Below are 55,470 nucleotides of genomic sequence, written 5' to 3'. Positions count from 1 at the left end.
AAGGGAGATCACGTTTTTTCAATTAGATATCAATTTAGATAAAACATATCGCCAGCCTCCCCCTGAATGGGAAGCTGTTGCAACGCAAATGACTTAAGTTGTTTTAAGCCGCCGCCGCCCAAACAGAATTATTCACCAATGATGGTGATAATGGCTGACGTTTTTGAATTTCAAACAGATTGGCCATGACGGTGATTTGAACTTCAGCAAGTCTGATCTGGACATCTTGAGGTCCAGCTGCATTTGAGGGACGCACAAACAAGGCAGCGTTTGCTTCAGTATACTCTGTGATCAAGGCACCAAGCGCTTTTAAAGCCCCTGGCATGGGTCTGTTTCCTGGTGGGCAATGAAAAAACAAAGCCTGACCTAAAGTAATAGCATGGCTAGAGCGCAACAAATGATGAGGAACTTCTGTCAACTGGCTGGCAAACTCTCGCAATGTCGTGCGCGGGTCGCCAATATCAACAACCTGATCATTCATTAAAAAAAGCATTTTAGAAAAAACATCCCTCTACCAATAACGATACATATACATGAGCAATGTAAATATTTTGTTGGAAAACACGGCAAATTTAAGGCTTTTTTCTCAATTCCAAAATCTATCGGAAGGGATCGTTTTCGATGATAGGCAGGATACGTTCTTCGAGAAAATGACGTCCCTCTTTATCTGCAATTTCAACAATCCAAATATCGGCATCATAAGAGATACGCTTGGCCAGATATTCATCTGCCTCTGCTTCGGTCATTATTGGATTTTCAGGCCTGATAAACTGAAAAACAATTTCTTCATTCGGACTAAAGGCTCGCCCAATTAGAGAAACATCGCCATTGGGACGACGTGTTTTTATGACAACATCTCCCCGTTTTTCATCCCCAACTCTCTCAACAAGGGAATAGGCACCACCAATACTCGCGCGACGAACGAGAGCATCAACCCAAAGTTTAGTTTCAACTGCAAAAGACATGTAATTTGATCTTTTCTTTTATATATTTGTTGATACTTAAACATGAACTGAGAACCAAATGAATGTATTCGCTTGGTTGGGGATATTGGATTTACAACAATGTTAGCATTTGTACCTACCATAATATGGCAGTCGAGCGTTTCTGATATTCTTCCTTTAACGCCAGATAATTTTATAAATGTTTTGTTTCCCGATATTCAAAATGAACCATCGATAATGCAAACAATTACCTCTCCAAATGAATTAAACATTTTATGGCTCATCGCTGGTTTAGTATGTTTGTCTGGAGCATTTTTCTTTATTTTAGAATTATTCGCCCATTATAAAGACAGCAAACAAAAGCAATTGACCAAAAAAGATACGTTCTCAAACGTTGAAGCCAATCGCATGACCCGCTCAAACACATCTAGAGCAGCTTAATCTTTCCCACTCGAAGCCTTTGGCACAATATATTCTTAAATTGACATCAATAATCTATGCAGGATTCATTGCTGATCAATCTCTTAGACGTATAGACTGTGAAGATGAAGCGCGCATACACACATCTTGTTAAATCAGCTGCCTTTTTAGGCCTGCTATTATGCACATCGACAAATGCCCTCTCGCAAGAAGTCGGTGAAAATTCAGCTTTTCTTGAACGCGCATCCCTGCGGTCAGCAGATGACAAGTGTAAGCTCCTGTCTACCAAAGAGCGATTGGCGCTGGAAATGGGATATTGGCAAGCCCGCACAGCGCTCTTACGCGGCGGCTATTCTCTCCAAGAAGTGACAGCATTAAATGATGAGGCAACATTTTATGCCAATTCCAAAGAATGCGACGATGAACGCCTAACAAAATCTAACGACCGTCTAAAAGATGCATTTCTGGCTTTTTCACGCACACCATTTTATGAATTTAGAGGCGGGTTGCGCTTATGGACAGCCACGCGCACGCTGACCGACGTATGGGCTGCCTATCAGGAAGACCCAGAAACAAGTGTGAGATTTGGGCTAGCACACCTAAAGCGTGCCCGTGATCCACTCGCGTTCGCCGAACCAGGTGAGAAACGCGCTCCTGCTCAATTGTCAGCCTTAAAAAAATTATTGGTAGATCAACAACCTCCTGCAATGGCGAGATTAATCATCCGCGATAAAGAGAAATCCGAAAACGCTTGGCTAGGCGGATTATTTGGTTCAGGCGAAGGATTATCTCCGCCTCCTCTGTCAATTTCAAGAAAATTGCTTGCCTCAGGCCGTGAAATTGTAGACGCCCCGCCCTATGAAGATGGGAAGAAAACACAAGGCGCGCTTTTCACATTTGATGAACGCGCAAAACTTGCCTTGTATGACCTGGACCCTCGAGAAGCGGTCATTCTTGAATTTATTCCCTCTGACCGAGAAAAAAATGCACGTCCGGTAAGAGCAATCTTTGAAGTGGGCGATTTCCGCGCCGCATCCTCATTCAGTTCAATATCTCGCGATACAGAAGCCACCCATTAAAAGAATTGCGCCTAGTGCTCTGAATCTGCTTCTTCAGCTTCTGAAGGTGTCGGTTTCTTTGGAAAATACACGGAAATAATGCTTCCCTCTCCAGCTTGAGAATCAAGCTGGATGTGTCCGCCGTGAAGCTGAGCAAAGCCATTAACAACAGAAAGCCCCAAACCTGTGCCGTGCTTACCAGATGTCGAACTCTCATCGGTTTGGATAAATGGCTTCAGGATTTTTTCAAACTCAGCTGGATCCATACCCGGCCCGGTATCACGGACACTCATCCAGCTTCCCCCATCTTCATCTTCCCTCACGGATATCGCCACAGCACCACCATGAGGCGTAAACTTGATTGCATTGGAGACTAGGTTTTGCGCAATATGACGAACTGCACGCGGGTCAGCAAATGCTTCAACATCTCTATCCAAACTCGAAACACTTAATTTAATGTCTGAACGTCTTGCCTGATCTGACATAAATTTCACCATGTCCCACATCAATTCAGTGAGTGAAACTTGAACCGGACTTATTTTATACTGACCAGCGTCGATTTTCGACAGATCAAGAATATCATCAACTGTCATTTGAAGGCTTTTACCGCCCTCATGAATCATCTGCGCATATTCTTTATACTTGTCAGATAACTCTCCAAAAACGCCCTCTTTCATCACTTCTGAAAAACCTAGAATGGCATTTAAAGACGAACGCAATTCATGGCTTGTTTTCGCAAAAAACAATGTGCGCTGTGCCAGTTTTTCTTTTAGCTCAAATGAAGCTTCTTTTTCTTGCGACAATGATAAAGCCGCTTGGTTTGCGCGTTCATCTGCTTTATTTACCCTGTCAGATAGGATCTCTTTTTGTCGACTCAACCGCGCAATATGATCATTTGCTTGCTCACGGATTCGCACCAACATTCCGTTTGAATTATGTGCCAGACTAATTTTGCGAACCAAAGAAGCCATATAAATCAAAGACACAAGCGCAAATATACCTGGGGCCGGATCCAACAATTCTTTGGGAATCGGCAAAAAATCCATGCGTGCTAATAAAGCAGCAAGACAAAACCCAAGCACAGCAAAAGCACTCGCTTCAATAGCTTGACGTTTTCTTCCAATAGATAAAGCCGTTACCACAGGAATAAAGAAAGCAATAGAAATAGGAGATGTTGCTCCCCCCATAGCTGTTGCGCCTATCATCACCACAACAATCCATACAGCCATCTCCAACTCATGTGAGGCATCACCACCTAGCCGAGCAGTCAATATTTGCGCAAATGCTGGTAATGCCGCGATCAGAAAAACGCCTGAGCTGATCAGCAAACTTGTGCCGCTAATCCACAAGGCAAACAGAACACCCGTGCACAATAATATCCATGTGGCACGTTGCTCAAGCATGTCAGAAGGCGTTGTCGCGACGTCAACTGTTTTATGTTGCATTAATTTATTCATCGTAACTAGCCTTAAACGATTATGCAGATAGAGTAAATTTATAGTGCTAAAATGTGATGATTTCATTTAGAAGCATTTTGGCAGTTTACCCAACTGTCAAATCAAATTGAAACCGGAGGATCCCCACTCATGCGTCTAACAAATTGGTTACAATCAATTGCCGTCATATCTTTATCAATGGGTGCGGCTCATGCTCAAACAATTACAACTGCAAGCGCCTCCCAACCAGGTACACCTTCGGTTCAGACAACATATGCGAGTGCCCAACAAGTAAATACAGGCTCATCTAACGCCGTTTATTCTGCCGCTGCAACATATGCTACATATCAGGGGGATGTGTCGCAAGTTAGGACGCACGCGCTTTCTTCTCAAAGTGACATTGAACAAAAGCTTTCCGCACTCGGCGGCCATAATGCAAGCAAGTTTACATCAGGTTGGATGTCTTATTCTGCTCTTGTCGCTGCTCAAAATCGGGAGTTCGCAAATTCTGTACGCGAAATCGAATCCTATTATGGACGTGAGCGCTTTTTAAACGGTCTGCGCAAATCCCCCGCTTACGCAACCAGCCTAAAAGGTGGTGATAAAGCTCTGCAATCTGCGCTGGCCGCTGCAGAATCAGATGCCATGTATATTTCAAGCGCAGCTTCTTTCATGGAATCACAAGAAGCTATCTTGCAAAATCAATCATGGGTAAAAGAACGCATTCGTGATGGTGCTGAACGCGCCAACCAATTGAAATCAATGACATACTCTGGTCGCCCCGTGTCCTCCTCCGCGCGCGATATGTTTGCTTCTTCTAACATAGGTGAAATTCTTGCGAATGCGGGACAATCAAACGCTTGGGAGCGCGCGACACGCATAGCCACAAGCGCACCTATTTCAGCGCTTTCATCACTGACGCAGCGTCGTTATTCCGTGAACCCTGCCCGCACTCAAACAGCAAACCACATGGCTTCTCTTGCTGCCTTCGAAATTATTGGTGCAGCTAGCACATCAGATACAGGCGTCATCAACGCTATGAATGATCGCCGTGCTAAAGACTGTTTCGAATTTGCTCAACTTCAGCTGAATGGATGCGTTAGAAGCCAGTCCGACCATTATGGTCTGCAAGCCTGTATGCGCAAACACGCTGTTTCAGATATTGGTGAATGTGTGGGTGATGTCGCTCAATAAATTTGTGTAAATTGGGCGAGATCAGTTAAAAAAAATCGATAGAAATACAAAGGCCCGCTTGCATGTTTTGCTCGCGGGCCTTTTATATGCCTCATGACAAATTCAACGCCCCTAGAGCTAGCCGCCAATGAATTGCGCGATGACTTCGAATTCCTAAGCGATTGGGAAGAGCGCTATGCGCATATCATAGACCTTGGAAAATCACTTGCACCACTCAGTGATGCAGAAATGAATGACAGCAATAAAGTGCTTGGATGCGCAAGTCAGGTTTGGCTTGTCACCGAACCGTCTACAAAAGCTGGATGCTTAAAATTTCGCGGTGCATCTGATGCAATCCTCGTCTCCGGTTTAATCGCTCTCTTATTGCAGATTTATTCCGACAACACGCCACAAGATATTCTAGCATTTGATGCCAATGCCTTTTTCGCATCCATAGGCGTTGACGAGGCTTTGTCGCCTCAACGCTCCAATGGCTTTAAATCCATGTTGGCGCGCATCCGCGAAGACGCACAAGCTGCTTTAAACGCTTAAACTGCACAACGCCCACCTTGAAGCTGATAATCATAAACATCGGCGAGATGCATAAGTGCCGCGCGAATACGTTGCCCTGCGCTTCTTTTTGCAAGTCCGAATTTAAGCTCGATTTGGTTCAGTGTTAATTCGGACATGCAGGCTGCCCGAATAATAGCAAGATCACGCGCCGATAATGATTGCTCAATCTGCTGTATCCGCTTTTTAGCATCAACAATCATTGCACTTCGCATCTCTACATCAACTGATTGCCGCCCCGTACGAATATCAGCAATCCTGCCCCAATCCATAACCTGCCCCAACAAAATTGAAGCTAGCTCCAAATCTTTTTCAAATGCCTGTGCCGTTTGAACCAATCTCACATTCAGCGGCCCTTGATTAATCAGCGCCTGCCTCACCAAACGCTGAAATCCAGATTTAGGAAAATGCGCCAATTGCTCATTTGATGGAATAACATCCCCTATCCGTTTAGCTCCCATCTCAGATGCCAGATAAGCATCTTCATTCCATGTATAAACAAGATCAGCTGCCTTATGCTGAATAAAATGAAGATCTATCAACTCATTCAATTCCTGCTGCGTAATAGAGAATAACCTGCGCGTCCGATTATTCGTGTGAGTACGAATCCCCCATTGGCAATTTGCATCTGACGAATCACAACTGATATATGCGCTAGGGCGTCGCAGACTACGGCGTATCCGTCTCACACGCTCTGCCGACATATATAAAATTGTTTGCCCACTCATATATCTGTCACAGGCGCTGGGGCTGCACGCGCGGCACTTTCCAATGCTTCAAGCATATCGTCAAAAGCTGGGTCATCACGCTTGTCTTCAATGAGGTGACACGCATAAGCAACCGTTGAACGGTCTCTTAAAAAGGCATTGGCAACACGCGCCAAACTTAATCCAAATGAGACATGCGTTAAATACATTGCAACCTGTCTTGCAAGCGACACGTTTTGCACACCCCGTGTTGGTGCATATAAGTCATTTTGACTCACACCAAACACATATCCGGATAATGAACTCGCTAATCGCGCACAAGCTGCGTCTTTTGATTGTTGAATAAACTGCATTCTATCCACTCCATAACTCTGTTTGGAGGCATAATGCACCACCCCACAAGATGTAGGATAATATTCCTATTTCAGAATTATTCAAGACCCTTCTATTTTCAGCTATTTGCCTGAAAGACAGGGAATTAACTAGAAAATTCATATATATTCATGGGATAAGCACAAAAAAAAGCGACCCATTAGGTCGCTTGTGTATGTGAATAATTTCCTATTACCCTGTTGGATAAATCAGGCAGCCTTGTTTACACGACGTCTTAATTCATATTCGGGGGCTTCTACCTCCAGCATAGAATGCTCCAATAGGCGATCATGACATATTAGCTGAGTCACTTTGCCATCTTTATCCATGACAGGTAATCTCAACCAAAAATGAACAATATTTCCCGGAAGTTCCTCTGTCCCTGAAACAGGCTGAGTGTTTCTAAAAGCTGATCGAACTGCAGGAATACCACTTTTGGAATTTGCTAATCGCGGAAACTGCACAAGTCTGTGCCCTTTGGCTTCACGCCCCAACATTCGACGAATTTCAGAGCCAGAGAAGCGGAAATACACATCCGCATCTACTTTCTCCATAATCGAGATGTAGGCCAGCTCAGTGATAAACTGAGCCGGTTGCATCGCCTCACGAGAAGCAATCTGATCACTATGGGTATTTGCGACCCATTCATTTAAAAGCGTCTTTTGTCCCGCAAGACTTAAACGCGTATCGCCCGTTATCATAAGTGCCCCATGCCCTGCCGATTCGGAATATTAGATTCTATATTCATCTAATATTTAGAGTTTGGCAAGTGTCCGACACAGTAAAGATGAATCTGTTCAATAAACAATGATTCTATATTTCGTTTCGGAAGCGAATTGATCGTGTTAACTTTTCGTTTACTTGTTGCTTATTTTTTTGCTTGCCCAAGCCCCATACGCTTGGCTAAATCAGACCGTTGCTTGGCGTAATTTGGTGCAACCATAGGGTAATCTGGAGATAAGCCCCACTTTTCACGATATTCTTCAGGAGACATATTATAGCGCGTCCGCAAGTGACGTTTAAGGGATTTGAACTTCTTCCCATCCTCAAGACAGATGACATAGTCTTCGCTCAAGGATTTGCGCACTGAAACAGCTGGTTTCTGGTCAGCTTTTGTTTCTTTAACAATGCGGCCGTTTAATTCACTAACGACATTGTAGGTATTCTCAATCAATCCCGGTAGATCTGAAACAGGGACAGGATTATTTCCTACATAGGCAGACACAATCTCGGACACGACACCTATAAGTGTACTATCATTTTTTCCGGCGATTATAATTTCATCGCTATCTTTGCTCATATTAAACTCTTTACCTTAGCCCGACAATATAAAACAGCAAATTCTACATGTCGTGGCAGATGTAAAGAGTAACAACTGCTAAATCATTGGCGATAGGTCTTATCTATCTTCGATTTAATCTCAAGGTACTTCAAATGAAGTACCTTCTATATTGCTGAAACAACAGATACAGCGATAACTAAACCAAGAATAAGCGCTGTCCAGACAGCCATAGATCCACTTGGGCCACCTTTGCTCAACATACCTTCTGGGCTGAACGCTTCAGTCAGATAGGTGTGCACGCGTGAGCCAAGTTTTCTCCAGCCATTTGTCATAGCAGGACTTGCACGCTCCCACAGTCGGTCTGCCCAATGCGCAAAACCATATCCTATACGGCGATATGTCCAATCAAAGTCGAGAACAACACCCGGTTTCTCAGCTGGGTATAGTCCAAAACGCTGCATCAGAACGAAAGCAAGCATAGCAAGGATGAGAAGCTGGAATTGTGTCACCACGTGATCCCAAGTCCAAAGCGAGTGCTCAAGATAGTAAAGCGCCTCGGTTGCATACGGTAATTGGGAATATAGCCATTTCGTACCGCCAAGCCCTGGAATACCCACAGCGATACAGATAAATGCTGAACATCCCATAGCGACGAGCATGTTAAATGGCGCTTCTTTCGGGCGTTTCCCCGAATCATGCCCGAAAAAGGCAAAATACGGAATTTTGATCCCTGAGTGTTCCAACACACCAGCAGACGCAAATAACAGCATACACCAAACAATCACATAGCCTTCATGCCCAATGGCCGACAATGTCATGGATTTCGCTACAAAGCCTGAGAATAGCGGGAAGGCCGAGATAGACGCCGCTCCGATCAGACAGAATACGGTCGTCCACGGCATGGTTCGCCACAGGCCGCCAAGCTCGGATGCTTTAGTCGTACCAGTCCTGTGCAGCACAGCCCCCATACTCATGAATAGCAAGCCTTTATACATGATGTGAGCAAAGGCGTGTGCAGCTGCCCCGTTCAATGCATAACGTCCATATTCAGTATCGAGATTGGCCACACCAATCGCACAGATCATGAAACCAACTTGGTTATTCAATGAATACGCCAGCACTTTGCGTAAATCATTTTCGACCACAGCAAAGAAGACTGGGAAGATGGTCATCACAGCACCGATATAGATCAGTATGTGCTCGCCAGGGAACATGCGTGCAAACATGTATACCGCAAGCTTGGTTGTGAATGCCGATAGTACCACTGCCCCTGTCGGTGTCGCTTTGGGATAAGAATCTTGCAGCCAGTTGTGCAGGAAAGGAAAGGCAGCCTTAATTCCAAAGCCAAGAAAAATAAGCCAAGCACCATCTTCTTCAAGCGAAATCGCCCGCAGAGACAGATCGCCATGGTTTCCAAGGAAATATACCGCACCAAATAATAGCAATACACCCGACAGAATCTGGATCGCGATATAGCGCATACCAGCTTTGTAAGCTGCCTTTGTCCCTGTTTGCCAAATCAAGAACACAGACGATACCGCTGTCAGCTCCCAGAAGAAGAAGACTGTCATCAAATCACCACACAAGGACGCAGCAATCGCGGCACCTGCATAGATAAGCGCACAGGCGTCCTGAAGTGGGTCTTTATTGTGAAGAGAGTAAATCGAATTAATTGCTGCGGCGATCAAAAACGCCAATGCAAATATGAAAGACAGCGAATCCACGCGATATGTAATCGCTGTCAGATCCATAACCCGCATCACACCATGATCAACGCCAAATTCCGAGAAAGTGGACAACATCAAAAGCCCGATGACCGGACCACCTATTGTGATGATCGCGCGCAATACCGGAATACGGATAAAATAGGCCAATATCCCCGCAAGAATAACCGCAAAACCAGGGTTTATATCAACGAGTGAAGGCAAAAATTCTGGAGACATTATTCGCCCTCCACTTTAGACTTGGAGGTCGCATCACCCTCGTCAGCATCAAGGCCCTCGAGGTCACCATAATAGTTTTCATCTTTGCGCAGCAGTTTAGCCAAAGGCCACCCACATCCAACAACAAAAGCAAAGGCTGCAAACCCATACAAACCATAAAACATCGGCATTTCAGAGAATGCGACGGGCTTATAAGCATGTTTCATATGTTTGGCAGCTAAGACGAAATCAGCAGCAAAAAGCCCAAGCGAAATAACAACCAATACAATCAAAAATATGATCGGTGTGGATTTAGCTTGTGTCCATCCAAACAAAAGTTTGGCCATTGGAGTGGCATCGTCTGAACTATTATTCTGGTTCATATCATCGCTCATGAACGGCTCCCAAAGACTGGAAGAAGGAAGTCATAAATTGTGTTAATGCCGAAGAACAGCACAATACATAAACACGCAGTTATCGCTGGCGGCAGCACAGCAAGTGTCGGCGTTCCGCCTTCTCGTTTATAAGCTGCAGGAACGCCCGAGCCTTTAGGCGGCATTAACGCAAGTATAGAAATCGGAATTAGATAAATCACATTCAGAATAGAAGACACGATCAATGTCCAAGCCACATAGGCTTTATCTGCATCAAGTGAACCCAGTATCAATTGATATTTTGCCCAAGATCCCCCCATTGGCGGCACACCAATGATGGACAATGATCCAATGAGGAAACAGGTGAACACAACAGGCATTTTACGGCCCAAGCCACGCATTTCTGAAATATTACCCTTGCCAGTGGCCACATAAATTGCACCCGCACACATAAACAAAGTAATCTTACCAACAGCGTGCATCGCAATTTGCAAGCCGCCGCCCATCATCGCTGCACTAGATGCCAACATCGCCCCGACGGTCACATAAGACAGCTGAGAAACCGTTGAATAAGCCAACCGCGCCTTTAGGTTATCTTTGGTCAACGCAATCAATGACGACACAACAATGGTGAAACACGCCACCACGAGCACAATCTCTTGACCGGGCAAATTGGATAAATAGTCGGCACCGAAAATATAAGTTGCAATTTTTAAGACCGCGAAAACACCCGTTTTCACAACAGCCACAGCATGAAGCAAAGCAGAAACCGGCGTTGGCGCAACCATCGCATTTGGTAGCCAGAAGTGAAACGGCATGATTGCCGCCTTCCCGATTCCAAATACAAACAATAGCAAAATAACCGAACCAACGAGCTTGGAGGCGTGCCCTTCAAGAATACCGCCTTGTGTAAAATCGGTTGTCGCAATGGATGGATCAAACCCATCCGGCGTCATACCAGTCACCACATAAGTACCGACAATTGCCAGCAGGAAGAAACCAACAGATGTTCCCAGCAATGTTGTCAGATAAATGCGTCCGCCCCGCAATGCATTTGCATCGCCTTTGTGCGTCACAAGCGGGTAAGTGGATAATGTCAGGACTTCATAAAAAATGAAGAGTGTGAATAGGTTGGCAGAGAATGCCGCTCCCATAGCCCCAAATAATGCCACACCAAAACACATGTAAAAACGTGTCTGATGCTTTTCATTATTGCCGCGCATATAACCGATAGAGTAAAGCGAGTTCACGCCCCACAAACCGGATGCAATACATCCAAACAGGGCACCAAGAGGTTCAACCTCAAAGGCAAATGAGAAGCCCGCAGCGACACTCACCATGTCCCACGCGACAACTTCACCATTGTTAACGCGCAGCGCGATAGACAGCGCCACAATGAACAAGCCGATCGCACTCAGCATTGTCACAGTTTCGCGCACATCCGGCGCACTACGGAATGCCCAAACAGCGATAGAACATAGTAAAGGAATACCCAGCGCAAACTGGATCAGGAGTTCATTGCTCATTGGACGCCTCCTAGATCAATACCAAGCACGGCATGTGCGCCTGCTTCCGCAAGCCCCAATGGGATGGACGGGTTTACACCAAAGAAAATATTCAATCCTGCAAGCACCCAAAGCGCAAATAGGATGACCAAAGGCGCTTCCTTGATTTCTGGCGCACCTTCATCTGGTTCCATGAAATAAACAGCTTGAAGAATACGTCCCACATAGAAGAAAGCGAGGAAAGACGACGCACCAATTACAAGCGCAGCCCACCACCAATCATTGATCATAACAGCTTCTAGCAAACGCCATTTAGACAAGAAACCAGCCGTTAAGGGCACACCCATGAGTGACAATCCAGCAATTGTAAAAGCTGCAAATGTCAGCGGCGCTTTTTTACCTGCCCCTTTAAAGTGAGAAACCTTCCAGACATTAGCCCCTAGTGCCGCAGCACCAACAGCCATGAACAGCGCACCTTTCAGCAAAGCGTGGTTGGCAAGGTGGAACATACCAGCCGATAGCCCAGCTGCGGTTCCTACCGATAAACCAAGCAACATATACCCTACTTGTGCAACCGAAGAATAAGCTAACACTCGGCGTACATCCAATTGGAAGATCGCTTGAAACGAACAAAACAGGATTGCCAAACAAGCCGCAGGCGCAAGCACATAATTCAGCGACGCAACGACAAAATCCCAACTCGGATCAAACACAGTGAAGATGAATCTCGCCAAGGCATAAAAAGCGGCCTTCGTTGCAGTCGCAGACAAGAATACGGTCACAAAGCTAGGCGCATAGGCATATGCACTTGGCAACCATTGGTGCAATGGGAACATTGCAGCCTTAAGTCCAAGCCCAACAATGATGAAAGCAAATCCAGCCTGCACGACGCGTGAGTCATGCAATCCGTTCAAACGCTCGGCTATGTCAGCCATATTCAGCGTACCAGTCGCGGCATATAAAAAGCCAACACCGATCACAAAGAAACTCGCACCAATTGTCCCCATGATCAGGTAATTGAATGCGGCCGTTAAAGCGCGGCGATCACGTGTCGCTCCAAGCGCAACAAGCACATAAGTTGAAATGGATGAAATCTCTAGGAAAACGAACAGGTTAAACGCGTCCCCCGTGAGAGACATCCCCATAAGACCCGCCAAACAAATCTGATAGGCAGTATAGAAAAGAGGTTGTTTTTCAGCCTTAATTTCACGTGCCACTGCCGGCTGTGCAAACAAAGCTGACATAAGCGCCATGAATGAGATCAGTATGACGATAAGTGTATTGAGGCCATCAACGCGGAATTCAATTCCAAGCGGAGGTGCCCAGCCTCCCATATGATAGGAAACAACGCCTTCACGCGCGACATCAGCGCCAAGCGCCCAAGCCATCCACACAGTGAAAGCTGACGTTAATAGCGCCATGCCCCATGCAAACCGACCATTAGGAGCAAATACTGTCGCCGTTGCCATGAGAAATGGAACAAGCACAAGCAAAACCGGCGCGTGATGAGTCAGCGCCTCTGGTGCGAGGTGGAAGTTAGCAAACATATTCATGCCTTCTCACCTTCGCGTGTTCCATCTTCCAAATCGGCAGAATTCACATCGTCCATTTCAATTGTTCCGTAAGCTTCGCGAATGCGAACAACCAAAGCCAGCCCCACAGACAATGTTGCGACACCGACAACAATAGCAGTCAGCATCAGCACGTGTGGCAGCGGGTTTGAATAAATCACTTCAGCAACAGGATGCGCGACGTCAACACCGTGCGCACCAGCATCAACAGTGTGCGGAGCAACAGCGTCAATTGCGCTGTGTGCAGCATCAGATAATCCATGTCCTGCGTCTGCTGCATGTTCTTTTGCAGAGTCAGCAGCCTCAGCCACATCAGACGTCACCACGCCATGGTCATCAGTTACCTGCGCATCTGCAATATGTTCTTCAACACCATGTGTTAGATCAGTCGCAGGATTATCATGTCCTGTCGCATCTGCGCCAGCATGTGTATCAACCGCATGGCCAGCGCCAATAGTGCCATGGTTGGTTTCATCACCATGACCTCCGCCATGATCGCCCGTATCTACATAAATAGGAGCCGTCCCACTCGCAACTTTACCCAATGTTACATAAAACACGATCACAGAGGTTTGAAAGATAGACAGCCCAACCAGACGTTTAATCAGGTTTTGGCTCTCAAATAGAATATATAGGCCACCCATCATCAGCAGAATGATGACCCAATAATTATAATGGTCCAGTACGAATTGCATGGTTTACCAGTCCTCGTCCCGAATCTCAGGCACGCGGCCCGCAAATGCATAAAAAGCTGTAATCATGACACAGGCCACGGCAACAACCACACCGACCTCAACACCAATAATACCAGTGATTTGCGGCCAGTTATGGTGACCGTGCACTTCCCCAGTCGGTGGACCGAAAATGTAGTCATAATCAAGGAAGTCGCCGCCATTGATCATACAGACAACGCCAGTCAATCCGTAAATCGCAACTCCGATAGCAGCCCCCACACGCGCCCATACAGGCGGGAAAGCCTTCATTGCCGCACGCAGACCAAAAATCATTGCATATAGCATCACAGCAACAGCGAAGATCACACCGGCCTGAAACCCACCTCCAGGTGAGTATTCACCATGGAAATGCACATAGAATGCAAAAATAGCGATGAGAGGGATTAGGAATTTTGAAACAACTCGCAAAATCAAGTGACTATCATCACTAAAATTCTCCCCCTGCTCCTCATCTTTACCGCGCCAGTCAGAAGCAGCACGCGCACGTTCTCCAAATCCAATGAGCAGGATCACAGCAACACCGGCAGCGAATACAACGACGGTTTCACCAAATGTATCAAATCCACGATAAGAGGCCAAAACAGCAGTCACAATGTTTGGCGTCCCCACATCATGGGGTGTTTCATCAATATAGGCTTTTCCGACATGACTATTAGCTGGTGAATCTGCTGCCCCGAATGACGGCAAATCTGTGGATGCATACAGCAATACAGCACCTGTTGCGATGACCACAACAAGTGGTCCCCAACGCTTAGAAATCGGCTTAGACGGCTTAGCTGTTCGAACAGTCAACAACATTGCGGCAAGGATTAAAGTGGTTGAAACACCCGCCCCAACCGCAGCCTCAGTAAAAGACACATCAACCGCATCCATAGCTTGAAACCAAGCCGCAGACACAAGCGAATACACACCACTCAGCATAACGATAGCAAACAGGCTACGCATACGAATAATCGCGATCGTGATCACGCCGAGCATGCCCATAAGGACGATATTTGCGATGAGGACGGATGGACTAAAATGAGCTTCCATTTTTTTACTCCTTTTCCTCTTGCACTTTTAAAGCCTCTTGGCCTTTGACGGTCACTTTTTGTCCTGTCCATTTGCCAAGGAAAGGCTCAAGCCCTGCTCTAAGCGCGCCATTTGCAGCAGCATTAGATGATGTCGGGCTGGTGAACATAAAGAACACCCAGATGCAGAGCAGTTTGAACGTCACCAAAGACCAACCACCGATCAGCATTAGCCCGATCAATACCAAAGATGCACCAAGTGTATCCGTAACCGACGCAGCGTGCATACGTGTGTAGAAATCAGGGAAACGAATAACACCAATAGATCCAGCCGCTGAAAATACAGCACCAGCCAACGTCAATGCGCTCCCAAGAGTAATGCGGGCAGTTTCGAGATTTTCAGGCGAAAACAGAGTGGAAAAATCAATCATTGTGCGCTTCTCCGATCTGTACGGAACCATCAGGCTTCTTAGCAACAAGAGGCACACCAAATGAGCGATAACGGAAGAATTTCAAAATTGCGATTGTTCCCACAAAATTGATCATTGCATAAAGCAAAGCGATATCGAGGAAATCGGGCCGTTTGGTCACAAAACCAAGCAATCCCAACAACAAAACAGTTTTGGTCCCAAAAGAGTTTACCGCAAGAACGCGGTCATACAATGTCGGTCCCATGATGGCGCGCGCAAGCAAAAGCGCCATCGCCGCAATAACGGCAAGGGTAGCAGCAACGAGCATATTCTATCTCTTTCCGTCTATAGCTTCTGAGGTACGACGATCCATCTCATCAAAAGAGCCAGGCGCAACATCAGCAGCGTAAAGGCCATGAACAATCAATTCATCTCCCTCAAGATCAATTGTAACTGTTCCCGGCGTCAATGTTATCGAGTTGGCGAAAGTCACTTTTGCCAAATCTGATTTACAGCTTGTTTTCACGCGTGCCATCGCTGGCTCAATATCAGGTGTCACGCGAAGCGCAGCTTTTAAGACAACCATATTGGCTTTGATAATTTCGCCGCCAAGCCACACCCAATATCCAAGCGCACGCGGCATCAACATGTATGGAGATGCTTCAACGTCGAGAATTTTTAATCGGTGACAAAACCAAATGACAAAAACAATAGAACCAATCCCCATGTGGAGAATTGGAAAATCAAAATGACCCGATAGTCCAAACCAGAAGATTGAAATACCGACAATTAAGCCCACTAAATAAGTCATCAGACCCGTAAAATTTATGGGTAGCTATGAGAATCGCTTTTCGATTCAACAGCCCCGCTATTGAAGTTAGGAATTAGTTATCGAGAAGATAGCATTTTGACCAGTCCTGATCGGTCAAATTATTGTTAGATCTTGAATTAACGACCAAATACTAACCGGCTGGCACGCGAAGCAGGTCCATATTTCTCTGTATCAGCTTCAACTTCATTATTGTTGTCGTCCAACACTTCCGGAGAATAGGCAGAACTCAGCGACCAATTCCAATACCGCAGCACTGTTTGGGCTTTGGCAACGGCCATCATCTCATATATTTCAAGGACATATTCAAAATGCTCGACAGGTGCATCTTTGCGACTAATAGGACGCCCAAGCGCTGCCCAGAATGCTTTGAAATATTGTCTTTTCAGCCCAACAGCTTTGGCTAAAACCGCAATACCTTCACCGCCCTCATCGGAAATAATTTTCTGTCCGGTCATGGGCTTGATGCCACATAGATATGAAATTTCGTCGATGGTTTTTGCTTGATATCCAGACTTGAGCATATGCGCGATCGCATCTTCTAGACTTGAAAATGGACTTTTCTCTATCGCCGCGCGATTTCTCTGACGGCGTTCAATTACCTGCAAACCTTTTCGTACCACAGGATCAGACCAATTATCTTTGGCTGCGTGCGCAAAAATATCTGAACACATATCTATCAAAACAGAGCGTTCAGCAGAAAAGCGTTGAAGTATCAGACGACGAGTTGCCTGATCCGACCACCAAAACAAAACAAGCGCATGCGCAGGCCGTAATTCAGGTCGACGCAGCAATAATGGCCCCAGCCGCTCGATATTGCGGCTCAAAGAGACTAAGCGATCTATAGATAATTCAGATACAATCGCTTTGTCATTCATCAATAATCGCGCAATTGCTTCTGTGTCCCTGCTCTGAGATATTGCATCACTCAAGCAAGACCCAACATCCTTGCGGGCAGCTATTGCGCGGCGATGATGGGCTGCCCCACTTACAACAATAGAGACAAGATCAGATTGATCAAATGCTGCCGATTCCTCAAGCAATTGGCTTGAAACCGATGCGACATCCTGCCCTAAATAGCGTAAAACACGACGCGGTGCCTGAGACATCCCAACCAGACGTTTCGCACACACAGCACGTTCGTTTTCGTCGGCATCTATCAGCATCTCCAGCAATAAATCACCGGCTATCGCACGATCTTGAGAGCTGGACGCAGAATCAGGAAGCGCGACAACATCGGTCAATCGTCGCAACAACATGCGGCGAGATCGAAAATCTTGCTGTGTTTCAACTTGCTGATTTAGGCCATCGGCCATGACTATGCCTCGCGATTCTTAGCCGCGATATTGGACTTTAATCAGTTAACCAAAAGTCATCACATTGCAAAAAAATGCATATGTTCCACTTTTATTTGATTAGACTCTCTTAATTAAAAGTTCTGCGCCGCTTGCGTCCTGGGTGAATAAACATCAGCAAACCTGATGCAGTTACGAGCGCGATCATGAGATAAAAATGGCTCGCACCGTCTAATTTTTCACTTCCAAGCGCTATTGGAATTTCCTGCCCAAGATAGGGTGATAAATGTGCGCCAACCAGTGCGCCCGAGATAACAAGCGTCAGAAAAGCCCCAAAACGGCGCGTAAATGGCAAAACCAGCATAAGAGCAGCAAACCCTTCAAGCATCCCCATGACATATCGTCCGGTTGGCTCAAACAATGCTAAACCTGTTTTTTCTGCTAATGTAGAATAAACAACATTTGCTTGTTCAGGATCGTCGAATAATTTAGCGTCCAGAGAAAATGCGAGCACAATTATAAGCCCCAGCGCTAAAACCCATCCCAGAAAAGATCTTACACCGCGCATATTCTACACCCTCTATAACGACATTAACGAGCTAATCGCTTTACCACAATAACACAATGAAATTGTGATAACCTTGTGACGATATATTGTACAATCCAACACCTCCAGAACAAACTCTGCCTGGCGTGATCAAGTAAACTTATTGTGTGCAACTCTATATTTGCAGTCTGCAACTTTAAGCCCAGCAAAAGTCAGAACACCAAGACCACACATATTTTTCATCAACCTGAAATATCTACATCCCTGCCCGCATTCATCTAGAACGCGTATACGTTTTGACATCCACCTCATTCTCAGGTGAATGTTTTTAATGTTTACCAAGCCTTGAATTGATATTTGAATTGGTCATAGTGCAGCTATTGAACACAGTAATACAACCTTAAGTGTATTATTTGAAAAACGGTAGCAGAATCATGATAATCAAATTCTCAGAGCTTCACCTCAAGGTTGGCGAAGAAATCGGCACGTCTAACTGGTTGGAGATCACTCAAGAAAGAATTGATAAATTCGCTGAGGCGACTGGTGATTATCAATGGATCCATGTCGATGTAGAACGCGCCAACCGTGAAATCGGCGGCACAATTGCACACGGCTATCTTATCATCTCACTTATCCCTGTGTTTTTTAATGAATGTCTACAAATCGAAGGCATGTCCCGAATCGTCAATTTTGGGAGTGATCGCATACGCTTGAAAAATGCTGTAAAAACCGGGTCACGCGTTCGGTTAAAGCAGGTTTGTGAATCAGTCAAAAATAGCGCTGGCGGTAAGATTGTAAAAATCAAAAACACAATAGAAATTGAAGGCGAGAAACGACCTGCCCTAGTGGGCGAAACGCTGCAAATATTGTACGGTGCTGAACTTGAAACGCAAAAATCCGATACTGACGCGGTATAAATTATACAGGAATTGACATGTCAAACGACAATCAGACTGGCAAAACTGACGAACAATTGCGCAAAGAACTCACACCAGAGCAATATAAAATTGCTCGCGAAGACGGCACTGAGCGCGCTTTCACAAGCCCGCTAAATAATGAAAAACGCGATGGAGAATATCTATGTGTCGTGTGCGAAACAGCCCTTTGGTCTTCTGCACACAAATATGATTCCGGCTCTGGCTGGCCCAGCTTTTATCAGCCCGCCTTTGAAGAGGCTGTTTCAACAAAACAAGATTTCAAACTTGCCTCACCACGGATAGAAGTGCGCTGCGCAAATTGTGACGCACATATGGGACATGTCTTCAATGATGGCCCAGCACCCACAGGGCTAAGATATTGCATCAATGGCAGTGTTTTGAAATTTATTCCTGAGGAATAGTTGAAGAATGTAATTTACCTCTTTCACTCCCCACATGATTAGTCCATCTTTTCACTTAATCACAATTTAGGGGAATGAAATCATGATACGGACTCTTCTCGCAGCAAGCTCAATGCTCGTCTTGGCCAATTGCGCAACATCAGACCAAACCCAGCATTCCGAGCCAATCGCCTCATCCCCACCAACTCATTCTAATTCTACGAGCACCGATACAATGGTTGATCAATCCAGCTGGCCCACGCCCCCAATTGCACAGCGTATAGATAAAGTCACAGAGCAAGTTGGCCGAACAAGAACTGATCCATATGCTTGGATTCGCGATGATAATTGGCAAGAAGTCATGCAAACACCAAGCGTGTTAAAGCAAGATATTCGCGATTATATCGAAGCAGAAAATGCTTTCACAAAAGAAGTTTTAGAAACACCAACAACCGCGCTTCAAACTGAATTATTTGAAGAAATGAAGGGCCGTATCAAAGAAGATGATTCATCCGTTCCAATGATTGATGGGGAATGGGCCTATTATCACAAATTTCGTGAAGGCGGCGAATACCCCGTTTATGCGCGTAAACCAGCTGCGACAGCCTTTACTGACAGCAGTGATTCAGATGAAGTTATATTGCTGGACGGCGATCTAATGGGAGACGGCTTAGAATATTTTGACTTTGGTCAAGTTTCTCACAGCCCAGACCACTCCAAAATCGCCTACACTGTAGATAACAAAGGATCTGAATTTTACACGCTGCGCGTAAAAGATCTTAGCACAGGTGAAGAATTAGATACGGTTATCGAAAACACTTATGGATCATTCACTTGGGGTGCAGATTCAAATTCACTTTATTGGATCGACAGAAACGAAAACAATCGTCCTGAAAAAATATTCTTCAGAAAACTTGGCGAAGCAACTGACGCACTTGTGTTTCATGAAAAAGATTCAGGCTATTTTCTTGGCGTAAGCCGAAGCCAGTCTGACGCATTCATATTCATTCGCACGGGCGACCACACAACTAGCGAATATCACTATATCAGAGCAGACAGCGACAAGCCGACCCAATACCACACAATCGCGCCCCGCTCAGCAAACATCGAATATGACGTCATCGATTATGATGGCCAATTCTTTATCAAAACGAATGCAGATGGCGCTGTTGATTTCAAAATCATGTCCGCGCCATATGATTCCAGCAGCCGCGAGAACTGGACAGAAGTTGTCCCGCATGAACCGGGCACACTCATAAGCAGCATAAGCGCGCTTAAAGATTGGCTTATTGTGGAAGAACGCAAAGATGCCCTCCCTCGTCTGTCGATAACATCTCGTGAAACCGGCGACACGCATGAGATCGCATTTGAAGAGGAAGCTTATGACATATCCAGCAGCACAGGATATGAGTATGACACCGACACAATCCGTCTATATTATGCGTCTCCGACCACGCCAGATCAAACACATGACTACAATATAGAGACAGGTGAAAAAACCTTACTAAAAACACGCGAAATCCCCTCTGGACACACACCAAGTGATTACATCGTCAACAGAGTCATGGCACCAGCTCATGACGGCGAGAGCATTCCAGTCACAATTCTTCGGCACAAAGACACACCATTAGATGGTAGTGCACCCCTTTTACTATACGGATATGGCTCCTACGGAATCACAATAGATGCTGATTTCCGCTCCGGCAGATTGTCTCTTGTTGATCGTGGATTTGTGTACGCTATCGCTCATATTCGCGGATCCCAAGCCAAAGGCTATCAATGGTATCTAGATGGGAAACGTGAGAAAAAAACGAATACTTTCAAAGACTACATTTCAGCTGGTGAATATCTGATCGACCAGAATTACACATCAAAGGGCAAAATTGTTGGCATGGGCGGCTCTGCAGGCGGCCTATTAATGGGTGCCGTTTCAAACATGGCCCCAGATTTATTCGCTGGTGTCATCGCCGCAGTTCCATTCGTAGATGTCATCAACACCATGTCAGATACAGAACTTCCACTAACCCCACCAGAATGGCCAGAATGGGGTAACCCGATTAAGAGCAGCGAAGATTATGATACAATCCTAGCCTATTCTCCTTATGATAATATCACTGACAGCGCCTACCCTACCATGTTGATTACAGGCGGTCTAACAGACCCACGCGTTACCTATTGGGAACCAACAAAATGGGTTGCAGCACTTCGCCATGAAGCCCCAAATGCAGGTCCATATTTCCTCCGCATTAATATGGGTGCCGGACATGGCGGTGCATCTGGCCGATTTGAAGGGCTTAAAGAAACAGCGATAGAATATGCCTTTGCTTTAGCAAGTGTTGGCAAAGCTGGTGATACTCTGGATCTATCCAAATAAGAGACCAGCATTTGGTATGTCCTATTTGATCTAATTGTTTGAAGTTTCTAAGGTTTAACATTCATCAAACCAAGTTTGATCATCACAAAATTAAGCTGGAGCCATCAAAATGGCTCCAGCTTTTTTGTATCAACAACGCAGTATTGAAACGAAAAGCCACAATACAAATAAATCCCCTTCAAAACAAAAAAGGCCGATAAGCAAATGCTTATCGGCCTTTTTTATCATCATCTTTTATACAGTCTTAAAAACCGACAGCATTCAAGATTTGTGTCGACTATGCATCATCTTCTTCAGCTGCTTCTTTTGCTGCTGTGTCTTCTGCAACAAGCTTTTTACCTTCAGCATCTTCACCAAGTTTAGCTGCAGCTTCAACAATTCTAGCATCAACTGTTTTACATTCTTCAGCAGGCTCACCACCTAGAACTTCAGTAAGTTTACATGCTTTCTTGACGTTTTTCAGCTCTTCAACAGCAACACGAAGGTCAAACTCAGCAAGTGCGCGCTTTGTTTCATCTTCTGAAGCCATAAAGTCTAACCAACCACGACCACCACGGTCACCGAGTTTGGCAGCGTTTGAGAAAGCTGTGCGTGCACCGGCACGATCACCTTCTTTGTGTTTGATCTGACCGATCAAAACCCAACCAAAACCAGGTTCTTTCATTCCGCCTTTATCTAAGGCCAAACGAAGGTTCTTTTCAGCTTCTTCATTCTTACCCATTTCAAAGTAAGAACGACCAAGACGCTCATAAGATTTACCGCTGTTTGTTAGCTTAGCGAGTTTCTGAATGACAGGAATAGCACGATCATATTCACGAGACACTTGATACAGATTCGCCAAAGTATCCAACTTTTCAGCTGTCACTTCAATGCGACCCGCATTCATCTCTTTTTCCATAACCTTAGCGGCTTCAAATGGAGAATTAAATGCATTGTAGAAGTTTACAACGCGCATAACTTCACTCTCAGTTTTGAGGAAGCCTGCAAGATACATTGCTTTCACAACTTCAAATGCTTTGTGATCGTTTTCATCTTCGTAATAAAGAGAAGACATCACTTCATAGTATTTTTTCTCAGCAGGGAAGCTTGGAATAACTTTGTTCATCAAGAAGCTGGCAAGTTTCGTTTTTTGTCCAGTTTCATTGTAGAGATAAACAGCAAAATCAATAGCTTGCTTAGAAGGATTTGCATCCTTGTTTAGCATTGCTTCTAGATATTTGATCGCTTTATTATTGTCGCCCAATTGCTGATACAATGTCGCCATTTGCATAAATTGCTGACCTGTTGGCTTCGCACCAGATGCAATCCATTCTTCAAGCTTTGCAGCGGCATTTTTATTGTCATCAGTCTGCAAGTATAGCTGAGCAATATTGTAAAGAGTCTCAGTTCTGTTTTCACCAGTGAAAGTTGGCAGCGCTTCTTCGAGGTCACGAATAGCAGCTTTGTAATCACCAGACTTAACGTTAATACCAGCAGAAAGACGAATAACAGCTGAACGCTCATAACAGTTAAGCGTCATACCTTTTAGCTTTGTCATCAAGGACTTCGCTGTTTCCAACTGTCCTTCAGTCAAATATGCGTTCTCAGCATCTAGGTAAGCTTGTCCTGCTTTGGCAGTGAACTGAGTTTCTTCACACGGCACAGCTTGAGCAATAGCACTTGGCACCATCACAGCCATCGCCAATGCCACGGCTGCTCCACATGTCAGTTTTTTCAAACGCATCGTTTTCCTCCAAACGATAAGATATGAATATGCATCCACATCTACAAAATTCTACTCGAAGCGCTCCAAAATGACTCACCATCACAAGAACGCACCCGTGGCTAAATTTTCATTGGCCTTAATGTGAAACACGTCACAACAACCAATTATTCCAGTCTTTTGCGCTAACAAAACGACTAATCCGATATTCTAAAAGCTGGAGCGCTCGTCACTTCGGCGACTTCAATCTTCAAAACATCTATAAACTTTGCGGCCAAATCTATCTATGATTCTAGGCGATAATATGCCCTTGCCCACTTCGTTTACCAAAATTCAGTCAACACTATCTCTAAAAGATAGTAATTTATGCGCAGCGACCAATTATATGGCCACTGCGCATATTATTTACTCGGCCATCTTCAGCTCGAAAGGATACACAACACCCTTACGACCAACAGCTTTACCTTTAACAATTTTAGGTGCGAACTCAGTCGCCCCCACAGCCTTAGCTGCAGCACTTTCATACTGGCTTACGTTACAGGTTGCGACAACGTTATAAGGTTGACCTTGAACATCCACATCCAGTGACACTTCACACTCGGCAGATTTCCCGATGCGTTGCATTGCACGCAAAATCGGCCCTGTGTTTGGTGGACGCACTGGCTGAGCATCACGGTCACTCACGGAAACAGCACCAATATTGATACCTGTTACACGCTCAAACTTGATCTCAGTTGGAGCCGCACCTTGAATGTTAGCTTTAGGCAAATCAATGTTTTGCTTCGTTGCTGCCATTTTCGGGGGCGGTGGTGGTTTGTTAGCTTTGTCGAGTTTCTTAGGCGCTTTACGGGTAGAACGGATCTGCTCTACAGTTGCCTTCTCCGCAAAGATATTTCTTAGGCTACGTTGATCTGCTTTAACACATTTACCAGTTGCCGGGCTCATCACTGCTCCCGGTGGGCAAATTTCTTTAATGCGGATCAAGTTTTCCATAAGCATGAATAAAGCGACTGACAATATTGCTGCTACTGGAATACCTACACCGAAACGTACGATTGGATTCGAAAACATCTTATCCTCTCCTAACTCTGGGGTTCTGTTGAGATGTTAATACTCTTAACACCAGCAGTCATCATATTTGACTGCAATTCAAGTAGAACACCGGTTGTACTCTGACCATCAACCAAGATCATAGCTTCGCCGGACGAATTGTCTTCTACCATCTCTTGCATAGTAGCATAAACTTCGCGCATTTTCACGGCTTTTCTATTGATCCAGATTTCATCGTCAGCTGTCAAAGCAACCATGATGGGTGAATTGATCGGAGCAACCTTTTTAAGGTCAATCTTTTCAACTGTTGCACCAGGTGTTTTCACAAATGTAGCTGTCACAATGAAGAAGATAAGAAGAATGAACACAACGTCCAACATTGGAGTCAAGTCAACTTCAGCGTCTTCTTCGGGTGCAATACGACTTTCTCTAGCCATAACAGACTCCTTCCGATCCTACTCTGAACCGACGAACGCAACGTTGGCGATATTGGCAAGTCTTGCCTCATCAACAACCTTAAGCGCGTACAGGTTCTTAGCTTCAGGGTGAACTTGAACAACAACGCTGATATCAGGGAATTCAGCTTTCTTACGTTCAATGTTCGCACGAACGGCTGAGATATCAGTGAAACGTCCATCCACACGAATAAAGTTGCCTTCATCCACATAGATACTGATTGCTTTAGCCTGAGGTGGTGGTGGACCATCGCTTTGAGGCGGTGGCGTCAAATCCATCCCCTGTTCGCTTAGGAATGTCGATGTCACGATAAAGAAGATCAGAAGAATGAACACAACATCCAACATTGGTGTCATGTCAACTTCAGCTTCGTCGACGGGCTTTTTACGTCTACGCATCCTCGTGAATCTCCATTTGGTCTTCGACTTTAGCAACCTCACGACGAACCTTACGATCAAGATCCATAGTGAAGAGCAAGCCTGAAATAGAAATCACCATACCAGCCATTGTTGGAATTGTCGCACGCGACACCCCAGCAGACATAGCACGCGCATCAGACGAACCAGTGATAGCCATCAAATCAAAAACATTGACCATACCTGTCACTGTTCCCAAAAGGCCAAGCATTGGTGCCAAAGCCACAACAGCTTTCAATAAAACAACATTCGCTTGAGCTTCCTGACGGACTTCTGAAACGATTTTGTCTTTAACCCAATGCGCATATTTAGATGTATGGTCCTTACGGCTGTCCCATTTCTCTAGTGCATTTGCAACAACGTCTTTGTGTGAAAGACGGAAGTAGAAAACACGCTCAAGGATGAGGGCCCACATAACGAAGGCCGCCGCCATAATAATGAAAAGAACCGGTCCACCTCTGTCCAAGAAGCCGTTAAGACTGTCTGGAAAAAATGGCATGTTAACCTCCCTTTTCTAAAAAAGGGGAAGAACCCGGGATTAAACCCGGGCACCGCCCTTTTGCTCTGCGCGTTCTGCAACCATACCAGCAGCTTGCTCTTCGAGCACTTGCTGAACACTTCTTGCCTTAGCAGACACGAATGCGTGGAGAAGAATAAGCGGGATAGCAGCTACAAGACCTTCAACAGTCGTTACAAGCGCTTGCGAGATACCATCAGCCATTGTTTTCGGGTCACCAGTACCAACCAGAGTGATCTGAGTAAATGTACGGATCATACCAACAACCGTACCCAAAAGACCCATCATCGGAGAAACAGCAGCTAGAACTTTGATCAAGTTCACGAAGCTATCAATCTTAGGTGTTTCTTTAAGGATGGCTTCATCCAAACGAAGTTCTAGAGCTTCAACATCATCTTGTTTCGAGTCTTCGAATGCTTGGAAGATACGTGCCAATGGGTTTGAAGAACCAGCTTGTTTTGTTTGAGCTGTTTTCTTAACTGCTGCACCAATCATTGTAAGTGTTACAAGTTTGTAGATACCAATCACAAGACCGATAGCTAGAAGACCTAGAACAACATAACCAGGTAGACCACCTTGTTTAATACGGTCGCCAAGTTTTGGCATGTTAGCCAAAAGACCAAGCAAGTCACCTTGAGATGGATCAACAGGAGCTGCAACCAGCTTGCCTTCACCAGCTGAACGTAATGCTTGAGCACCAGACATCAAAGCACCTGATGGCTGCGCAGCAAATGCAATAAATTTACCAGCATCAAGATCTAGGAATTTAGGAGAAGATTCGTCTGTGAAAGCTGTAAATGGACCTACACGGAAAACAGATACAGGCTCATTGTTGTTTTCGTTAGCAACAACAGCTTGGAAAGACTTAACTTCACCTTGACCAACAACTTCTTGCAACATTGCACGCCATAGAAGGTCGAGCTGTTGACGTGTCGGAAGTGTACGCGCTTGAGCGATGTCAGACAAAGCTTCTGCGCGGCCTGTGTATTCTTGAGAGATGATTGAACGACGCAATAGCGGGTCAATCTCACCAGCTGCTGTACGGAATTGACCTAACAATTCAGAGAAGTCACCAGCTTTTTCTTGTAGTTCACTTTGAAGTCCAACAAGAACTTCTTCGTTTGCAGCAAATTGGTTAGCTAGAGCTTGTCCAGCTGCTTCTTCTGCACGAACTTCAGCACGAGCAGCAGCCAACTGAGAAGCTTGTTGGTCACGCGCGCTTTTAAATTCGTTCAAACGACGTGTGTTCTCGGCGTTCAAAGTGCTTGAGTCTTTTTTGATTGCAGCAACAACATCACTCAATGATTGAGCAGACGCAGCACCAGCGGTCGAAGTCATTAGAATGGCTGCAGCAGCCATTGCTTTGATCGAAAATTTAATCGGTTTCATATCAGTAAATCTCACTTTCGGCGTTACTGAGCAGACAATTTGACGACCGGAGCCATCATGATTGCTGGTGTTGCAACTTTGTCAGCGATGCGAATGCCTTTAAGAACTTCACTCTTATAGCTTGAAGGTAGATCTACCCACTGCTGTGTTTCGCGATCCCAACGGCCAAGTTGATTACGATCTTTTGTGATGTAAACCATCGCAACACGACCATAACGGAAGATGTCAACAGTTTTCACTGAACCGTCTGCCAATGTGATGTCATCTGTGTAGGCATCAATTGTACGACCGTATTCCATCTCGCTTTGGAAAGCTTGGATGATCAAACGGTAGCGCTCAGCTGGAGATACATCACCGCGGCCCATAACGTCGTCAAGTTTTGCATAACGGTCTGCACGAACGTCCAGTTTACCGTCTTCTGTCATGTCCTTAAAAGGAAGGTCAGCTGCATAAAACATTTTTGCTGCTGCGATCATGTCTTCCATCATAGGCACCATTTGCGCCTTGATTTCTTCTACACGACCAAGTTGCTCTTCCAAGCTTTTCAGCTCGTTTTCTTGAGACGCAACAACGCGCTCTTGCTGACGCTTATAAAGTGCAGCGGCATCTTTTTGCTGCAATAGCGTGCGGAATTCGCGAACCATGTCAGAACGTTCATCATCCAACTGATTGATGCGCTCTTGTGTTTGCTCTGCTTTACGCGTCGCTGCTTCACCAACGCTAATCGCGCCAGCTAAATCTGCTTGTGCAAAAGCCGGTGTCGCAACAGACGCCAAAATGGACGCCATGAACGCTGCACGCACCGGTTTGATAAACCGTTTCATGTCTTGCCTCTCAACTCCCCGACACGGCGATGCATTATGCCCTCACCGTTCGAAAACTTAACTCTATTTTAGAGGGGGAAACACTCTGCTCCCCCAATATCCCTGAACGTTAATGCATGCTGTTTTGCAAAACGTCCAATGAAATTCAACAATAGTTCCCGACAATTTCAAATGATGAACTCACCTGAATCACCGCAATCGGAGCATATCTATTTGTATGCTCTTCTAATTCTCCCTCAGCAATTAACCCTAAGGTAAATTGCATACCGAATTTGTCCATATGCGATATTAATCGCCGTAAGGCAACTGAACGCTAACAACAAGTAATCATTCCAATCAATATGTCTTTAACATGCTCAACTGCTTTTTTATCAACTTCACACAAAAAACACACCAAATTTATCATTACCAACCACTAAATCGCTTACTTTTCCGATTTAAATGAAAAAAACAAATTCAATTTTCTCTAAAATTCTTCCAACAAAAAATTACACTATTTTCACTTTGGGCACCCTAGTAAGGAGTTTCACCCCCTTATTCTCGATTCCCAACAGTCCACAACATGCCTATATTAGGTTTTCTTGACATTCAAATGACTGTTCAACAAAACTATCCATTCACACAGCAAATTGATAAGAAAAGTATCAGCAACCATACAATTAATTGCACAAATTACATGCAAAGATGCTTCTCACTATTAGGCAAATGACGCAGGCGCAATCTGACCCTCATACGAAAAACTCAATTTCTACAGCGCGTATATTTGTAGGATATAATTTTGCCATATATAACCACCATTTTACCACATATATTAATACATAAGGTATCCGATGATCTCATTTGATGAAGCCCTCCAGAGGATACATAATTTAGCCCAACCACTGCCTTATGAAGAAGTCTCTTTTGAAACGTCTGCCAACAGGGTATTGGCCGACAATTTAACCTCAAGATCCGATGCACCATCCCAAGATGTGTCAGCTATGGATGGTTATGGTGTGCGTGATTCTGATCTCACCAACCTACCTGTTCGGTTGCCGATATTAGCCCAAAGCTTTGCAGGTTCTCCACCGCCTTCACATTTTACCAAAACAGGCTGCGTTAGAATTTTCACAGGTGCGCCAGTTCCAGCTGGTATTGATCGCGTTATCATACAAGAAAATGTGGAACGAGATGGCGATATCGCCATTATTAAATCACCCGTTTCAGAATCGCGTAATATTCGAAAAAAAGGCTCCGACTTCAAAGCCGGCGATACTTTGCTCGACGCAGGTACACACCTCTCATGGCGCGCAATGACAACTGCTGCCGCAGCGGATCGGGAGAGCATCAAAGTCATTCGCACGCCGAAAGCCGTCATTCTGGCGACTGGCGATGAATTAAAGCCGCCCGGACAAGCGCATTTACATCCAGGAGCCATCCCTGAAAGCGTCTCTTTTGGAATCAGTGCTTATATAAAAGCCAATGGCGGCGACGTCATCCGCTCCGAAAGTTTGAATGATTCGCCCCAATTGCTGGAAAAAGCGGCCGCTTCAGCCATACACGATGCTGATATTGTCATCGTGACTGGCGGCGCGTCTGTCGGCGAAAAGGACTATGCCAAAGCCATGTTTGAAAACCACGGCATGGAGCTTATCTTTTCAAAAGTTGCCATTAAACCGGGAAAACCTGTCTGGTGTGCAAAAGTTAAAAACACCATTGTCCTTGGCCTGCCCGGCAATCCGACATCAGCTTTAGTGACAGCACGACTATTTTTAAAACCACTCCTTTTAGGATTAGCAGGACGCGATAACAAAGCAGGATCAGCTCCCAGACAGATGGAAACCTCAATGCCTATTCCCCAAAATGGCAATCGAGAAAATTTCATGAGAGGCTATATAAAGGATGAGAAGGTCTGCTTATTCACCAACCAAGACTCCAGTGCGCAATCTGTCCTAGCTAGAGCTGATATCCTGATAAGAAGGCTTCCCAATGCGCCTGAAGTTCAGGTCGGTGAAAAAGTCATCATCTATGACTTTTGATAGCGCCACCTTAAAATCCACCGGTAAAACTGCGATCATTATTCTTGCTGGCGGCGATGGACGACGCATTGGCGGCAGCAAGCATGACAAGCGCTTAAACGGGAAGCCATTATTAGAATACACAATGGAACGTGCAGCCCTTTATGGGGACAATATCGCAATTCAGCTTGCATATGAAAATCAGATTGATTCAGTCGACATTCCGCAAATTATAGATGAGCCGGATATTAATGGCCCATTGGGCGGCGTGATAGCAGCGCTGAAATGGTGCAAAATTCATGGGTATGACAGTATGCTGACACTCCCATGTGACTGCCCCTTCCTACCTGATGACTTGCTGACGCGGTTAAGCACAGCAGCAAACGGATCTGACAGTATAGCAATGCCAGTAAGTCATGAGTCATTACATCCAGTGTGCTCGCTCTGGCAGACATCCCATTTAATGCAACTGCAAAACAATGCCGATAAAGGCCAATTAAGTCTGAAACGAAACGCACTCGACTGCGGCATTATTAAAGTTGAATGGGATACTCAAACCTACGACCCATTTTTCAACGTAAACACATTGGATGAGTTAAAAGAAGCCGAGCAAATATTGAAGCGGCTTTAGCCCATGCGATCTACCGACCCAAACATCCAACACAAGATAGCCAAACATGCATGACTTCGTGCACAATGCAGGCACAGAAAGTCGGCATAAACGCCAATAATATATTCTAGGAAAAATTTAAAAACCTTGGCTGGGGCACCAGGATTCGAACCTGGGAATACCGCTACCAAAAAGCGGTGCCTTACCACTTGGCGATGCCCCAACAAAGGAGCGCTGTAAGTAACTAACCTTAAATTGGAATGCAATACTTTTTTTGCTCTGAAATAAGAAAAATACCGTGATATTCGAAAAAACAGCGATTTTCTTAAACTTATCAATCCTCTAATTTCCCTATTCCCACCGCCAGATCACTTGCAGATGGAAGGGTGAATCACGTGAAATTGATGAAACAATCCGCCATATTAATGGAAATCACACATTCTTCCCTTTCAATTTGTAAAACTTACACCTATATTTATCGATAATCGCTATAATTCAGACCTGAAGCCGTGCCATTTGATGGAAAAGCAAAACAGGTGTGTTAGTTACGAATTGGAAACACATGAAAACGCTTCTTCTATCATTCGCGGGTGGATTTCTCGCATTGATTCTATTTTTCATCGCCCTCCCCATATTCATCCTGACTCTTGTGAGCGGAAACGCCTCAGATGATGCTCCTAAGGGCGCTGTTATCTTAGAAATTGATATGCGCTATGAATACCCTGATCAGAAGCCAACTGATGGTCTAGCCTCCCTCTTTGGGCAAACAAGTTTTGTTGATATCCTCACAAAACTAGATCGCGCTGCCACAGATGATCATGTCAAAGGTGTCGTTCTACGTGCAAGCGAAATGGGATTTGGCTCTTCTCGCGCTGAAGAAATAAGAAGCGCTATTAAAAAGCTCCAAGCCAATGATAAATTTGTCCTTGCACACTCCCAAGGCTTCTTCGTCGGTGGCCCAGCAGCTTATCGCGCCATATCAGCCAGTGATGAAATCTGGCTACAAGCAGGTAGCGACCTCTCTATTCCCGGCTTTTCACTTGAAACTTTGTTCCTGAAAGGCCTTTTCGACAATCTAGGCATATCTGCTGAGATTGAAGCATTTCACGAATTTAAAAACTCTCCCAACGTCTATAAAGAAACAGACTTCACAGAATCACACGCCAAGGCGATGCGCGAACTGGCTGAAGGATTATGGCAAGTGAGCCTCATCGACATTGCCAATGACCGTGCTGATAAAATGGCCGATAATGCCATTTTGCGCGATGTATTGGAAAACAGCCCATATTCTTCAGACCAAGCTCTCGACCTTGGACTCGTCGATAAACTTGGATGGCCAGAAGATCTTGTCCGTCATGCAATGGGCTTAGCCCCCAATGCTGAATTGATCGACATTGCCCAATACACACCGAAAAAAATCGCCGACAAAGCGCCTAAGATTGCGCTCATTGGCGGTGAAGGTGGTATCATGCCAGGATCATCTGGTGGTGATATCTTTAATCCAAATGCAGAGCAGATTATCGCATCAGATACAGTGTCATCACAGATATACGACGCCGGTAAAGATGAAAGCATTAAAGCCATTGTTTTCCGTGTTGATAGTGGCGGAGGCTCCCCGACTGCATCAGACCAGATCTGGAATGCAATTGAATATGTCCAAAACACATATAACAAACCAGTTGTTATCTCTATGGGATCGGTTGCAGCTTCAGGCGGATATTATATCTCCATGGGCGCTGATAAAATCTACGCAAACCGCGCCACAATCACCGGCTCAATCGGTGTGTATGGTGGTAAATTTGCGCTTGCAGAAGGTCTAAGAAAAATTGGTGTAAACCCATCTCGTATTGATGTAGGTGGCCCCTATGCTTCCATTTACACGTCTACAGAACGCCTGTCCGAGCAACAACGTGCAACCATGCGGGCAAGTCTGGCACGCACATATGATCGTTTCACACGGCTTGCTGCTGATGGCCGAGGCATGAGCCAAGAGGCTTTGCACGAAATCGCCAAAGGCCGCGTATGGACGGGTGTAGCAGCCAAAGAAAATGGCCTTGTTGATGAACTTGGTGGATTGATTGACGCCATTGAGGGCGCAAAGCAACTCGCCGGAATCGATGCAGACAAGCAGGTTAATCTTGTATCGATGACGCCGGAACAAGACCCTGTTCAAGCAATTGGCAGCATGTTGGGAGCGTCTGCACAAAGCATGCATACTCTCAATCAATTGTCCCAAATTATGGGTGATGAGCGCATCCAAGCCACAATCATGCAAATACAAGCAATGGAAACTCAGCCCAACCAGATGGCCGCACCTGTCATTAAAGAATACTAAAACAGGCGATCTTGGACTATGTCTACAAAAAGGGGGGCTGGACTTGAAAACCTGCCCCCTTTTCACAGCGAATGACAAACAAGTGTTTTCACTTACTTTGTTTTATCATAACTCTGACCTTGCTTTATTGCTGGGTTAATAATAACCGCTAGCGATGTAAAAACGTATTTAGCAATGCTTGATACACATTAGTACATTCAAGATATTGATTAAGCTTATGAGGGCAAAATGGCTGATATTCGTAAAGTAACAGAATCTTTTGCAGTCGCGCCACAAATCGACGTAGATGATTTTGCTTCCATCCAAGAAGACGGCTTCAAATTCATCATCAATAATCGCCCTGATGAAGAAACTTTTGGCCAAATGCCTGGCGCAACCGCAAACGCCAAAGCAACTGAATTTGGAATGGGCTATAAAGCTGTCCCAATCTCTGGACCGGGCGACTTCATGAAATCAATGAAAGCATTGAACGACGCCATCGCGGAAAGTGAAGGCCCTGTACTTGCCTATTGTCGTTCTGGCACGCGTTCAATTTCTCTATGGTCATTAGCTCAAGTAAAGATCGGAGCTGAAACGCCAGAATCAGCAATAGAGAAAGCTAAAATCGCTGGATATGACTTGTCTCATCTTGAGCCGACTTTGAATCAATTAGCTGGCTCCAAATAAGCGGCAATTAGGCATGACACATAAGTTTCACTTGGCTTGTTCTGATTTCTGCCTCATTTCAAAGTTCAACAGTGTACGGTATTCTTGCGTGACTTTCTTTTTAAAGTAAGAGAGAAACACACAATCTGAGAATACCTAGTTTTAAAATGGTTGATTGCGTATGAAGAAGAAAATTTGGACGTCAGACTTTATTGTTGAAGGCCCTAATTCCATTCTTGTTAAAAAGACGGGGCATCGTATCCGTCTTGATTTTCATTTACTGCATGACATCTTCACATGGTTCACCTTCTTCTTCTTTGCGCAAGCTTGGCGTATTCAGCGTGCCCTATCTGGACACAAACGCCCTAAAATCGCTTTTGCTCCCGATCAACCACGCCCTTGGTATTTGATCTGGCCTGTGCTGCATGTGGCCGGTGCCCGCATTGTCAAAGATAGTGAAGACGCTGACATCATCATGCAGTTTGATGATTCAACTGAAAGCTCCACGCCAACAACTATTGGCCATTCTAAGCATGCAAAAACAGTCAATTTTGAATGCACCGACATTTCTAAATCTCGCGTGGCCGAAGCATTTGAGCGTGCTGCCGGATATGGCCTTGGTGTAGATCCTGAAACCTACTCAGGCATGATCGTTGATAAGTCAGAGATTAACGCAGCACATGATGGACGTATCATAGCAGGCCCTATTCCTCGCGTAGAAGGCCGTGCTTATCAACGACTAGTGGATAATGAAATTCCCGGCGGGCTGGTCGAAGACCTGCGCACATGCACAGTCAATGGTGAACCATCACTTGTATTCATCAAACGTCGTCCTCTATCTAGACGTTTCCTGAATGAAAATACTGAAGTTTTCATCAAAAACCCTCAAGATGTGTTCTCAAAAGATGAACTTGATGTGATCCGCGCCTTTACCAAGGAAATCAAGCTTGACTGGGGCGGTGTAGACGTGTTGCGTGATGCAAATGATGGTCGTATTTTTATCGTCGATGCTAACAAGACTGACATGGGTCCACCCGTTGCTTTGCCTCTTGGACAAAAGCTACGCGCGACCAGACGTCTTGCCAAAGCATTTGCCGATCAGTTTGCACCATAAACTTCATGTCTCTACCTTTATGGTAGGGAATTTAGAATGACAGACATTAAGACAGCGGACAGGGACATATGGCCGGCATTCCATTTGTAAGCGACATTGAATTTGACTATGAAGAAGTGACGCAAGTGTCCCCGCTAATCCAACGGGTCATTGCAAACAATCCGGGTGCATTCACCTATACGGGTACAGGTGTCTATATCATTGGCGGTGATGAATGTGTTGTTCTCGACCCTGGCCCTAACAATGAAACCCACTTTGACGCGTTAAAAAAGGCGCTCACTGGCCGCAAAATCAAATACGTGCTCGTCACCCACTCGCACATGGACCACTCCCCTCTAGCACATCCGCTCGCACAATGGGCAGGTTGTGAAGTCCTTGCAGGCGGCCCAGCCATTCCAACAGAATCAGATGTACGCATGGAAGCTGGAGATGATCTCTCTTTCCAACCCCACCAGACAATCGCGGATGGCCAGATATTCACAGGCGATGGCTGGACGATTGAAGCTGTCTCTACACCGGGTCACACAAGCAATCACTTCTGCTTTGCTTTAAAAGAAGAAAACGCATTATTTTCAGGTGACCACATCATGGGATGGTCAACAACTGTGATATCCCCACCTGATGGAAATATGGGTGATTATTTCAACAGCTTAGAAAAAATACATGCACGCGGCTATTCAACGATTTGGCCCACGCATGGACCGCCTATAACTAAAGCAGGCCCGTTTGTGGATGCGTATATTTCTCACCGCCGCAAACGCGAATCAGCGATAATTGATCGCTTAGAAGCAGGCGATACACAAATTCCTCAGATGGTAAAAACAATCTATAAAGACGTTGATAAGCGGCTACACCCTGCTGCGTGCCATTCTGTTCTAGCGCACATGATACACCTTGTTGAAACAGGCCGCGCGACTGCATCTTCGTCTAATTATGGTTTGAAGACTGAATACAGATCCACAACCATTTCTGCCTGACCTCAATTACCCTATCGACACTTACAAAAAAGCCGCTCCAAAACTGGAACGGCTTTTTTTCATATGGGATAAGGCAAATGCCTTAAATCGCTATTTCATCATCAAGTTCAAATCATCCACAAAATGCTTCAGACGTGTCGCATTTGCCCCCATGTCAGACAATCCAATTCGACTAACCGAGCGCGCATTCACCCGTGACCCAATTTGCCCCTGTTTCTCAACAGTGATCACAATATCGTCTACGAAACCATACCATGGAGACGTATACGTCGCGTGGATTACACCAGCTTCGCGGTTCACACTCACAACATCCCAATTGTTTTTATTTGCCACTTCCACCACGGCTTCAATCGTGATTTCCGGTTTCACTTCAAACAATTGTGGACGTAGATTGAAATCTTGATAAGCAGCCGCCTGCAAATCTTTTACATATTTCCCCACAGCATTTGGCCATCTCCCAGCAGCAGATTCTGGCACGACAGGGTTATCTAAAACTGGGTTCCAATTATTGGCTTTTCGTTCGTCCAATAGCGCTTGAGGAAACTGAATAGGATTCGTCCAATCCGTTTGAACATCATGAATGGGCGGCAAACCAGCCACATCATCGCCCGTCTGTTTCAAATGTCCCAGCATAAACACCGGCACTAACAGCGCAATCACAACTAAAATAGAACCGCGACGTGGGGGTTTAAGCAATTGAATGATCAGTGAAACTAGACAAATAACAGCAACTGCGATCAATAAAATCGGCCCCATCTGGAACGACATTTTCACAAGCCCCGTTCCGATAGACCAAAGGCCGTATTTCACGCCAAGTGCCGCAATGACAAACCAAAGCGGACACAGAATAGCGCCTCCAATTGCTATTTTCATAGCAATGGATTGTAGCTTACTCATGGGCTCTCTTGGTGGTGGTGGCGGATAAGAACCCAACACCACAGGTTTCTCGTCTTTATTTTCAGATTGATTTGCTTCAGCTTCAAGCTTCTCAACTTCTTCAGGTGTCAATTCCGACATATTGCCCTCCTACATGCCACACTTGGTGCTTTCTATCATTAGAAAGCACCAATAGCGAACATTAAGCGGTCGGTAATTTATAGTCTTTGAAAGTTTCTCGAAGAGCAAGCTTATTGATCTTCCCAGTCGCCCCCAAAGGAATGTCATCAACAAAGGCAACATCGTCCGGTAACCACCATTTGGCTATTTTGCCATCGAAGAAAGCCAGAACCTCATCTTTGGAGACGTCCTCGCCTTCAGCTTTTTTCACAATCAATAATGGACGCTCATCCCATTTAGGGTGATGCACACCAATAGCGGCCGCCAAAGAAACTTTTGGATGAGACACGGCAATGTTTTCAAGCTCGATAGAGGAAATCCATTCTCCACCTGATTTGATCACATCTTTCGATCTGTCGGTAATATGCATCTGACCATATTGGTCGATATTACCCACATCACCTGTGTCAAAGAAATCTCTATCATCAAGTATGCTTCCTTCACCCTTCACATAGGCTGCAGCCACCGCTGGACCTCTGATCATTAGGTGACCTGTCGCTTTACCATCTCGTGGCAAACTTTTCCCATCTGGACCAACAACATCCAATTCAACCCCGAATGGCGGACGTCCCTGCTTCAATTTGTGGGTCATTTTCTCTTCATCGCTAAGGTTTTGCAACGGCATAGGAAGTTTGGAAACTGTTCCCAATGGGCTTGTTTCTGTCATTCCCCATGCTGGATAGACTTCTACGTCATAGTCTTCTTCAAATGCCCGCAATAATCCTTCTGGCGTAGCTGCTCCACCAATCGCCACAGAATTAAGGTGAGGCAGTGTCTTACCTTCTTTTCTCATATATTCGAGCAGCATCTGCCATACAGTTGGAACAGCGGCAGAAATCGTCACCTTTTCAGAATCCAGCAATTCATAAATAGCTGCCCCATCCATGCGCGCACCCGGCATAACCAGCTTAGCCCCACTTGCAGGACCAGAGAATGTCAGCCCCCACGCATTCGCATGGAACATGGGTACAACCGGCAATACAATATCACTATCTTTAATGCCGAGCGCGCCTGCCTGCATGGACATTAAAGTCTGCATTATGTTGGAGCGGTGAGAATATAAAACCCCCTTTGGATTGCCCGTCGTACCGGACGTATAACAAAGGCCACAAGCTGTTCTCTCGTCAAAATCCCCCCATTTTACGCTGTCACCACGACATCCTGACAGAAAGCTCTCATAGGATTTCAAATTTGGGATTTTTGTATCAGCTGGAATAACACTATCATCACCATACACCACAAACAATTTCACCCTCGGCAAATGAGGTGCGATTGCTTCAATAATCGGCATAAAAGTTGTGTCAAAGAATATAGCTTTGTCTTCTGCGTGATTAGCAATCCATGCTATTTGCTCAGGGAAAAGACGCGGGTTTAAAGTATGTAAAACCATACCAATCCCCATAGCACCATACCATGTTTCCATGTGTAGATCGCTATTCCATGCGAGCGTGGCGACAATATCGCCAGGCTCCAATCCATTGGCAAGCAATGCCTCTGAACAACGTCGCGAATCTGCGTGGATATCAGCATATGTTTTGCGAACAATAGGGCCAGCGACAGAACGCGTCACGATTTCCTGATACGGATATACCGCGAGTGCATGATTGATGACCTTATCAATAGTCATTGGCCAATCTTGCATTAATCCAAATGGTAGTTGCTGCATTATAAATCCTCTCCCAATAGAGTTTTATTTTTATGTTTTTTGTATTAAACGACATAAATACAACGAAAAAAAGTCGCGACGTAGCGTCAACTCACACAATAAAAGGCAAATAAATGCGTCCCGTTACCCTAACCTTCGCAGCTTGCGCCCTTTTTGTGTCGGCTTGTTCCCCTGAGGCAGAGAATTCCTCGTCGACTAACAAGGCATTAGATACCAATCAGACCGCACCAGATCACAATCCCGTGAGCCTTCAGGCAAAGATGGATTGTGTCAGAGAAAACGGTGCCCTTCCTGCCGCACATCGCGGTGGCCCACGTCGTGGATATCCAGAAAACGCACTTGAGACGCTTCAATTATCTTATGAGAATGGCACACGTATTTTTGAAATAGATGTCGCCGAATCCAAAGACGGCGTTCTATTCTTAATGCATGACACAAGCCTTGATCGCACGACAGAACGCGAAGGAGTTGGCCGCGAAATAGATTGGGCAACACTAAAAAACGTTCGCCTGAAAGCGAATGGCGAAATAACCAATTTCACTATCCCTTCATTGGCTGACACTTTAAAATGGGCCAAGGAAACAGGCGCTATCATTGAACTTGATAAAAAGCGCTCCAGTAAATTTGAAACAATTATTTCTGAAGTGCGTAAAGCCAATGCGCAAAACAATGTGATTCTCATTACATATACATATGACCAGGCTGCTGAAGTTGCGCGCCTTGCTCCTGATATGATGATGACAGCTTCTGTCTCCGATCCATCCGATATTGAAACATTAGAATCACGCGGTGTCAGACGTGAAAACCTTATCGCATGGACAGGCACAAACACGCTAAACCCCGGATTATGGTCCGACATAAAAGCAATGGGCGTTGAAGTTGCATTTGGTACATTAGGGCGTCGCGGAGATCGCTTCGATGATACTTTTTGGGCTGATCGCGATGGATCAGAATATGATGAACTTGTTGCCAATGGTGTTACAATGATTGCGACGGACTATTCTGACCGTGTCAGCAAGCATTTGACTGTGGATGACATCGCCATCGAGAAATGTGAATTCTAACATTATGTTGCACTATTCTGGAACCGGTACAAAGCGCTCAAAAACTGCAATTGTTTTTTTGCATGGCGGTGGCTTTAGCGGCTGGATGTGGGAAAACATTATCGGCCACCTGCCAGATTATTTCTGTCTCGCTATCACCCTCCCCGGCCACGGATTAAGCGCCAAAGAAGAATGGGTATCCATCGAAGATACGGCGCGCCAAGTTGGTGAGATTATCGACAATGAGCTTGAAGGCATGGATGTCCACATTGTAGGCTTGTCGCTGGGTGGACATGTGGCGCTGCAATTGCTGTCAGATAGACCCAAAGATATCAGCTCCGCCACGCTAAGCTGCATTATCCACGACCCACTTCCCAACGCCGAAATATACCACCTCTTGCTGCGCGGCATTTTGAAATTCCGCAAAATTCCGATGGCGCAGAAATTTGTCGCGCATAAATTTGGCATGGCTGGTGAAAAGACCAGACGCTATCTCCAAGAAGTTCGGAAAGTAGATAAAAAAGCGATCAAGCAATCATCTGCTGAAATTGCGAATCTGAAACTCCCCCCAAACCTGCAAGAGGTATCCAGCCGGGTCTTGCTTCTCGCAGGAGAAACTGAGCGCTCCTTTACCTTGGATGCACTGCCAAAATACAAGAGCGAATTTTCCAATTACCGCAGCGCTATCGTGCCCAAATATGGATATGGTTGGTCAGGCAAATGTCCTAGCCTCTTTGCAGACGCCATCCGCGCTCAGATTTCCCAAAACCAATTGCCCGCAGAATTGATTGAACAGAATTGATTGAACAGAATTGATTGAACAGCTCTAAGGATAGAGACGCCCTGTCGACCATCCACCATTTGAAGAACGTTCAAACACAAGCCTGTCATGCAAGCGGAATGGACGGTCACGCCAAAATTCAATATGCTCAGGTGCAATCCTATAGCCCGTCCAATGCGGTGGACGTGGTGTTTTGCCAAGAGCGTATTTCGCACCGTATTTCGCGATGTTTTTTTCAAGCTCAAACCGCCCATCCATGCGAGATGATTGATTTGAAGCCCATGCACCAATCTGGCTGTCTTTGTGACGTGATTGGAAATACGCATCCGCTTCAGCATCACTGACTCGCGTCACATTACCGCGCACACGTACCTGACGGCGCAGTGACTTCCAATGAAAACAGATAGCGGCTTTCATATTGGCGTCTATCTGCCGCCCCTTAGCGCTTGTTGTGTTTGTATAGAAAACAAACCCATTCTCATCAAAATCCTTGAGAAGCACCATACGCACATCCGGCATACCATCTTCATCAACGGTCGCTAGAGACATCGCGTTAGGATCGTTGATTTCCTTAGCCTTGGCCTCACTTAGCCATTTAGCAAACATCTCAAATGGTTCATCCGTCGCAAACCAATGCGCGTCATCATCCAAAGGCTTTCCCGCAGCTTTCGCTTTCGCGTAAACCTCAGCATATTCTTCGTCCTGATAATCAGGACTATCAGGGATGAGCTTTGTCTTGTCTGTCATTGGTGCCTCTTGAACTATTACGCTTAATTATAATGCTGTTTTTCAAGAATGACAGTGTGGCGTTTTAGGTTATCGGGAATTCAAATCATAGCTCTGCACACTCCACTGTATTTTCAGAGCAGACATCCTTGACACCGTCAAATATGTATATACATAGTAATGCAACGTATATTTTATGCTAATACATTATCTAATGCGCTACATAAAATGTCTGCAAAACAAAAATAAGGAGCCGACACATGGCTAACAAAAAAGTTAAAGCGATCAAAGCTGAAATCAAAACACGCAAGAAAACAATTGCGAAGCAAGAAGTGAAACTTAAAAAAGCCAAAAAAGCTCTTAAAAAAGCAGCATAATCTATTTTACCCCTTAGATAGATTATCTTTAAAACCGCCAGAAATGGCGGTTTTTTTGTAGGAAAAGACACAAAATTATTCCAAGCGACACTTTCGCTGCACTCGGAATTAAAAAAATCAACTAAAAGACTACCCAAATCAGTCATTTTGCGCTTGAAAGAACCTCATGTCACATAATACTTTTGGTCATCTTTTTCGCGTCACCACTTGGGGTGAAAGTCACGGTCCTGCCCTTGGGTGTGTGGTTGATGGCTGCCCAGCGGGTATCCCCATTTCAGCCGAAGAAATTCAGCACTGGTTAGACCTTCGCAAACCGGGCACAAGCAAGCTTGTCACCCAGCGTAAAGAAGCTGATGCCGTCAAGATCCTTTCAGGCGTGTTCGAAGATGACCGCACGAATGGTCAGGTCACAACCGGCACACCGATTTCATTGATGATCGAAAACACCGATCAACGCTCTAAAGACTATGGTGACATTCGCGACAAATACCGTCCCGGCCACGCAGACTATGCCTATGATGCCAAATATGGTGTGCGCGATTATCGCGGTGGTGGGCGCTCTTCTGCGCGCGAAACAGCCGCCCGTGTCGCCGCGGCTGGAATTGCCCGCAAAGTGTTAGGCGCTGACATTACAATTCGCGGCGCACTCGTACAAATCGGTAACAAAAAGCTAGACCGCAGCAAATGGGATTGGAACGAAACCACCAAAAACCCACTTTGGTGCCCCGATGCAAACACGGCAGCTGAATGGACAGATTATCTGGAAAGCATTCGCAAAGCCGGTTCATCTGTTGGTGCAGTCATCGAAGTCGTCGCTTCTGGTGTTCCTGCTGGTTGGGGCGCACCGATTTATTCAAAACTTGATTCCGATCTTGCCATGGCCATGATGACAATTAACGCAGTTAAAGGCGTTGAAATCGGCGCTGGTTTTGAATCTGCTGCCTTAACAGGTGAGGAAAACGCCGACCAAATGCGCATGGGCGAAAATGGTCCTGAATTCCTATCCAATAATAATGGCGGTGTGTTGGGCGGTATCTCCACAGGACAAGACATTGTTGTGCGTATCGCACTCAAACCAACCTCTTCAATTCTGACTGAACGCAAATCAATAGATAAGCACGGCAATGAAGTCGACATTCGCACCATAGGCCGCCACGACCCTTGTGTCGCCATTCGGGGTGTGCCTGTAGCAGAAGCCATGATGGCGTGTGTTCTGGCAGATCATAAATTACGTCACCGGGGACAAATGGGCGGCGTATAATATGAAAGACCGCGTCTTCTCGACAACCTATAAATCAAACCTCACATTGCCGTATATTGTCGTACCACTGATACTTGGTGCAATATTAGGGCTGATAGGTATTTATCTTGATAGACTCGTTTTCACGCTTTCATCTGCCATTTTCACATCATTTGCAGTCTGGCATTGGCCTTTCCTAGATTCTAATAAACCAGTTTTAAAGCTCACGGCGCAAGGCGCAGATATTGACGGTATCGGCCGCATTCCTTGGTCAGCTTTTAAACAAGTTGAACTTGTCGAAAAACGAAAAAAAAACCAAACGCCATCTGAAAATTGTGGTCTCAGGATTATTTTGAATTTACCGCTTTCCACTGCCGCTCAGCCACTTAAACATATGGATCGCCCCAATTGGCAGAAACCTCTAACAAAAGAAATAGATAAGCAAACTTTGCATATAGAAGCAGGATGGTTGGTTGATAGCCAAATTGACGTTGCAAATGCATTTGCATGGTTTTTAAAACCAATCCAAAAATAAACTATAAATAGCTATTCCTTCATTTTCCATTCATCTCAACAATGACAAATCATTGACTGCTGGAACTTTGGGGACGACGTGAAAGCACCTTCTTTTATTATGTTACTGCCGTTTAATCTGCTGGATATAATAAAAGAAGGACCAAAGTTTCGTTTTATTTTATTGTCCATATATTCGATACTTGACGATACTTGCTCAAAACATCATTTAGTTGAAATGAACACAATAAACCCTGAAAAATAGCAAATGGCTTCTTTAAATTGAATTTTAGAAGTTTTATTTATTTAAAATTGCAAAATATGTGATCAATAACACATTGAAAAACAACTTAATTTCGTATGAGAAAAGCACGATGACATTGCATTTCTTTCCATACGTAAGCTAGAATACCGAAAGAAATTTGTTAGAATTTTCTAACCCACAAGCTATAAGCCCGTCCCCCCAACCCAGGGCTTATAGGCCCGGAGTGTCGTTACAATGCAAGTTGAAGCGGCACTCCGGTGCCATAAAATCTCAAACTCGAAACAACTTTAAATTAGGGCGTCCAACCCTGCTTAATACGTTTGGCATGGATCAAATATTCTCTATTGCCATCACCGCCCTTAATCGGACTCGTACACGACTTTTCTATCTGCCAATCTAGTTCATCTAACCATCTGTCAAATTGCGTTCGTGCCTTTGCGACAGCGCCCTGATTGGAAACAATTCCGCCCTTGCCAACATTTTCTTTTCCAACCTCAAACTGAGGTTTGAATAAAGTAATCAAATCAGCCTTTTCAGACCCCAATCTCAAAACCGGTTTCAACAATTTCGATAGGCTAATAAAGCTCGCATCACACACAATGATATCTGCTGGTGTATCGATCAAATTCTTATCGAGTTTACGTGCATCCGTGGCTTCATACGAAATTACACGCGGATCAGCTTTCAAGCTTGGGTGCAGCTGATCGCGCCCCACATCTACCGCGTAAACTTTTCTTGCTCCAGCACGCAATGCAACATCAGTAAACCCGCCCGTTGAGGCACCGATATCAAGAACGATTTTATCCGTCATATCGACTTTAAAAACATCAAGCGCATGTGCCAGCTTCATCCCGCCACGAGAGACATAAGGATGCGCTTTTTCTGCTGTAATAACTTGCTCAGCTGAAACCTTTGTCGATGCTTTCTTGCAGACATCGCCATCTATAGTCACTTTTCCTGCTTTTATGGCTGCTTGCCCCTGAGCGCGCGTATCCATAAGGCCGCGCGTCACCAATGCGAGGTCTAGGCGTTGCAGACCATCGGGAGAGGTATCATCTGACATTTCTTATATGCTTTCTAAGTAGCGGTTAAACACGCGCATGTTCAAACACCACGCTAAAATTATTGGCAGGCATATCATGCACATTGACCAAATGCAGGTCTGCCAGTTTAGCCGCTGGTATTACCTCGCCTTCCAGATCACGAATACCCCAATCACTGTTTCTATCTCTTAGATTTACATCAAACGCAGCATTAGAATCAGATATTTGCTGACCATTGCGCTTAAATGGTCCGTACAAAAACAGTCTGCCGCCATCATTAAGATATTTCTTTGCACCAGCAAACAAGCCTAGGGAAACTTCCCAAGGTGAAATGTGAAGCATATTACAAGACAAGATCGCATCAATTTTGCCATCAATGCCCCAATCCTTATTGGCAGCATTAATCACTTTAATATCTTCATATTGCGCCTCAACGCCTGCATGTTGCGCCCAAGCTCGAATACTGATTTGCGCTTGTTCTTCTAGATCACTCGCAATCCAACGCATATCTGGCGCATCTTTCAAAATATGCGCCGCGTGCTGACCAGTGCCTGACGCAATTTCAAGAACACGTGCATTAGCTGGGATTTCTTGCAAGAATACAGATTTAATCACATCACGATTGCGTTCAATAGATGGAGAAAACTGACGTCCATCTTCCGACGGATTTATTTTAAAGGGCTCGGGCTTATTTTCTGATTGCAAGACAAAATCCCTTGGTTATCTACTAGAACACAAATCAGTTCGATATTTGGATACACGCACACTCATGATTATTGTAAACGCAGCAGAACCGCATTTAAATGGTATTCTGGAAATATATAATCATGCAGTCCGTGAATCCTTTGCGGTTTGGACTGAACGCGAAGACACTCTCAATGACCGGCGCGCATGGATAAATAAGCTTCAAGCAAATGGATATGCCTGCATCGTTGCCGTTGATTCTAAAAACGATGTTTTAGGCTATGCTGGTTATGGTGTGTTTCGTGGCAAGCCCGGTTATGACATTACAGTTGAGCATTCCGTTTATGTTGCCGATAGCGCACAAGGTAAAGGCGTGGGTAATGCTTTAATGACAGAATTAATCAATCGCGGCATCGCCGATACGCGTCTTGAAAAAATGGTCGGCGCAATAGATGCGGGCAACCCTATCTCTATAAAACTGCACGAAAAATTCGGCTTTAAAACTGAAGGCATTTTACGCGGCGTCGCCACCAAATGGGGCGAACACCGAGATTTGCAATTCATGGTCAAAGATATCCGCTAAAGACTGAAACTATCTCCAGCCTCTATGACAGCACAACACCGCCAACAATCAGCTTAAGCTTAGCAACATCTCCGCGTCCCAAAGCAGCAATCGCTTGCGTTGCAATCGCTTTGGCAGAAAGGCCTGCATCTTCATACATAAGCTCAGGCTTGTTTTGATCTTGGAACACATCCGGCAACGTCATTGGACGGATACGCAATCCATTATCTAGCGCGCCCACTTTTGCTAAATGCTCAAGCACAAAAGAACCAAAACCACCACGCGCGCCTTCTTCTACTGTGATCAGCACTTCATGCTCTTTAGCTAAGCGCTCAATCAGATCAGTGTCCAATGGCTTTGCAAAACGCGCATCTGCAACCGTTGTTGAAAACCCTTGCGCCTCGAGCATATCAGCTGCGTGCAAAGCCTCTTGCAAACGCGCACCAAGTGCCAAAATGGCAATGGTCGTGCCCTCTTTAACGATACGTCCCTTACCAATTTCCAATGGCTCAGCACGTTCCCAAAGGTCAATACCAATACCTTCACCACGCGGGAAACGAAATGCACTTGGACAATCGTCAATCGCGTGTGCCGTTGCGACCATGCGCTGTAATTCAGCTTCATCAGACGCCGCCATCAACACAAAGTCAGGCAAGGCCCCTAGATAGCCGATATCAAAAGAACCAGCATGGGTCGCACCGTCCGCCCCAACAAGGCCAGCACGGTCAATCGCAAATCTTACCGGTAATTTTTGAATCGCCACATCATGCACAACACTGTCATAGGCGCGTTGCAGGAATGTTGAATAAATCGCACAGAATGGCTTCATTCCATCAGCAGCCATCGCCGCAGCAAACGTCACACCGTGCTGTTCTGCAATGCCAACATCAAACATGCGCTCAGGGAAAGCATCCCCAAATTTATCCATGCCCGTACCAGACGGCATAGCCGCAGTTATCCCAACAATGCGTTCATCATCTTTAGCTAAACGAATCAGCTCTTGCGCAAAAACATTTGTATAGCTTGGCGCATTCGGCTTGGATTTGGCCTGTTCACCCGTGATCACGTTGAATTTAGAAACACCATGATATTTATCAGCGGATTTTTCAGCAGGCTCAAAGCCCTTGCCTTTTTCCGTCACGACATGAACCAGAACCGGTCCATTTTTCATGTCGCGCACATTTTCCAGCACCGGAATAAGCGTATCTAAATCATGCCCATCAATAGGACCAACATAATAAAAACCAAGCGCATCAAACATCGCCCCGCCAAGCGCGAAGTCTCGTGCATAATGCTCGGCTTTCTTAGCGGGTTTTTCCAATCCAACCGTTTTCGCCATCATCTTTCCGGCTTTGCGGAATTGACGATATCCTTTGGAAGACACTGTCTTAGACAAATAGTGACTCAACGCGCCGACCGGCGGTGCAATCGACATGTCATTATCATTTAGAATCACGATCATGCGCTTATGCAAGCCGCCCATATGATTCATGGCTTCATACGCCATACCAGCCGTCATAGAGCCATCGCCAATCACACACACAACATTGCGGTCTTCATCTTTTAGATCGCGCGCTGTGGCAAATCCGGCACCCGCCGAGATAGATGTTCCTGCATGTGCAGCGCCAAATGGATCGTATTCACTTTCAGAGCGTTTTGTGAAACCAGATAATCCGCCGCCCTGACGCAGTGTGCGAATTTCAGCGCGTCGTTCCGTCAGTATTTTGTGCGGATAACATTGATGGCCAACATCCCACACCAGCTTGTCATCGGGTGTATCAAAAACTTTATGGATAGCGACAGTCAACTCCACCACCCCTAGGGCAGAGCCTAAATGCCCACCCGTGGTCGACACGACATCAATCGTCTCCCGACGAAGCTCGTCGGCGACTTCAACCAATTCCTCAATCGACTTTGTCTTGAGATCAGCTGGAGACGAAATAGTGTCTAGTAATGGTGTTTTTTTATTCATTGTATTATTCAGACTATACAAGTTTTCGCTTTTAGTGGCGACGATCTAGCACAAAATCCACGGTTTGTGTCAAAGTAGTGGCGCGACCACCAAATACTGACAAGTGTTGCTTTGCTTGATCTGCTAACATTTCTATACGCGAAATCGCACTTTCTTCTCCCAAAAGTGAGACGAAATTCTGTTTCCCAGCATCTTTGTCTTTAGAAACAGCTTTACCTAGAACAGCCTCATCCCCCTGCACATCCAATAAATCATCTTTAATCTGGTATGCCAGCCCCAAATCAGTCGTAAACCCTGCAAGTGCCTGATGTTCGTGCTCGTTTGCACCGCCAATAATAGCACCAAATTCTGCGGCGCATGATATCAACGCACCTGTTTTCATACGTTGCATGCGTGCAAGAATGTTTAAAGCGTCCTTATCATCAAAAGATGGAGCCATATCAATCATCTGACCGCCGACCATACCGCGTGCACCAGAGGACAAAGCTAACACCTCAATCAATTTACACCGCACGCCCGCATCACCATGCGTTTCGGTATTGGCCAATATTTCAAAAGCCAAAGCCTGCAAAGCATCTCCCGCTAACACAGCCGTCGCTTCATCGAAAGCCTTGTGTACAGTTGGAAGTCCCCGCCGCAAATCATCATCATCCATGCAGGGTAAATCATCATGAACCAATGAATATGCATGCACACATTCAAGCGCACTCGCAGCCCGCAAGAGAGACTTTTCCGGCGCATCAAACAAACGTCCAACTTCTATGGTTATAAAAGGTCGAAGTCGCTTACCACCCGCCAATGCCCCATGACGCATAGCACGCATTAGCTGGGCTTCTGGGCCTATTGCAGGCGGTATGAACTTGTCGAGTACAACTGTGACTTTATCAGCGCATTCAGCGAGGCTCTGTTCAAAACTGGCAATTGCATCCAATTGCTCAGTCATGAAATATCGCTTGCTTCGACACCAGTCGCAGACATTCCATCAGATCCAACAATGATCTTTTCAACCTTCGTTTCGGCAGCTTGGAGTTTCTTTTCACAATGAGATTTCAACGCTTCCCCACGCTCATATATGAGAATGGAGTCTTCCAATGCGACGTCACCACTTTCCAATTGCTGAACAATGCGCTCTAACTCTGCCAGAGCGTCTTCGAAGTTCATTTTTGGAATGTCCTTGTTCGACGATGCAGCGGCCATGTTGATCCTCCGGTTTTTATAAGAGTGACGAACCATACGATTCTCAACGCCTTCAAACAAGCGTTGAAACCGTTTAATTAGCTATGTTTTTCATAAATTCGGAAGGACCAATAGCTATCGCCGCCGTCATGTATGCATTTCCACCCGCGTCTTTTTAACTCAGGTCGCATCATTCGATTAAACCAACCATGCGCAGCAAGCACAGTATCCTCGCCAGATGCAGCCTGATTTATCAGCTTCTCTACCGCGTCTTTTGCGCGTTTACGTGCCTCTACTTGGCTCTCCTGACCACCAGAATGTCCAAAGCACCAAGATACACGCGAAATCACATTCCATCTTTTGGGAAGAAACTTCCAAAAATCCGACCAATCAGGTGGCGGTAAAGGCGCTTCGATAAAAATAGAATCTTGCCGCACTTCTCGCCCCAATGCGATTGCCTGCGCTGTTTCAATCGCTCTTGGTCGAATGCTTGTATTTATGAAAGGTGCATTCTTTGTCGCTTCCAGCAATTGCTTTGAAGGTCCTTGCCCATCATCTTTCAAGGAAGCTTGTTCATAGGAGGCCCACCAATCCAGATATTGACGAGCCGTCAGCCGAGGACCTAATTCACGATCTTTGGCGGGCTTACCATGGCGTGCAATAATAATGCGGCCAAATTTGTTTGATGAATCACCCATAGAGCCAGCAAGTTTGGACGCAGAAATATGATTGTCTGGCTGCTGCGGCACTGATTAAACAACCCTTTATTATTATCTTACACCACCAACCGGAAAGTGCAGACATCCCAAATCCAGATCCTCGGTGTAGCCGCCTCTTTATGGATGAGCAAGCCTGACTTACAATTCACATTCAATTTCATGCAGAAGGACGCTGAATAGCGACTAAAATACCATTTTTTTAATCAGCCTACGAACTTAAAAAAATGATCCCAACCGACAAGTCAAGAATTGCGCAGCGCCCGCATTATCCCGTCTTTACGACTTGTCATTGTCTGTTCGGTTGCCAAAATCACATCCAAACGACGCCGTAATTTCACTGCAATCTCAGATATTGGACCAAGTGACGCCTCTTCTAGATTATTCCAGACTTCCCCGCCTATACCCCGCACTGCACCGCCGAGCGAATTGCCCAACAACACCCCATTACACACCGGCACGTACCGACTAGCATAGTATTTTTTGTAATGCTCAGCTCCAACCCCCAGATCAGCCGTCTGAATGCCTTCATGACAAGCCGCTTCCAGCAAACGCGTTTGTAGCAACATGCCAGGAGAATATGTGTGATATTCAGGATTGTATGCTGAGATCCAACCATGCAGTAAATTATCAGTTCTCAGCCCAAATTCAGCTGCCATAAGTTTGCCATCACACCGTAAAGTCGTCAGCACCCCCGCCAAATGCGGCGTCTGTGATTGAAAACATTTGTGCAACATCTGGCGCGTCCAATCTGGCGATAAAACATCGTGCAGACCAGTTCTTTGAAATTGCTCTCGCTTCCACTCTATCAGCTGATCTAAAGCCTCTTCGGATGGGTCGTGAAAGACAAGCTCCAGCTTACCAACTTCTTTTTCAGCTTGTCGCCACAAACGACGTGATTTCTTAAAATGCTTTGGATATTCCGAGCGCCGCGACTCTAGATAAGCGTCATACCCTACAGACAAATCAGCGATAAATGCACGCGCTTTGCCCCGAATGTTCAATCCAAATTTCAACAATTCTGGATCAAGTTTAGAAATATCAATCGGCAGGTCAGCATCTGCATTGTCTGCATTCCATACATCAGCCGAATCAGTCACCACTGGCATTCCCGAAAAACTATACGCAGCCCCTTTAACATATGAGAGCATTTCACCCGCAATATGCTCATATCCTGCCTCAAGGATTGGCCCGTTATAGTCCGAGAATGGCGCACCAACTGGCCGCGCTAAACGCAGTCCCATCCCAGACATTTGCACAGGCAATATGCCAACAATTACACCCGCCTCATTTCTTGCGACCACAATTTTGATATCTGACCGAACCTGCCCAGCAATACTGACAAAATCAGGTGTGAAGTAGGGACTCACATACCTTGTATTATCATGGCAAATCTTACGCCAAGCAACCACCATTTCTGGTGATATTTCTTCTGGAGACACAACTTCAAACTGCATGAAATGGACCATAAAAAACCAAAAACACAAATCGACCGGCGCGATACGACACTCTTGCGAAAATCACACCAAAGTCACAGCTTCAATGTTTTTTTACAACCCTTTCCATACTCGGGAAGTCGGACATTTCGATTCTGGGGTCTTTTTACATCTAGACAATGTAAACAACACAGTTTCACCGCGCCCCATAAGATGGTCAAAAGGAACATATCCTATCGTCGTTGCTTGCGTGCCCACTCTAAAGCGACGCCCACCCCATCCTGTTGGATCTTGGTTGTATAATTCTATATGACCGAAAGGCGCACGTGAATCTTCAGAATTGTCTCTATTGTCACCCATCATAAACACATGATCTTCAGGCACTTCAAACACAGGCGTATTGTCGTAAGATTGTGCTCCAGCAAATTTATGCGTCAGATAGGATACGCCATTAGGCAATGTTTCACGGTATTCAGTCGTGTTTTCTGCCATTGCACGTCCATGCGGCGCATAGCGGAAACGGCGCACAACTTCACGCTCAACCGCCTCACCATTTATATGCAAATGTCCATCAATCATCTGAATGCGATCGCCGGGCAGACCAATTAGCCGCTTAATCATCACCTTGTTGTCATTGGGATGACGAAACACAACCACATCCCCTCTCTTGGGAACTGACGCGAACATTTTTTGATTCGGGTTTGATTTGTCTTCCTTGGTAAACCAAGTGCCTATACCAAAAGCTGGAGAATAACGGTCATATCCATAGGCATATTTCGCAACGGCAACACGGTCACCAATTTGTAGATTCGGCACCATGCTTTCAGAAGGAATAGAACGCAGTTCAAAGGCAAGAGACGTCAACAAAAGCCAGATTGGCAAGAAAATGGCAATTGTCATGCCTGTTTCTTTGGCTTCGTGAATCCACCAAGCTAGACCTGTCAGTTTCTCAGTTTTTTCTTCGTTCACAGGCTCGTTGTCTACGCCAGTTTCAAGAGTCATTTCAATCGTACCGCCGTACCATAAACTAAAATTTCCGCAGCGCCCTGCATGATTGTGGAGGTTGTGATTCGCATTGATACAACCGCATCCGCACCAAGACTTTGAGCATGCGCAGTCATACGATCTAGCGCTTGCTCGCGGGCTTCCGCGATAAGTTTTGTATATTCCGACACTTCACCACCCACCAATAAACGCAAAGCTGCGACCACGTCATGCCCCACATTGCGCGCGCGCACAACATTGCCACGTGCGATACCTACAACTTCGGCAATTTCTCCATTGGGGACTGTTTCCGCCATTGTCACTAGAACTGTCATGCTATCGCTCCACATTCTTAGAATAATAATTGTCTTCGCTGCTTGTAAGACGGTCCACAATGACTTTCACAACCAAAACGCCCACGCCAATTATAGGCAATCCCACAGTCAGTCCTATCAATGCGATAAAAACCGTTGTCCCACCTCCATCTGTACGAATGGAGGATAAACCCGATGCAAAGCCAAACAAAAAGACGGCGGCATAAATGAATATGCCCGCTCCAATAAGGCTAATGCCCAAAATCGTCCACCCGCTAGGATATGACTTTGAGCGAGATGTTTGCTGATTTCCAAACGGCGGATGATTGGTAAATTTATCTTGCAAAAATTGTCCCTCAACCATCAGGACAATATCACATCTGCCCTATCTAAATTCCAAAATCCTGCATCTTTTACTAATGCACAATATTCAGAGAGACTAGAGCGACATCAATATCTTAAGGTCAAGTCCCATCATCATTGGGTTTAGCTTGATATCTATACACGCCACCCACCAATGTCCGGCTCACCCGACCGCGCAAATAAAGATAATTCAAATGCGCGACGGCTTCTCCAGTTGCGGTGAAATAGTCTCCTTTTCCAATCTTGCGAAAGAAAAGTGTTCCAAATACGTCAAGTGTGGTCGCTGGTTCTTTTAATTTATTCCAAAGACGCTCTATCTGCCTTTGATGGCCCTCAATCAGATTTGTCAAACGTTGATGCGCCCCCTTAAAAGGTCGATTATGCGCCGGAAGCACAAGCACATCGGCTGGCACTTCTTTGATCAATTTGGCGCAGCTATCCAACCAATCGGTCAATGGGTCTGCCTCTGGTTCTGTGGGATAAACAGACACATTTGATGAAATGCGCGGCAATAACTGATCTCCAGAAATAAGCACATTCAACTCTTCACAATAAAGACATACATGCTCAGGACTATGACCATTCCCCACTATTATACGCCAATCGCGTCCGCCGATTGAAAGCACATCCTTATCTTGCAAGCGGCGAAAAGCTTCAGGCAATGGCCAAACCATCTGACCAAAAAAACCAAATTTCTTGGTATAATGGTCAAGCATGTCTGCATCCCAACCCGCCTGCGTATAAAACTTTATACCTTCCGGCGGTGCCGCGCGGCCCGTATCAGCAACGAGCATACGGCAGAACACATATTCAGCCTGAGACATCCATAATTCACAGTCAAATTTTCGTGTCACCCAACCCGCCAATCCAATGTGGTCAGGATGCAAATGCGTTCCAATTACGCGCGTAATAGGTTTCCCCTTTAGGTGATTATCAAACACCTTTTCCCAATGATTACGGGTCTCTTCCATCGACATACCCGTATCAACGAGAGTCCAACCATCGTCTTCTTCAATGAGCCAGAGATTAATCCAGTCCAGCCCTTTAATCGGCAAAGGCATTGCCACCCACAAAATACCCGGCGCGACTTCAGTCACTTCACCCGGTTCTGGGTGTTCTTCAAAAGGATAATCAAGTTTCACGCGGCCAGTCTTGCCAAAAAACTCTTCTTTACGTGCTTTGTCTGCAGCGATCGCTTCTTCAGATGTTAAAGCGCCTTCGGCTGATTTAGGCATATTTGGCGTATCCTTGGCTTGGTTTTACTTTTAATTTGAAACCAATCTAGGCATAGCCGCTTCACATTGAAATACTGCCGTTGAGGAAATCAACGTCAACTAAACCATCTCAGCAACACCTAAACCCCTGTCATATCGGACAGAACGCGAGATAACAGGCTTATAAAGCTTTGGCCAAGTATGGGTGAAAATGTTGTGTCATCGCTTCGCAATGGCTTGTTAGAATTAATACCCGTCACCACCACGCCGTCTTGAGTTTGCGATAACCAAGGCCCACCTGATGACCCTTCCGTGAGCTGATTTTCTGCTTCCATCACCCCCAAAGCTGATGATTTCAAGCGCCCTGTGGACGCATAAAGATATTGCCCATCAAAAGCATATTTCGCTGTAGGGTTTTGCGGATATCCCAAACTAAATGTCGCTTCTGGCGCATCAGGACTAGCAACTCTCACACCTAATGCGCCTGTTTTTTGCACAATGGGTTTATCAAGAACGACAAACGCAAAATCATGAGGACTGGTTGGTTCCCCTTCTTTGGGAGACACCCACCCTGTCAAAACATATCCGCGAATGCCAGCCCATTTTTCTGTTTCCACACCAGCGCGATAGCTCGGCTCAAATATTGTCCAATCAGCCAAACCAGACACTTTCGAAGAAGCTTTTTGCCCCGTTTGGCTCTCAATATCTCTATTTCCAGATTTGGCATTAACAGCACGCGAAAAAACACAATGCCCCGCAGTCGCAATGACGCGGTCGGATACAACCCATGCTGTGCAATGACGCACCACACCCTCAATACTATAACTCAGGCGTCCAATCGCTGTATAAGGATATTGAGATTGATCAATAATGGCTTCTGTCAGTTCACCCGATTGACGAACCTCATCTAACCGCTTTTGCACATGCGGAGTGGGCACTCCGTGGATTTCTGGTCGCCCATAATAATGTAAACTGGCAGGCGGGGTCGCAATCAAAACTTGCCCATTACTGGAAAGCGCGTCCAACTCACTTTTCAGCGCCTCAGGATTATCAACTAAATCATGGGTAGGTTTGGATGGACCATATACTTTATCTGGCATTTGAGCAGGTATGGAGGCTTGTGCCAACAAGTCAGAGCCGGAGCGCTCATATCCTGCAGGCGGCGTCATCTCAAACACGATCGGCTCTAATGCAGAAGCGTCATCCATTCAGGTTTTATCCTCCAAGATATACAAAAACGGCGCAATAAAGCGCTCTTATATACATTATCACGCCCTGACGGGACATAACGCCTCTTCCGGTTTGGCGCACGATGGGCCATAAGCTTTCACAGAATTTAAAAAATTATGCCTTAAGAAAGTGTCTTCTCTATGGTCGACAAGTCAAAATTACCTTCGCGCCACGTCACGATTGGCCCTAAAAAAGCACCTCAACGCTCATACTATTACGCTATGGG

The 55,470-nt window shown here is 45.5% G+C and carries 58 protein-coding genes and 1 tRNA gene; 18 read left to right on the top strand and 41 right to left on the bottom strand.

Going from position 1 to position 55,470, the window contains the following annotated elements; genetic code table 11:
* Window positions 1-103: 103 nt before the first annotated feature.
* Both AC5EF3_RS06330 and AC5EF3_RS06325 read right to left on the bottom strand, forming a co-directional pair.
* The gene (locus AC5EF3_RS06330; protein WP_015827080.1) at window positions 104-493 is read right to left on the bottom strand and encodes a hypothetical protein; all 390 of its coding nucleotides are present in this window, start codon (window positions 491-493) and stop codon (window positions 104-106) included.
* 106 nt (window positions 494-599) lie between these two features.
* A complete protein-coding gene (locus tag AC5EF3_RS06325) occupies window positions 600-965 on the bottom strand; it encodes a DUF1491 family protein (protein WP_493547433.1) in 366 nt (121 codons plus the stop codon).
* Between the two features lie 99 nt (window positions 966-1,064).
* Between AC5EF3_RS06325 and AC5EF3_RS06320 the strand changes: the two genes are divergently transcribed.
* Both AC5EF3_RS06320 and AC5EF3_RS06315 read left to right on the top strand, forming a co-directional pair.
* Window positions 1,065-1,385, top strand: a complete 321-nt coding sequence (locus tag AC5EF3_RS06320; RefSeq protein WP_015827078.1) for a hypothetical protein — start codon at window positions 1,065-1,067, stop codon at window positions 1,383-1,385.
* Window positions 1,386-1,489: 104 nt separating this feature from the next.
* On the top strand, window positions 1,490-2,443 hold the full coding sequence (locus AC5EF3_RS06315) for a hypothetical protein (protein ID WP_149037375.1): 954 nt from the start codon (window positions 1,490-1,492) through the stop codon (window positions 2,441-2,443).
* Window positions 2,444-2,454: 11 nt separating this feature from the next.
* Here the strand turns inward: AC5EF3_RS06315 and AC5EF3_RS06310 are convergent, their stop codons facing one another.
* Window positions 2,455-3,879 (bottom strand): ATP-binding protein, encoded by a 1,425-nt coding sequence (locus tag AC5EF3_RS06310; protein WP_493547432.1) that lies wholly within the window; start codon window positions 3,877-3,879, stop codon window positions 2,455-2,457.
* A gap of 129 nt (window positions 3,880-4,008) precedes the next feature.
* On the opposite strand from AC5EF3_RS06310, the gene AC5EF3_RS06305 reads away from it, so the two are divergent.
* Window positions 4,009-5,052, top strand: a complete 1,044-nt coding sequence (locus AC5EF3_RS06305) for a hypothetical protein (RefSeq protein WP_015827075.1) — start codon at window positions 4,009-4,011, stop codon at window positions 5,050-5,052.
* 93 nt (window positions 5,053-5,145) lie between these two features.
* Entirely contained in the window at window positions 5,146-5,583 is a 438-nt protein-coding gene (locus tag AC5EF3_RS06300; protein WP_015827074.1) for a SufE family protein, read from the top strand.
* On the opposite strand, the gene AC5EF3_RS06295 is transcribed toward AC5EF3_RS06300, so the two are convergent.
* The 15 genes from AC5EF3_RS06295 to AC5EF3_RS06225 all read right to left on the bottom strand — a co-directional run bounded on the left by AC5EF3_RS06295 (window position 5,580) and on the right by AC5EF3_RS06225 (window position 18,180).
* Window positions 5,580-6,329, bottom strand: a complete 750-nt coding sequence (locus AC5EF3_RS06295; RefSeq protein ID WP_493547431.1) for a DUF6456 domain-containing protein — start codon at window positions 6,327-6,329, stop codon at window positions 5,580-5,582. The two genes, AC5EF3_RS06300 and AC5EF3_RS06295, sit on opposite strands and share 4 nt — an antisense overlap.
* Window positions 6,326-6,661: a helix-turn-helix domain-containing protein gene (locus AC5EF3_RS06290; RefSeq protein ID WP_015827072.1), complete on the bottom strand. Its 336-nt coding sequence runs from the start codon at window positions 6,659-6,661 to the stop codon at window positions 6,326-6,328. Before AC5EF3_RS06290 ends, AC5EF3_RS06295 begins: the two co-directional genes overlap by 4 nt.
* 228 nt (window positions 6,662-6,889) lie before the next feature.
* On the bottom strand, window positions 6,890-7,381 hold the full coding sequence (locus AC5EF3_RS06285; protein WP_015827071.1) for a PAS domain-containing protein: 492 nt from the start codon (window positions 7,379-7,381) through the stop codon (window positions 6,890-6,892).
* 167 nt (window positions 7,382-7,548) lie between these two features.
* Window positions 7,549-7,980 (bottom strand): Ros/MucR family transcriptional regulator, encoded by a 432-nt coding sequence (locus tag AC5EF3_RS06280; RefSeq protein ID WP_015827070.1) that lies wholly within the window; start codon window positions 7,978-7,980, stop codon window positions 7,549-7,551.
* 146 nt (window positions 7,981-8,126) lie between these two features.
* Window positions 8,127-9,905 carry a Na(+)/H(+) antiporter subunit D gene (locus tag AC5EF3_RS06275; protein ID WP_015827069.1) on the bottom strand — a complete coding sequence of 593 codons (1,779 nt, stop codon included), beginning with the start codon at window positions 9,903-9,905 and terminating at the stop codon, window positions 8,127-8,129.
* On the bottom strand, window positions 9,905-10,279 hold the full coding sequence (locus AC5EF3_RS06270) for a hypothetical protein (protein ID WP_015827068.1): 375 nt from the start codon (window positions 10,277-10,279) through the stop codon (window positions 9,905-9,907). Before AC5EF3_RS06270 ends, AC5EF3_RS06275 begins: the two co-directional genes overlap by 1 nt.
* Window positions 10,276-11,784, bottom strand: a complete 1,509-nt coding sequence (locus AC5EF3_RS06265; protein WP_493547430.1) for a proton-conducting transporter transmembrane domain-containing protein — start codon at window positions 11,782-11,784, stop codon at window positions 10,276-10,278. The genes AC5EF3_RS06270 and AC5EF3_RS06265 overlap by 4 nt, the downstream gene beginning before the upstream one ends.
* A complete protein-coding gene (locus tag AC5EF3_RS06260; RefSeq protein WP_041301444.1) occupies window positions 11,781-13,316 on the bottom strand; it encodes a monovalent cation/H+ antiporter subunit D family protein in 1,536 nt (511 codons plus the stop codon). The genes AC5EF3_RS06265 and AC5EF3_RS06260 overlap by 4 nt, the downstream gene beginning before the upstream one ends.
* Window positions 13,313-14,029 (bottom strand): cation:proton antiporter subunit C, encoded by a 717-nt coding sequence (locus AC5EF3_RS06255; RefSeq protein ID WP_493547429.1) that lies wholly within the window; start codon window positions 14,027-14,029, stop codon window positions 13,313-13,315. Before AC5EF3_RS06255 ends, AC5EF3_RS06260 begins: the two co-directional genes overlap by 4 nt.
* 3 nt (window positions 14,030-14,032) lie before the next feature.
* A complete protein-coding gene (locus AC5EF3_RS06250) occupies window positions 14,033-15,100 on the bottom strand; it encodes a DUF4040 domain-containing protein (protein WP_015827064.1) in 1,068 nt (355 codons plus the stop codon).
* Window positions 15,101-15,104: 4 nt separating this feature from the next.
* Window positions 15,105-15,509 (bottom strand): monovalent cation/H(+) antiporter subunit G, encoded by a 405-nt coding sequence (mnhG, locus tag AC5EF3_RS06245; RefSeq protein WP_015827063.1) that lies wholly within the window; start codon window positions 15,507-15,509, stop codon window positions 15,105-15,107.
* Window positions 15,502-15,816 carry an MrpF/PhaF family protein gene (locus AC5EF3_RS06240; protein ID WP_015827062.1) on the bottom strand — a complete coding sequence of 105 codons (315 nt, stop codon included), beginning with the start codon at window positions 15,814-15,816 and terminating at the stop codon, window positions 15,502-15,504. The genes mnhG and AC5EF3_RS06240 overlap by 8 nt, the downstream gene beginning before the upstream one ends.
* A gap of 3 nt (window positions 15,817-15,819) precedes the next feature.
* Window positions 15,820-16,299 carry a Na+/H+ antiporter subunit E gene (locus AC5EF3_RS06235; RefSeq protein ID WP_015827061.1) on the bottom strand — a complete coding sequence of 160 codons (480 nt, stop codon included), beginning with the start codon at window positions 16,297-16,299 and terminating at the stop codon, window positions 15,820-15,822.
* 137 nt (window positions 16,300-16,436) lie between these two features.
* A complete protein-coding gene (locus AC5EF3_RS06230) occupies window positions 16,437-17,633 on the bottom strand; it encodes a DUF2336 domain-containing protein (RefSeq protein WP_015827060.1) in 1,197 nt (398 codons plus the stop codon).
* A gap of 109 nt (window positions 17,634-17,742) precedes the next feature.
* Window positions 17,743-18,180, bottom strand: a complete 438-nt coding sequence (locus tag AC5EF3_RS06225; RefSeq protein ID WP_015827059.1) for a hypothetical protein — start codon at window positions 18,178-18,180, stop codon at window positions 17,743-17,745.
* Between the two features lie 413 nt (window positions 18,181-18,593).
* Here AC5EF3_RS06225 and AC5EF3_RS06220 point away from each other — a divergent pair, with 413 nt between their 5' ends.
* The 3 genes from AC5EF3_RS06220 to AC5EF3_RS06210 all read left to right on the top strand — a co-directional run bounded on the left by AC5EF3_RS06220 (window position 18,594) and on the right by AC5EF3_RS06210 (window position 21,851).
* A complete protein-coding gene (locus AC5EF3_RS06220) occupies window positions 18,594-19,076 on the top strand; it encodes a MaoC family dehydratase (protein ID WP_015827058.1) in 483 nt (160 codons plus the stop codon).
* Window positions 19,077-19,093: 17 nt separating this feature from the next.
* Window positions 19,094-19,498 carry a peptide-methionine (R)-S-oxide reductase MsrB gene (msrB, locus tag AC5EF3_RS06215; RefSeq protein ID WP_015827057.1) on the top strand — a complete coding sequence of 135 codons (405 nt, stop codon included), beginning with the start codon at window positions 19,094-19,096 and terminating at the stop codon, window positions 19,496-19,498.
* Between the two features lie 214 nt (window positions 19,499-19,712).
* Window positions 19,713-21,851, top strand: coding sequence for a S9 family peptidase (locus AC5EF3_RS06210; RefSeq protein WP_493547434.1), 2,139 nt, complete (start codon window positions 19,713-19,715; stop codon window positions 21,849-21,851).
* Between the two features lie 277 nt (window positions 21,852-22,128).
* Here AC5EF3_RS06210 and AC5EF3_RS06205 read toward each other — a convergent pair whose 3' ends face one another.
* From AC5EF3_RS06205 to AC5EF3_RS06175, 7 genes are all read right to left on the bottom strand, one after another.
* Window positions 22,129-23,574: a tetratricopeptide repeat protein gene (locus AC5EF3_RS06205; RefSeq protein ID WP_015827055.1), complete on the bottom strand. Its 1,446-nt coding sequence runs from the start codon at window positions 23,572-23,574 to the stop codon at window positions 22,129-22,131.
* A gap of 384 nt (window positions 23,575-23,958) precedes the next feature.
* A complete protein-coding gene (locus AC5EF3_RS06200) occupies window positions 23,959-24,624 on the bottom strand; it encodes a hypothetical protein (protein WP_015827054.1) in 666 nt (221 codons plus the stop codon).
* Between the two features lie 11 nt (window positions 24,625-24,635).
* Window positions 24,636-25,040, bottom strand: a complete 405-nt coding sequence (locus AC5EF3_RS06195) for an ExbD/TolR family protein (protein ID WP_015827053.1) — start codon at window positions 25,038-25,040, stop codon at window positions 24,636-24,638.
* 18 nt (window positions 25,041-25,058) lie between these two features.
* Complete coding sequence (locus AC5EF3_RS06190) at window positions 25,059-25,457, bottom strand: ExbD/TolR family protein (protein ID WP_015827052.1); 399 nt, start codon at window positions 25,455-25,457, stop codon at window positions 25,059-25,061.
* On the bottom strand, window positions 25,450-25,974 hold the full coding sequence (locus AC5EF3_RS06185) for a MotA/TolQ/ExbB proton channel family protein (protein WP_015827051.1): 525 nt from the start codon (window positions 25,972-25,974) through the stop codon (window positions 25,450-25,452). The genes AC5EF3_RS06190 and AC5EF3_RS06185 overlap by 8 nt, the downstream gene beginning before the upstream one ends.
* Before the next feature lie 39 nt (window positions 25,975-26,013).
* On the bottom strand, window positions 26,014-27,381 hold the full coding sequence (locus AC5EF3_RS06180; protein ID WP_015827050.1) for a MotA/TolQ/ExbB proton channel family protein: 1,368 nt from the start codon (window positions 27,379-27,381) through the stop codon (window positions 26,014-26,016).
* A 23-nt stretch (window positions 27,382-27,404) separates the two neighbouring features.
* The gene (locus tag AC5EF3_RS06175; RefSeq protein ID WP_015827049.1) at window positions 27,405-28,205 is read right to left on the bottom strand and encodes a DUF3450 domain-containing protein; all 801 of its coding nucleotides are present in this window, start codon (window positions 28,203-28,205) and stop codon (window positions 27,405-27,407) included.
* 830 nt (window positions 28,206-29,035) lie between these two features.
* On the opposite strand from AC5EF3_RS06175, the gene AC5EF3_RS06170 reads away from it, so the two are divergent.
* Together AC5EF3_RS06170 and mobA are read left to right on the top strand one after the other, a co-directional pair.
* On the top strand, window positions 29,036-30,223 hold the full coding sequence (locus AC5EF3_RS06170) for a molybdopterin molybdotransferase MoeA (RefSeq protein ID WP_493547428.1): 1,188 nt from the start codon (window positions 29,036-29,038) through the stop codon (window positions 30,221-30,223).
* Complete coding sequence (gene mobA, locus AC5EF3_RS06165; RefSeq protein ID WP_493547427.1) at window positions 30,213-30,833, top strand: molybdenum cofactor guanylyltransferase; 621 nt, start codon at window positions 30,213-30,215, stop codon at window positions 30,831-30,833. The genes AC5EF3_RS06170 and mobA overlap by 11 nt, the downstream gene beginning before the upstream one ends.
* A 127-nt stretch (window positions 30,834-30,960) precedes the next feature.
* Here mobA and AC5EF3_RS06160 read toward each other — a convergent pair.
* Window positions 30,961-31,035 (bottom strand) — tRNA-Gln (locus AC5EF3_RS06160).
* A 339-nt stretch (window positions 31,036-31,374) separates the two neighbouring features.
* On the opposite strand from AC5EF3_RS06160, the gene sppA reads away from it, so the two are divergent.
* The 4 genes from sppA (at window position 31,375) to AC5EF3_RS06140 (ending at window position 35,883) form a co-directional block, all read left to right on the top strand.
* Window positions 31,375-33,147, top strand: coding sequence for a signal peptide peptidase SppA (gene sppA / locus AC5EF3_RS06155; protein WP_493547426.1), 1,773 nt, complete (start codon window positions 31,375-31,377; stop codon window positions 33,145-33,147).
* Window positions 33,148-33,375: 228 nt separating this feature from the next.
* On the top strand, window positions 33,376-33,813 hold the full coding sequence (locus AC5EF3_RS06150) for a protein tyrosine phosphatase family protein (RefSeq protein WP_493547425.1): 438 nt from the start codon (window positions 33,376-33,378) through the stop codon (window positions 33,811-33,813).
* A gap of 160 nt (window positions 33,814-33,973) precedes the next feature.
* On the top strand, window positions 33,974-34,906 hold the full coding sequence (locus AC5EF3_RS06145; protein WP_493547424.1) for a hypothetical protein: 933 nt from the start codon (window positions 33,974-33,976) through the stop codon (window positions 34,904-34,906).
* Window positions 34,907-34,974: 68 nt separating this feature from the next.
* Window positions 34,975-35,883, top strand: a complete 909-nt coding sequence (locus AC5EF3_RS06140) for an MBL fold metallo-hydrolase (RefSeq protein ID WP_015827042.1) — start codon at window positions 34,975-34,977, stop codon at window positions 35,881-35,883.
* Window positions 35,884-35,973: 90 nt separating this feature from the next.
* Here AC5EF3_RS06140 and AC5EF3_RS06135 read toward each other — a convergent pair whose 3' ends face one another.
* Complete coding sequence (locus tag AC5EF3_RS06135) at window positions 35,974-36,900, bottom strand: DUF1499 domain-containing protein (protein ID WP_015827041.1); 927 nt, start codon at window positions 36,898-36,900, stop codon at window positions 35,974-35,976.
* Between the two features lie 61 nt (window positions 36,901-36,961).
* On the bottom strand, window positions 36,962-38,605 hold the full coding sequence (locus tag AC5EF3_RS06130) for a fatty-acid--CoA ligase (RefSeq protein WP_493547423.1): 1,644 nt from the start codon (window positions 38,603-38,605) through the stop codon (window positions 36,962-36,964).
* A 113-nt stretch (window positions 38,606-38,718) separates the two neighbouring features.
* On the opposite strand from AC5EF3_RS06130, the gene AC5EF3_RS06125 reads away from it, so the two are divergent.
* Together AC5EF3_RS06125 and AC5EF3_RS06120 are read left to right on the top strand one after the other, a co-directional pair.
* The gene (locus AC5EF3_RS06125) at window positions 38,719-39,669 is read left to right on the top strand and encodes a glycerophosphodiester phosphodiesterase family protein (RefSeq protein ID WP_493547422.1); all 951 of its coding nucleotides are present in this window, start codon (window positions 38,719-38,721) and stop codon (window positions 39,667-39,669) included.
* A 4-nt stretch (window positions 39,670-39,673) separates the two neighbouring features.
* On the top strand, window positions 39,674-40,450 hold the full coding sequence (locus tag AC5EF3_RS06120; RefSeq protein ID WP_493547421.1) for an alpha/beta fold hydrolase: 777 nt from the start codon (window positions 39,674-39,676) through the stop codon (window positions 40,448-40,450).
* Between the two features lie 24 nt (window positions 40,451-40,474).
* On the opposite strand, the gene pdxH is transcribed toward AC5EF3_RS06120, so the two are convergent.
* The gene (pdxH, locus tag AC5EF3_RS06115) at window positions 40,475-41,176 is read right to left on the bottom strand and encodes a pyridoxamine 5'-phosphate oxidase (RefSeq protein ID WP_493547420.1); all 702 of its coding nucleotides are present in this window, start codon (window positions 41,174-41,176) and stop codon (window positions 40,475-40,477) included.
* A gap of 522 nt (window positions 41,177-41,698) precedes the next feature.
* On the opposite strand from pdxH, the gene aroC reads away from it, so the two are divergent.
* Complete coding sequence (aroC, locus tag AC5EF3_RS06110) at window positions 41,699-42,793, top strand: chorismate synthase (RefSeq protein ID WP_493547419.1); 1,095 nt, start codon at window positions 41,699-41,701, stop codon at window positions 42,791-42,793.
* A gap of 1 nt (window position 42,794) precedes the next feature.
* On the top strand, window positions 42,795-43,307 hold the full coding sequence (locus AC5EF3_RS06105; protein WP_493547418.1) for a hypothetical protein: 513 nt from the start codon (window positions 42,795-42,797) through the stop codon (window positions 43,305-43,307).
* A 535-nt stretch (window positions 43,308-43,842) separates the two neighbouring features.
* Here AC5EF3_RS06105 and AC5EF3_RS06100 read toward each other — a convergent pair.
* Window positions 43,843-44,613: a TlyA family RNA methyltransferase gene (locus tag AC5EF3_RS06100; RefSeq protein WP_493547417.1), complete on the bottom strand. Its 771-nt coding sequence runs from the start codon at window positions 44,611-44,613 to the stop codon at window positions 43,843-43,845.
* Window positions 44,614-44,638: 25 nt separating this feature from the next.
* A complete protein-coding gene (locus AC5EF3_RS06095) occupies window positions 44,639-45,298 on the bottom strand; it encodes a DUF938 domain-containing protein (protein ID WP_493547416.1) in 660 nt (219 codons plus the stop codon).
* Window positions 45,299-45,362: 64 nt separating this feature from the next.
* On the opposite strand from AC5EF3_RS06095, the gene AC5EF3_RS06090 reads away from it, so the two are divergent.
* Window positions 45,363-45,860 carry a GNAT family N-acetyltransferase gene (locus AC5EF3_RS06090; protein ID WP_493547415.1) on the top strand — a complete coding sequence of 166 codons (498 nt, stop codon included), beginning with the start codon at window positions 45,363-45,365 and terminating at the stop codon, window positions 45,858-45,860.
* A gap of 22 nt (window positions 45,861-45,882) precedes the next feature.
* Here AC5EF3_RS06090 and dxs read toward each other — a convergent pair whose 3' ends face one another.
* The 10 genes from dxs to AC5EF3_RS06040 form a co-directional block, all read right to left on the bottom strand.
* A complete protein-coding gene (gene dxs / locus AC5EF3_RS06085; RefSeq protein ID WP_493547414.1) occupies window positions 45,883-47,811 on the bottom strand; it encodes a 1-deoxy-D-xylulose-5-phosphate synthase in 1,929 nt (642 codons plus the stop codon).
* A 31-nt stretch (window positions 47,812-47,842) separates the two neighbouring features.
* On the bottom strand, window positions 47,843-48,754 hold the full coding sequence (locus AC5EF3_RS06080) for a polyprenyl synthetase family protein (protein ID WP_493547413.1): 912 nt from the start codon (window positions 48,752-48,754) through the stop codon (window positions 47,843-47,845).
* Window positions 48,751-49,008, bottom strand: a complete 258-nt coding sequence (locus AC5EF3_RS06075) for an exodeoxyribonuclease VII small subunit (protein WP_015827028.1) — start codon at window positions 49,006-49,008, stop codon at window positions 48,751-48,753. The genes AC5EF3_RS06080 and AC5EF3_RS06075 overlap by 4 nt, the downstream gene beginning before the upstream one ends.
* A 77-nt stretch (window positions 49,009-49,085) precedes the next feature.
* Window positions 49,086-49,736 carry a histidine phosphatase family protein gene (locus AC5EF3_RS06070; protein WP_493547412.1) on the bottom strand — a complete coding sequence of 217 codons (651 nt, stop codon included), beginning with the start codon at window positions 49,734-49,736 and terminating at the stop codon, window positions 49,086-49,088.
* Window positions 49,737-49,948: 212 nt separating this feature from the next.
* Window positions 49,949-51,160, bottom strand: coding sequence for a GNAT family N-acetyltransferase (locus tag AC5EF3_RS06065; RefSeq protein ID WP_493547411.1), 1,212 nt, complete (start codon window positions 51,158-51,160; stop codon window positions 49,949-49,951).
* A gap of 93 nt (window positions 51,161-51,253) precedes the next feature.
* Window positions 51,254-52,141: a signal peptidase I gene (gene lepB / locus AC5EF3_RS06060; RefSeq protein ID WP_015827025.1), complete on the bottom strand. Its 888-nt coding sequence runs from the start codon at window positions 52,139-52,141 to the stop codon at window positions 51,254-51,256.
* Complete coding sequence (locus AC5EF3_RS06055) at window positions 52,138-52,458, bottom strand: YbjQ family protein (protein WP_493547410.1); 321 nt, start codon at window positions 52,456-52,458, stop codon at window positions 52,138-52,140. The genes lepB and AC5EF3_RS06055 overlap by 4 nt, the downstream gene beginning before the upstream one ends.
* A 1-nt stretch (window position 52,459) precedes the next feature.
* A complete protein-coding gene (locus AC5EF3_RS06050) occupies window positions 52,460-52,783 on the bottom strand; it encodes a hypothetical protein (RefSeq protein ID WP_493547409.1) in 324 nt (107 codons plus the stop codon).
* Between the two features lie 118 nt (window positions 52,784-52,901).
* Window positions 52,902-54,035 carry an MBL fold metallo-hydrolase gene (locus AC5EF3_RS06045; protein ID WP_493547408.1) on the bottom strand — a complete coding sequence of 378 codons (1,134 nt, stop codon included), beginning with the start codon at window positions 54,033-54,035 and terminating at the stop codon, window positions 52,902-52,904.
* Window positions 54,036-54,154: 119 nt separating this feature from the next.
* Window positions 54,155-55,222: a trypsin-like serine peptidase gene (locus tag AC5EF3_RS06040; protein WP_493547407.1), complete on the bottom strand. Its 1,068-nt coding sequence runs from the start codon at window positions 55,220-55,222 to the stop codon at window positions 54,155-54,157.
* Between the last annotated feature and the right edge of the window lie 248 nt (window positions 55,223-55,470).

Source organism: Hirschia sp., from assembly GCF_058892565.1.
This window is presented reverse-complemented; position numbering and strand designations above follow the sequence as displayed.

Bases quoted from the DNA above. Each gene is read 5' to 3' on its own strand.
- AC5EF3_RS06330 (WP_015827080.1), bottom strand. From the start codon at position 493: ATGCTTTTTTTAATGAATGATCAGGTTGTTGATATTGGCGACCCGCGC.
- AC5EF3_RS06325 (WP_493547433.1), bottom strand. From the start codon at position 965: ATGTCTTTTGCAGTTGAAACTAAACTTTGGGTTGATGCTCTCGTTCGT.
- AC5EF3_RS06320 (WP_015827078.1), top strand. From the start codon at position 1,065: ATGTTAGCATTTGTACCTACCATAATATGGCAGTCGAGCGTTTCTGAT.
- AC5EF3_RS06315 (WP_149037375.1), top strand. From the start codon at position 1,490: ATGAAGCGCGCATACACACATCTTGTTAAATCAGCTGCCTTTTTAGGC.
- AC5EF3_RS06310 (WP_493547432.1), bottom strand. From the start codon at position 3,879: ATGAATAAATTAATGCAACATAAAACAGTTGACGTCGCGACAACGCCT.
- AC5EF3_RS06305 (WP_015827075.1), top strand. From the start codon at position 4,009: ATGCGTCTAACAAATTGGTTACAATCAATTGCCGTCATATCTTTATCA.
- AC5EF3_RS06300 (WP_015827074.1), top strand. From the start codon at position 5,146: ATGACAAATTCAACGCCCCTAGAGCTAGCCGCCAATGAATTGCGCGAT.
- AC5EF3_RS06295 (WP_493547431.1), bottom strand. From the start codon at position 6,329: ATGAGTGGGCAAACAATTTTATATATGTCGGCAGAGCGTGTGAGACGG.
- AC5EF3_RS06290 (WP_015827072.1), bottom strand. From the start codon at position 6,661: ATGCAGTTTATTCAACAATCAAAAGACGCAGCTTGTGCGCGATTAGCG.
- AC5EF3_RS06285 (WP_015827071.1), bottom strand. From the start codon at position 7,381: ATGATAACGGGCGATACGCGTTTAAGTCTTGCGGGACAAAAGACGCTT.
- AC5EF3_RS06280 (WP_015827070.1), bottom strand. From the start codon at position 7,980: ATGAGCAAAGATAGCGATGAAATTATAATCGCCGGAAAAAATGATAGT.
- AC5EF3_RS06275 (WP_015827069.1), bottom strand. From the start codon at position 9,905: ATGTCTCCAGAATTTTTGCCTTCACTCGTTGATATAAACCCTGGTTTT.
- AC5EF3_RS06270 (WP_015827068.1), bottom strand. From the start codon at position 10,279: ATGAGCGATGATATGAACCAGAATAATAGTTCAGACGATGCCACTCCA.
- AC5EF3_RS06265 (WP_493547430.1), bottom strand. From the start codon at position 11,784: ATGAGCAATGAACTCCTGATCCAGTTTGCGCTGGGTATTCCTTTACTA.
- AC5EF3_RS06260 (WP_041301444.1), bottom strand. From the start codon at position 13,316: ATGAATATGTTTGCTAACTTCCACCTCGCACCAGAGGCGCTGACTCAT.
- AC5EF3_RS06255 (WP_493547429.1), bottom strand. From the start codon at position 14,029: ATGCAATTCGTACTGGACCATTATAATTATTGGGTCATCATTCTGCTG.
- AC5EF3_RS06250 (WP_015827064.1), bottom strand. From the start codon at position 15,100: ATGGAAGCTCATTTTAGTCCATCCGTCCTCATCGCAAATATCGTCCTT.
- mnhG (WP_015827063.1), bottom strand. From the start codon at position 15,509: ATGATTGATTTTTCCACTCTGTTTTCGCCTGAAAATCTCGAAACTGCC.
- AC5EF3_RS06240 (WP_015827062.1), bottom strand. From the start codon at position 15,816: ATGCTCGTTGCTGCTACCCTTGCCGTTATTGCGGCGATGGCGCTTTTG.
- AC5EF3_RS06235 (WP_015827061.1), bottom strand. From the start codon at position 16,299: ATGACTTATTTAGTGGGCTTAATTGTCGGTATTTCAATCTTCTGGTTT.
- AC5EF3_RS06230 (WP_015827060.1), bottom strand. From the start codon at position 17,633: ATGGCCGATGGCCTAAATCAGCAAGTTGAAACACAGCAAGATTTTCGA.
- AC5EF3_RS06225 (WP_015827059.1), bottom strand. From the start codon at position 18,180: ATGCGCGGTGTAAGATCTTTTCTGGGATGGGTTTTAGCGCTGGGGCTT.
- AC5EF3_RS06220 (WP_015827058.1), top strand. From the start codon at position 18,594: ATGATAATCAAATTCTCAGAGCTTCACCTCAAGGTTGGCGAAGAAATC.
- msrB (WP_015827057.1), top strand. From the start codon at position 19,094: ATGTCAAACGACAATCAGACTGGCAAAACTGACGAACAATTGCGCAAA.
- AC5EF3_RS06210 (WP_493547434.1), top strand. From the start codon at position 19,713: ATGGTTGATCAATCCAGCTGGCCCACGCCCCCAATTGCACAGCGTATA.
- AC5EF3_RS06205 (WP_015827055.1), bottom strand. From the start codon at position 23,574: ATGCGTTTGAAAAAACTGACATGTGGAGCAGCCGTGGCATTGGCGATG.
- AC5EF3_RS06200 (WP_015827054.1), bottom strand. From the start codon at position 24,624: ATGTTTTCGAATCCAATCGTACGTTTCGGTGTAGGTATTCCAGTAGCA.
- AC5EF3_RS06195 (WP_015827053.1), bottom strand. From the start codon at position 25,040: ATGGCTAGAGAAAGTCGTATTGCACCCGAAGAAGACGCTGAAGTTGAC.
- AC5EF3_RS06190 (WP_015827052.1), bottom strand. From the start codon at position 25,457: ATGCGTAGACGTAAAAAGCCCGTCGACGAAGCTGAAGTTGACATGACA.
- AC5EF3_RS06185 (WP_015827051.1), bottom strand. From the start codon at position 25,974: ATGCCATTTTTTCCAGACAGTCTTAACGGCTTCTTGGACAGAGGTGGA.
- AC5EF3_RS06180 (WP_015827050.1), bottom strand. From the start codon at position 27,381: ATGAAACCGATTAAATTTTCGATCAAAGCAATGGCTGCTGCAGCCATT.
- AC5EF3_RS06175 (WP_015827049.1), bottom strand. From the start codon at position 28,205: ATGAAACGGTTTATCAAACCGGTGCGTGCAGCGTTCATGGCGTCCATT.
- AC5EF3_RS06170 (WP_493547428.1), top strand. From the start codon at position 29,036: ATGATCTCATTTGATGAAGCCCTCCAGAGGATACATAATTTAGCCCAA.
- mobA (WP_493547427.1), top strand. From the start codon at position 30,213: ATGACTTTTGATAGCGCCACCTTAAAATCCACCGGTAAAACTGCGATC.
- sppA (WP_493547426.1), top strand. From the start codon at position 31,375: ATGAAAACGCTTCTTCTATCATTCGCGGGTGGATTTCTCGCATTGATT.
- AC5EF3_RS06150 (WP_493547425.1), top strand. From the start codon at position 33,376: ATGGCTGATATTCGTAAAGTAACAGAATCTTTTGCAGTCGCGCCACAA.
- AC5EF3_RS06145 (WP_493547424.1), top strand. From the start codon at position 33,974: ATGAAGAAGAAAATTTGGACGTCAGACTTTATTGTTGAAGGCCCTAAT.
- AC5EF3_RS06140 (WP_015827042.1), top strand. From the start codon at position 34,975: ATGGCCGGCATTCCATTTGTAAGCGACATTGAATTTGACTATGAAGAA.
- AC5EF3_RS06135 (WP_015827041.1), bottom strand. From the start codon at position 36,900: ATGTCGGAATTGACACCTGAAGAAGTTGAGAAGCTTGAAGCTGAAGCA.
- AC5EF3_RS06130 (WP_493547423.1), bottom strand. From the start codon at position 38,605: ATGCAGCAACTACCATTTGGATTAATGCAAGATTGGCCAATGACTATT.
- AC5EF3_RS06125 (WP_493547422.1), top strand. From the start codon at position 38,719: ATGCGTCCCGTTACCCTAACCTTCGCAGCTTGCGCCCTTTTTGTGTCG.
- AC5EF3_RS06120 (WP_493547421.1), top strand. From the start codon at position 39,674: ATGTTGCACTATTCTGGAACCGGTACAAAGCGCTCAAAAACTGCAATT.
- pdxH (WP_493547420.1), bottom strand. From the start codon at position 41,176: ATGACAGACAAGACAAAGCTCATCCCTGATAGTCCTGATTATCAGGAC.
- aroC (WP_493547419.1), top strand. From the start codon at position 41,699: ATGTCACATAATACTTTTGGTCATCTTTTTCGCGTCACCACTTGGGGT.
- AC5EF3_RS06105 (WP_493547418.1), top strand. From the start codon at position 42,795: ATGAAAGACCGCGTCTTCTCGACAACCTATAAATCAAACCTCACATTG.
- AC5EF3_RS06100 (WP_493547417.1), bottom strand. From the start codon at position 44,613: ATGTCAGATGATACCTCTCCCGATGGTCTGCAACGCCTAGACCTCGCA.
- AC5EF3_RS06090 (WP_493547415.1), top strand. From the start codon at position 45,363: ATGATTATTGTAAACGCAGCAGAACCGCATTTAAATGGTATTCTGGAA.
- dxs (WP_493547414.1), bottom strand. From the start codon at position 47,811: ATGAATAAAAAAACACCATTACTAGACACTATTTCGTCTCCAGCTGAT.
- AC5EF3_RS06080 (WP_493547413.1), bottom strand. From the start codon at position 48,754: ATGACTGAGCAATTGGATGCAATTGCCAGTTTTGAACAGAGCCTCGCT.
- AC5EF3_RS06075 (WP_015827028.1), bottom strand. From the start codon at position 49,008: ATGGCCGCTGCATCGTCGAACAAGGACATTCCAAAAATGAACTTCGAA.
- AC5EF3_RS06065 (WP_493547411.1), bottom strand. From the start codon at position 51,160: ATGCAGTTTGAAGTTGTGTCTCCAGAAGAAATATCACCAGAAATGGTG.
- lepB (WP_015827025.1), bottom strand. From the start codon at position 52,141: ATGACTCTTGAAACTGGCGTAGACAACGAGCCTGTGAACGAAGAAAAA.
- AC5EF3_RS06055 (WP_493547410.1), bottom strand. From the start codon at position 52,458: ATGACAGTTCTAGTGACAATGGCGGAAACAGTCCCCAATGGAGAAATT.
- AC5EF3_RS06045 (WP_493547408.1), bottom strand. From the start codon at position 54,035: ATGCCTAAATCAGCCGAAGGCGCTTTAACATCTGAAGAAGCGATCGCT.
- AC5EF3_RS06040 (WP_493547407.1), bottom strand. From the start codon at position 55,222: ATGGATGACGCTTCTGCATTAGAGCCGATCGTGTTTGAGATGACGCCG.